The following is a 55,892-nucleotide window of genomic DNA, read 5'->3' on the forward strand; positions in this document are numbered from 1 at the left end:
CGGCCGCCGGGCCGAGACCCGGCCTCGAAAAACAACCACCCGGCAGGGGCAAAAGATTGCACCTAAGCCAAAAGCAACAAGGTGGGCGGGAGTTAAGAACATGTGCAAGGCATGCGGACGCCCTCACGGGTAGCCCCATCCCGCCCCAAACCCAAAGACAGCCGGGTCCCCAAAAACCCCAGCCATCAAACCCCGGTCACGGATAGTAGCTCCCGCATCACTTCAGCAAATCACTTCAGAAAAACAGCACCCTCACCCAAGGCGCCACCACCACATTCAACGCCCCCGCAATCATCATCACCAACGAAGCAACCACCGCCTGCACATCCCCAAACTGCCGCGCCTTCGCCACCCCGCTGCCATGCGCGGCACCGCCCAGAATGGCGCCCGCAGCCAGCTTGCTGCGCACGTGCGGCAGCAGCCGCAGGATGGTCTCGCCCATGAGCATGCCGCTGACGCCCGTGAGCAGCACGAACAGCGCGGCCAGGTCGGTGGGCCCGCCCAGCACGCGCTCGGCCTCGATGGCGAAGGGGGTGGTCACCGAGCGCACGGCCAGGCCCTTTTGCAGGTCCACGGGCAGTCCGAAGGCCTGTGCGAACCAGATGGTGGTGGCAATGGACACGCCACTGGCCACGAGCACGCCGGTGGCGATCGACATCCAGTGCTTGCGCAGCAAGTGGCGGTTTTCGTGCAGGGGCAGCGCAAAGGCCACCGTGGTGGGGCCCAGCAGCCAGACCAGCCAGTGCGTCTGGGCGATGTACTGCGGGTAGCGCACATGGGTCAGCAGCGCCAGCGCGATCAGCACCATGGGCGTGGCGACGATGGGCATGAGCAGCGGATGCGGATGGCGGCGGTACACGCGCTTGTTGGCCGCATAGCAGGCCAGCGTGGCCAGCAGCGACAGCAGGCCTATGGCCTGGTCGGACATGGCGTTCACTCCTGCTCCCTGTGCAGCCCGGCGCGCGTGGAGCGGCGCCGGGCCAGCCACAGCTCCAGCCGGTAGACGCGGTCCACGGCCAGCGCCGTGGCGGCCATCACGCAGGCCGTGCTGGCCACGATGACGCCCAGGATGCGCAGGCCCTGGTGCTGGATCAGCTCGGTGTATTCGGTGACGACCAGCATGGCGGGCACGAAGAACAGCAGCATCTCGGCCAGCAGCCAGTTGGTGCCGCCCTGCAGCCAGCGGGCCTTGACCAGCCCGCTGAACAGGCCCGTGGCCAGCAGCGCGAAGCCGATCAGCCCAGCCGGCATGCCCCAGCCGAAATGGGCGCGCACGGCCTCCATGGCCACCCACAGCGCACTGAGCAGCCCCACCTGCAGCACGCCGCGCAGCAGCGGCCAGCAGCGGTGCAGCAGGCCCTGAAACACCTGCGGCCGCAGGACGGGCGTGGCGGAAATCTTTGACATGGGGCAATCCTAGGGTTTGCACTCAGATTCGTAAAATGAATAATCTCCATTTTTCCCATGCATAAAAGGAATCCTCATGGACCTGCGCGCGCTGCGCTACTTTGTCGAGGTGGTGCGCTGCAACAGCTTCACGCGTGCGGCCGAGGCGCTGCATGTGACCCAGCCCACCATCAGCAAGATGGTGCGGGCGCTGGAGGAGGAGCTGGGCGGCCCGCTGCTGCTGCGCGAGGGGCGCGGTGTGCAACTGACCGACGCAGGCCAGGTAGTCCACGCGCGCGGCCTGCAGGTGCTGGAGCAGTCACGCCAGCTGCTGCAGGAGGTGGCCGAGGTGGACGGCATTGCGCGCGGCAGCCTGAGCGTGGGCATCATGCCCACGGCCGGGCACTACATGGCGCCCGTGATCGCGCGCTTTCAGCAACTGCATCCGGGCGTGGAACTGCATGTGCAGGAGCAGGGCGCACGCGCCCAGCGCCAGCTGCTGCTGGACGGCAAGCTGGACATGGCGCTGGGCCTGCACGGCGCGGGCGAGGCGGGTGGCGACCTGGCCGGAGAGGGCCTGGAGTACTGCACCATCGCCCACCAGAAGACACGCGTGGCCTTTGCCGCGCACGAGGTGCCCGACCCGAACGCACCCGTGCACTGGAGCGAGCTGGCCCGGCGGCCCTTTGTGTTCTACACCTCGGACTTCGCCCTGCACCAGGCCGTGCTGGAGCATTGCGCGGCGGCAGGCTTCAGCCCACAGGTGCGGCTGCAGACGCGCTACTGGGACTTCATCGGCGACCTGGTGGCAGAAGGCGTGGGCGTGGCCGTGATGTTCGAACATGTGATCGCGCGGTTCGACCCCCGGCGCGTGTCCAGCCGCCCGCTGGTGGGGCCTGAACTGCACTGGGACGTGGTGCAGCTGTGGCGCAGCGGCTATCTGTCACGCGCGGCGAGGGCCTGGCTGGAGTGCGTGCGTGCGGTCTATCCCGACGACAATCGCTGAGTCCATGCAACCCAGAAAACGCCCACCCTTGCGCCCTTTTGCAGGCCCGGCCCTGCGCGCCCGACCCGCCTTCGCCGACCGGCCCGACACCGGCCCCTCACGCCTGCTGTGCTTCAACAAGCCCTACGGCGTACTCAGCCAGTTCACCCCCGAGGGCCGCTGGCGTGGCCTCAAGGAATACATCGACGTGCCGGGCGTGCATGCGGCAGGCCGGCTCGACGCCGACAGCGAAGGACTGCTGCTGCTGACCAATGACGGCCCGCTGCAGGCGCGCATTGCCGATCCGCGCTTCAAGATGGAGAAGACCTACTGGGTACAGGTCGAGGGACTGCCCGACGAGGCCGCGCTGCAGGCCCTGCGCCAGGGCGTGCAGCTCAACGACGGCATGACGCTGCCCGCGCAGGCGCGCCGGCTGGAGCCGCCGCCCGTGCTGTGGCAGCGCGACCCGCCCATCCGCGTGCGCCAGAACATTCCCGACTGCTGGATCGAACTGGTCATCCGCGAAGGCCGCAACCGCCAGGTGCGCCGCATGACGGCGGCCATTGGCCACCCCACGCTGCGGCTGGTGCGCGCGGCCATCGGGCCCTACACGCTGGACGGCCTGGAGCCCGGCCAGTGGAAGGACGTGGAACCCGCCTAGGGCTCCGGATTGTCGGTAGGTGCCACAGCCTGCCAGCGCTGCAGGCCGAGCCAAGGATAAAAGCGCCGCGCCTCGCCCACTTCCACACGCTCCACACTGCCGGCCAGCAGCGGCCACAGGCGCTGCAATTGCGCCGAGCGCTGCTGCGTGCAGCGCCGCGCGCGGGCCAGCAGCTCGCTGCCCTGGCCCAGCAGGCGCGACAGCTCGCGCAGGCGTGGCGGCGGCAGGCATTGGGCGCTGGCCAGCATCAGCCAGGACGGTGCCTGGCCCGCCTGGGCGGGGCCGCTGGCGGCGAACTGCTCCAGCAAAGCGACATGGGCGCTGAGCAGGGGCGCAGGCGGTTTCTCGGCCAGCATGATCTCCAGCCGCCTGCCCTCGATGCGCCAGCGGGCGGGCACCACGGCATGCTCTACCGAGTTGCCGAAGCGCGTGGACTGGCGATGGCGGACGGCACGGCTGCCCTGCTCCAGCAAGGGCTGCAGCAGTTCGGCCAGGGCCTGCTCGCGCTGCGCCGTGGGCGCTTCGGCCAGCGTGATGCGCAGCGGCACGGCCTCGTAGCCGCGCAGCTGGTCGCGCCAGGCCATCCAGCCCGCCGTGTCGGGGCTGCCCAGCAGCAGGGCGAGGAAGGCGCCCAGGCCGGCCAGGGCCGATCCGGTCCACCAGGACACCTGCACAGGCTGCCGCCCGGCGATCAGCCAGCCCGTCAACCAGACCAGCGCCCCGGCGCAGGTGGCCGCCAGCAGGCCCATGCCGAAGGCGAGGAAGGGCGCGCCATCGAGCCGGTCGGGCAGCAGCACCAGCATGGCCACGCAGGCCGCGCCGGCGCACAGCGCAACGGCCCACCAGCCCGCCACGGGCAGGGTGCGCGCGGTGCGTCCCGTGAGACCCGTACGGCCGGCCAGTGCCAGCAGCAGCAGGGCCACCACAGCGCCAGCGGTCAGCGCAATGAACAGGGGCGCAAACACCCACAGCGCCAGCAGCCCGAGGACCGCCGATACCGCAAGCGACAGCGCCAGCATGCTCAGGCCTTCTTGAGGAACTCCGACTTGAGCAGCATGGAGCCCAGTTCGGTCTTGCAGTCCACGTTGTGGCCGTCGGCGCCATCGACCAGGCGGATGCCCTTGATCTTGCTGCCCTTCTTGAGCACGGTGGACGAGCCCTTGACCTTGAGGTCCTTGACCAGGATCACGGCGTCGCCGTCGGCCAGCGCATTGCCGTTGGCGTCGCGCACGATGCCGTCGCCAGCGGCGGCTTCGCCGGACTCTTCTTCGGCCTGCATGGGCCATTCGAAGGCGCAGTCGGGGCAGATGTAGCTGGTGGCGTCGGGATAGGTGTTTTCAAGGCCGCACTGGGGGCAGGCGGGAGTGGTCTGGGGCATGGGATGGACAGATTCGGTGAAGACAAAGAGGCGCGGCGGGCGCGCCGTACCTGGCGATTGTCGCCCCTGCCCCCGCAGGCATGCCCCGGCAAACCCGAGCGGCCTGCTACGCTGCGCGCCACTCTTTGCTTTTTCCCCATGGATACGCTGACCCCCTTGCGCGCCTTCCGGCGCATCGTAGAACTGGGCTCCATCGCCAAGGCGGCCGACGCGCTGGACCTGTCCTCGGCCGCGCTGAGCAAGCAGCTGCGCGCGCTCGAAGCCCATCTGGGCGCCGTGCTGCTGCAGCGCACCACGCGCCGCATGAGCCTGACCGACACGGGCCAGGCCTACTACGCAGAGTGCTGCAGGCTGCTCGATGAATTCGATGCGCTGGAGCAGTCGGTGCGCGCGCAGTCGCAGCAGGTGGCCGGCCGGCTGCGCGTGAATGCGCCGCTGTCGTTTGCGCTGAGCACGCTGTCGCCGCTGCTGGCGCGCTTCATGCAGCGCCATCCGCAGCTGCAGATCGACCTGTCCATGGAAGACCGGCTGGTGGATGCGGTGGGCCAGGGCTTCGATGTGTCCATCCGCCTGAGCGCGGAGCTGGCGGACTCCTCGCTGATCGCGCGGCGCCTGGCCTCGCTGTCGCAGATGCTGTGCGCGGCCCCGTCCTATCTGCAGGCGCATGGCCGCCCGGCCAGTGCCGCCGGGCTGCGCGGCCATGCGCTGCTGAACTACAGCCTGGCGCATGCGCCCCGCGAAGCGGGCGAGAGTTCCCAGGCGCCGTCCGAGGCGCGCGCCAACGTCAACAACAGCCTGATGCTGCGCGACCTGCTGGTGGCGGGCCTGGGCATTGGCGCCCTGCCCTCGTTCCTGGCGCGGCCGGCGATTGCGGCAGGCCTGCTGGTCGCACTGGACCTTGCGGACCAGGCCGCGCAGGCCCGCCATGTCTACGCGGTCTATCCCACGCAGCGCCACCTGCTGCCCAAGGTGCGCGCCTTCGTGGACTTCCTGGCCGAGGAGCTGCCTGCCGCCATGGGCGAGGATTGTTGACGCCGCGTTAAGAGTTCCTCAAGCGCGCGCCCCTTTTTCGCGCCGGGCCTGCAGCCTACGCTTGCCGTCCATCACAGCCATGAAGGACACAAGCATGACGCAATGCAATGATTTTTCCTGCGCCCTGCCCGCGCAGGATGCGGCGGCCCCCTCGCCGCAGCAGGCCCTGCAGGCGGCGCCTGCTGCGGCGCCCGCCGTCGCCCCCGCCATCGACTTCTTCCATGACGTGGTCTGCGGCTGGTGCTACGTGATGTCGCCACGCCTGCGCCAGGTGGCGCGCGAGCTGGGCCTGCGCGTGCGCCACCGCAGCTTCGTGCTGCAGGCCTCGCGCGCCGAGATGGTGGCGGCCTTCGGCTCCATGGAGCGCGCCAAGCAGGTCATCCTGGAGCACTGGCAGGCCTGCGCGGAGCATGACGACGAGGACCGCATCGACATCGAGGGCATGCGCAGCGAGGCCTTCGAGTACCCCAGCGGCATGGCCGGCGCACTGGCCTGCCAGGCGGCCCAGATCCTGGGCGGCGATGACGCGCACTGGGATCTGTTCGACGCCATCCAGCACGCCCACATGAGCGAGCACCGCAACATCGGCGACGCCGAAGTGCTGCTGGACATCGCCACGCGCACGGGCTTCGAGCGCAATGCCTTCGCGGGCTGCATGGAAGGCGCCCAGGCGCTGGAGCAGGTGCGCCAGGACCGCGCGCTGGCGCAGCGCATGGGCCTGCGCTCCATTCCCACGCTGATCGCGCCGCGCCTGCCGCCGCTGCAGACCCAGTCGCTGGCTGCGCTGCGCGAACGCCTGCACTTCCTGGCGGCCTGAGCGCCCCCGTCTTTGCTTTTTTCATCGGCGGTTTTCCGCCTTCCCTCGCGCGCGGCATGCGCGCCCTTTTTCAGCAGACCAAGGACTCTTGCATGACTCTCCAACGCTTCGCTCGCCGCATGGCGCTGCCCTCTCTCGTGATCGCCCTGGCCGCCGCCTTCGCGGGCACCGCCGCCCAGGCCCATGGCGGCCACGAGCCCCCGGCCGGCGCACGCCAGGACGTGGGCACCAGCCCCTGGGGGCCTGGCGACGAGATCGGCCGCCTGAACCTGATCACGCCGGCCTCGCGCGCGGCCATCCTGCAGCGCATCACGGGCGGGCAGGTCTATGACCTGGCCACCGAGTACTACGTGGGCATGCCCAGCTGGCAGGACGCGGGCGATCCGCACTACCAGTTCTGGATGACGCACACGCCGCGCGGCACCGTGGTGGACGATCCCATGAACGTGGGCAAGGACATGAACGCCACGCGCAGCTACACGGGCACGGCGTTTTCCATGTACAGCCATACGGGCACGCACATCGATGCGCTCAACCACTTCGGCATCCGCGGCAGGATCTGGAACGGCTTCAGCGCCGACCAGCATCTGGGCGACCGGGGCTGGCAGCGCACGGGCATCGAGAAATTCCCGCCGCTGGTGGCGCGCGGCGTGCTGATCGACGTGGCGGCCGCCAAGGGCCTGGAGATGCTGCCCGACCAGTACCGCATCACGCGCCAGGACCTCAAGGATGCGCTGGCACGCCAGAAGGTGACGCTGCAGGAGGGCGACATCGTGCTGGTGCGCACGGGCCGCATGAAGCTGTACGGCCAGCCCCAGGCCTACATGGCCAAGCCGCCGGGCCTGGGCCTGGATGCCGCACGCTTTCTGGTGGAGGAAGGCGGCGCCATGATCGTGGGCGCCGACAACCTGAGCCTGGAGACGTTCCCGTCCGAGGTGGACGACGACTACGTACCGCTGCACAGCTACCTGCTGGCGCAAAAGGGCGTGCCCATCATGGAGCTGGTGGCGCTGGACGATCTGTCGCGCGACAAGGTCTACGAGTTCGCCTTCATCGGCGGCCCGCTCAAGATCCGCGGCGGCGACGCCGCGCCGCTGCGGCCCATCGCCATTCCTGTGCGCTGAGCGGGGCAAGACGAGATTTCTTGAGCTTGACCTCGAAACTCCCGCGCCCCCAAGGCGAGGGACACCGAGCAAGGGCCGCCCCGCAGCAAGGGTGTCGTCCCCCTCCGAAGAGAGGGGGAAGGCGCGAAGCGACTCAGGGGGTGATCACAGACTCGTGCCCATTTTGCTGAGGAAGCGCTCGCAGGCGTCGAGCTGGGCCCGCTCCACGAACTCGTCGGGCTTGTGCGCCTGCTCGATGGAGCCGGGGCCGCAGACCACGGTGGGAATGCCGGCGTTGTGGAACAGGCCGGCCTCGGTGCCGTAGGCCACCTTGCGCTTTTCCTGGTCGGCGGTCAGCGCGCGCACCAACTGGGTGATGGCGGCTTCTTCCGAGGCTTCCAGCGCGGGCGCGCTGGCGCCGGTCTCGATCTCGATGCGCGCGTCGGCGAATTCGGCGCGCATGCGCGGCAGCAGTTCGTCGCGCACATAGGACTCGACCTGGGCCTGGATGCCATCCACCGACATGCCGGGCAGGTTGCGGAATTCATAGGCGAATTCGCACAGCTCGGGGATGGTGTTGACCGCGATGCCACCCTGGATCTGGTTGGTGGTCATGGTGGTGAAGGGCACGTCGAAGAATTCGTCGTAGGGGCCGTGCGCCTTGAAGTGGTCGGCGATGTCCCGGATGCGACAGATCAGCCGCGCCGCGTACTCGATGGCATTGCTGCCGCGCGGCGTGAGCGACGAATGCGCGGCCTTGCCGTGCACGCGGCAGCGGTAGAGGTTGATGCCCTTGTGCGCCACCACGACCTGCATGCTGGTGGGCTCGCCGACCACGCAGCCGTCGAAGCGCGCGCCCTCGGCCTTGAGCTGGTTGATCATCACGGGCGCGCCAGCGCAGCCGATTTCCTCGTCGTACGAGAAGGCCAGGTGCACGGGCCTGGCGCGCTGCGTGGCCAGGAATTCGGGCACCAGCGCCAGCGAGGCGGCGATGAAGCCTTTCATGTCGCAGCTGCCGCGACCATACAGGCGCCCGCCCTTTTCGGTGAGCGCAAAGGGGTTGGTGCTCCACTGCTGGCCATCGACGGGGACCACGTCGGTATGGCCGGACAGCACGATGCCACCCTGCGTTTCGCCGTTGTGGGCCGGCAAAGTGGCGAAGAGATTGGCCTTGGCGCCGTCCGGAGAGTGGAACAATCGGGCACTCACGCCCAGCGTGGCCAACTCATCGCGTACACACTCGATCAGCGCCAGGTTGGAGTTGCGGCTGGTGGTGTCGAATGCGACCAGTGTTTCCAGCCAGTCGCGGGTGTTTTTCCAGGTAGTCATGTGGTTCCATCTGCGCCATGGCCTGCGCCGCCCTTCGTGGACGACGCAGGCCATGGCATAGGCATTGCATATGGCGAAGCAGTGTACGCCCGGGTTGCGGCCCGGGCAGGCACGCCGACCCATGCCCCGGGCGTGACTGCCGTCTTTTCAATCCCTTTTCGGAAATGGACCCTGCTTTGACCAAGCAAACCGTCTCGACCCGCAACATCGTGGCTGCCGTCATCGGCAACGCGCTGGAGTGGTATGACTTCCTGGTGTTCGCCTTCATGACACCCATCGTCGCCAAGCTGTTCTTCCCCAGCAATCCCGACAATCCGGACGACAACATCAACCGCATCCTGATGACCACGGCCGTGTTCGGCGTGGGCTTCTTCATGCGGCCCGTGGGCGGCATCCTGCTGGGCCTGTACGGGGACCGCAAGGGCCGCAAGGCGGCCATGGTGATGGTGACGGGCCTGATGGCGGTGGCGATCGCGCTGATCACGCTGGCGCCCACCTATGCGGCCGTGGGCATCCTGGCGCCGCTGTTCATCGTGCTGGCGCGGCTGTTGCAGGGCTTTGCGGCCGGCGGCGAGTTCGGCACGTCCACGGCACTGCTGATCGAGCTGGCACCGCCCGGCAAGCGCGGCTTCTATGGCTCCTGGCAGATGGCCGGCCAGATGCTGGCCCTGCTGATCGGCGCGGCCACGGGCACGCTGATCACCGAGATCTTCACCGAGGAGGAACTGATGGCCTGGGCCTGGCGCGTGCCCTTCGCCGTGGGCCTGCTGATCGTTCCCGTGGCGCTGTACATCCGCCGCCATGTGGAGGAGCCCGAGGTCTTCAAGGAAATGCAGGCCGCTCAGGCCAGCGGCAAGGCGCGCCAGATCGGCATCATGGAGATGCTGCGCACGCATGCGCGCGAGACGCTGGTGGGCATGGGCCTGGTGGTCACGGCCACGGTGTCCATCTACATCACCTTCACCTATCTGGTGACCTATGCCACGGTGACGCTGAAGCTGCCCATGCGCGATGCCTTCATGGTGCAGATGGCCGGCGCCGCGCTGATGGTGGTGATCATGCCGTTCTTCGGCGCCCTGTCGGACCGCGTGGGCCGCCGCATGCTGACCATCGGCTCGCTGATCGGCTACCTGGTCGTGCTCTACCCGCTGTATGCCTGGCTGACCGACGGCCCCACGGTGCAGAAGCTGCTGATCACCCAACTGGTGGTCTGCGTGTTCGTGGCCGTGTTCTTCGGCGTGTTCAGCACGGTGATGGCCGAGCTGTTCCCGCCCCAGGTGCGTTCGGCCGGCATGTCCATGGCCTACAACGTGGCGGTGATGATCTTCGGCGGCTTCGCGCAGTTCATCGTGACCTGGCTGATCCGCTCCACGGGCTCGCCCATGGCGCCGGCCTTCTATGTGATGTTCGGCGTGACGCTGGGCCTGTTCGCGGCCTTCTTCATCAAGGACCGCGCTCTGGAGCGCAACCTGCGCTGATCCCGGTGCGGTGCGCAAGGCACCGCGCCCGCGCATGCCGCGCATGCCCCGCCACGGGGCCTGCGCCCCGCACGCGCACCCGCCTGCGCACCATGCGCGGGCATGACGGCCACCCGCCCTGCACCACGGCGGGGAGGCCCGCCCGCATCGGCGGATTTCATGCAGAAAAAGTCAGGGCTGATGCTCTCTGGAGTGCCGCAAATCTGCAGGGAATACCCTCTGCTGGCACGCGTTTCGCTTGTCTACATTCTTGCATGCAAGTTGTAAATCCACTTGCATACAAGATTCCACAACTTGCGAAAGACGACTATGCGCCGCTTTGCCAGATCACTGTTCGGACAGGTGGTGATCGCACTCATCCTGGGTGTGCTCGCCGGAATATTGGCCCCTGAATGGGCCGTGAAGCTCAAGCCCCTGGGCGATGGCTTCATCAAGCTCATCAAGATGATCATTCCCGTGCTGGTGTTCTGCGTGGTGGTGCACGGCATCGCGGGCGCAGGCGACCTCAAGCGCGTGGGCCGGGTCGGCGTCAAGTCGCTGATCTACTTCGAGGTGCTGACCACCATCGCCCTGGTGCTGGGCCTGGTGCTGGCCTTCGTGTTCCAGCCCGGCGCGGGCATGAACGTGGACCCGAGCAAGCTCGACGCATCGGCCATGAGCGCCTATGCCAGCAACGCCGACAAGCTGACCAGTGGCGGCACGGTGGACTTCCTGATGAAGCTCATCCCCACCACCGTGGTGCAGGCCTTTGCCACGGGCGACGTGCTGCAGGTGCTGCTGTTCGCCGTGCTGTTCGGCTGCGCGCTGACCATGCTGGGCGAGCGCGGCGCGCCCGTGCATGCGCTGATCGACACGCTGTCGAACGTGCTGTTCAAGATCATGGGCATCCTCATCAAGCTGGCGCCGCTGGGCGTGCTGGGTGCGATCTCGTTCACCGTGGGGCAGTACGGCATCGGCTCGCTCAAGCAGCTGGGCATGCTGGTGCTGCTGTTCTACGTGGCGGTGATCTTCTTCGTCTTCGTGGTGCTGGGGCTGGTGATGCGCTTTTCGGGCTTCAGCCTGATCAAGCTGCTGCGCTACCTGCGCGAGGAGCTGATGGTGGTCTTCGCCACCACCTCCTCGGACAGCGTGCTGCCCCAGATCATGGCCAAGCTGCGCAACATGGGCGTGCGCGACTCCACCGTGGGCCTGGTGATTCCCACGGGCTACTCGTTCAACCTGGACGCCTTCTCCATCTACATCACGCTGGCGGCCGTGTTCATCGCCCAGGCCACGAACACGCCCATCGGCATGGCCGACCTGCTGACCATCCTGGCGATTGCGCTGGTGACCTCCAAGGGTGCCCACGGCGTGCCGGGCTCGGCCATCGTGGTGCTGGCGGCCACGCTGCATGCGATTCCGGCCATCCCCGCCATCGGCCTGGTGCTGGTGCTGTCGGTGGACTGGTTCATGGGCATTGCCCGCGCGCTGGGCAACCTGATCGGCAACTGCGTGGCCACCGTGGCCATCGCGGCCTGGGAAGGTGATATCGACCGCGAGCGCGCCCATGCCGTGCTCAACGGCCTGGCCGACAATCAGGGGCCCGACGCCGAGCCCTCCGGCGCCGCCGCCGTCCCCGCAACCGTGACCCCTGCCCACCCTGCAACGCAATGACACCTGTAAGCCCCCAGCACATCGCCGAGCGCGTCGTCGAAGCCATCCTGGCCCAGAAACTGGCGCCCGGCGAACGGCTGGGGGAGCAGGAGCTGGCCGACAACTTCGCGGTCAGCCGCACCATGGTGCGCGAGGCGCTGATGCAGCTGCAGGCGCGCGGCTTCGTGCAGGTGCAGCCCCGGCGCGGCTGGTACGTGGTCCAGCCCTCGGCCGAGGAGGCGCAGGACGCCTTCGCGGCGCGCCGCATCATCGAGACCGGCATCCTGGGCGAGGCCGGCCGCCCCCTGCAAAGCGTGATCGGCCAGCTGCGCCGCCACATCGCCCAGGAGCAGGAAGCCATTGCCGGCGCCGACGCGGCCACGCGCGCCTTCCTGCTGGCCGACTTCCACGTCTGCCTGGCCGAGCAGATGGGCCACCGCCTGCTGGCGCTCACGCTGCGCGACCTCACGGCCCGCACCACGCTGGCGGCCACATTGTTCCAGTCCACGCACAGCGCCAGCCAGTCCTGTGCCGAGCACGAACGCATCGTCGAGGCGCTGGAGCGCGGCGACACCGAGGGCGCCAAGGCCCTGCTGCTGGAGCACATCGGCACGGTGGAACGCTCGCTGGAGATCCGCCCGAGCGAGGCGCCCGACGCCAGCGACCGCCTGCGCGCCACGCTGGCGCCCCTGTTCGGGGGATAACCCTGTGTCGGAGGGGCGGCAAATTTCCGTCGACCGTCGCTAAAACGCCAATCTGGGTCCTACGGGACGCACTGTCATGGTGCCGACACGGCTGACTGCATACGCTGCTGAGTTGGCGCATTGCGCGCCGTTCATCAACCCACCACTGCTTCGGATATGACCCAACGTCCTATGTCCTTTTCCCGCACTCCCCTGCTCGCGTCCCTGTGCGCGGCTGCAGTCCTCACGGCCTGCGGCGGTGACGGCGGCTCGTTCTACCTCACGCTCGACGGAAAGCAGCCCCAGGTGATCGCCCACCGCGGCTTCTCGGGCAAGTTCCCGGAGCAGACGCGCATGGCCTACGAGGCCGCCGCCGATGCAGGCGCGGACATGCTCGAACTCGACATGCACATGACGAAGGACTGCCAGCTGGTCGCCCGCCACAACGCCTGGCTCAGCGACAGCACCAACGTGGCCGACGTGGCCAAGACCAATGCCGAAGTGGCACGCCGCCAGCGCACCACGGCCGGCGTGCTGGTCAACGTGAAGTACCCCGCCGTGCCTGCCAACGGCCCCTCGCAATACCTGAGCGACCAGTTGGACGCCAACGATCCCAAGTCCGTGCTCAAGGCCCTGGTGGTCGATGGCGAGGACCACCGCAACGACTGGTCCATCAGCGACTTCACGCTGCAGGAGCTGCGCACCTGGCTGGGCGGCACCATCCTGGACAACCGCAGCGAGCGCCCCACCGAGTGGAACGGCAAGCTGCCCCTGATCAGCGCCCAGGACGTGCTGGACATCGCCGCCGCCAAGGGCAAGGCCCTGGGCCGCACCATCCCCGTCTACGCCGAGACCAAGAACCCCTACTGGAACAACCAGCAGGCGATCGCCAACGGCTGCGGCGCGCCCGGCTCGCGCCCCTTCGAAGACGCGGTGATCAAGCTGCTGGACCAGAACAAGCTCAACGCCAAGGACTCGGCCATCTACATCCAGAGCTTCGACCCGGCCAGCCTCAAGTACCTGCGCCAGGCCGGCATGAAGGCCAAGGGCGTGCAGCTGATCGACGGCAACGACTTCAGCCTGCGCGACGGCTCCATGGTCTACATCACCAACGATGAGTGGACCTTCATCAGCGGCCGCCCCTACAGCTGGACCCTGGCCGGCGACGCCCGCACCTTCGCCGCCATGCTCACGCCCGCAGGCCTGGCCGACATCAAGACCTATGCCGACGGCATCGGCCCCTGGAAGCCCCAGGTCCTGGCCCACTCCGTCGTGCCCTACAAGGACGGCGCCGGCCTCAAGGACGTGAACACCGTCAAGGACACGGGCCTGATCCGCGAAGCCCACAAGGCCGGCCTGATCGTGCACAGCTTCACCTTCCGCAACGAGCCGGGCCGCCTGGCCGGCCTGTACAAGGGCGACCCCGTGCAGGAATACCTGACCTACTACCGCCTGGGCATCGACGGCGTGTTCACCGACTTCACGGACACGGCCGTGGCGGCGCGCAAGGCGTACAACAAGGAAATCGGGCTCTGAAACTCCCATCCCGCTGACCCATGACAAGGCGCCTCGTGCGCCTTGTTTTTTTGGACTCTGGCAGTAGGTATATTCAGGCGACCTCATCCATGGCAATCAGGTATACCTGAATGCAATTGCAGCGAATTGGTATACAAGATCGTTACAGCATGTCGCAAAAACACGTTCCCTCCAACTTGCCTCCGAGGCAATAAGCGCATTAAGCTGCCCCGAGCTCTGATCCAGATGAAGCTTATAAAGCTGGATGGCATCAAACCGTGGTTACCGAGAAATTCGACTGATGCGACTTTAGAAAATTGGAGGGACCGTTTGTGATACCAGATATGGAGTTTGATGGGCAGAAGCTGACATGGAATGGCTCGGGTAGCTTCAAGGCAACGACAGGACTTCCAGGTTTTCAGATGCCAGAAAATCAGTGCATCAAAGACAGCGGACCAATTCCGGAGGGGGTGTACAAGGTGCTCGTCACCGACCGTGGGGCGGCGAAGGACGACGGTGCGGGAAGATGCAACCTGTCTCCCGGATGGGGAGTCCAGACGATTCCACGCGGAGCTGCCGCTGGAAGCTGCGAAGCCTATTGGGCAAACTGGGGGCAGAACCGGGCACGGATGGAGCCTGCCGACGCTCAAACGCGCATCGCTTGCAACCCCGTTCGCAGCGGCTTTTATCTGCATGATTCAACCAAAGGCTTCAGCCACGGGTGTATTGAGGTTGAGCATAGATTCTTCCCGATTCTTCGGTCGAAGGCGAAGTCCAGTTCACGTAGCTATTTCATCCTGAAAGTCAATTACGTCCCGGCAAGAGTGACAAACGGAGGCACACGTGCATAGCATGGCTCGATTTTTAATATGGTCTGCCTTGTTCGGTGGATCTGCCTTTGCTGCCCATGCCGACCAGATAACGTTTCAGAACGATCTTTCAGCCTGCGTGTCGATCACGGCGACGAAGACTTCCACAGAGTCCAACGTGGTGTGGGCGAACACCCGTGTTCAACTGCGCAAATCGATTGGCGAGTGCGGATGCCTCTCGGCTCTGGCGACCTACACGAGCAGCGTGAACCGAGGGGGCGTCCGGCAGGTACTGCAGGAAGGCCTGATCGACCTGGGCAGCGGGGGGGAGAGAAAACTCGTCCTTGCGACCGACCCGGCCCTGGTCGCCAACAAGGAGGTGCGGGTTCGGCTGGCGTGCACCGGGCCCTTGTAGGGCATCCTGGCCCCGGCAGCATCGGCGCGCGCTTGAACGCTCAGCCGGATCACATCTTCTGATCGACTGCCTGCGCCGCTGGCGCGCCCTGTCCGCTATTCCAGTCAAAGATGAATGCCTTTGTCCAAAATAGCGAGAAATCGCACGCCTGACCGGCGTAGCCAAGCCAGCGGTCAACCCAATATCAGGCGAGATTCGGCGCCAGCAGCCTGCGCAGTTCCTCGATGTCCATGCCCCGGCGCGCGGCCATGTCGGCGAGCTGGTCCTCGCCGATCTCGCCGACGTTGAAGTAGACGGAGTCGGGGTGGCCGATGTAGAAGCCGCTGACGCTGGAGGCCGGGTTCATGGCCAGGCTTTCGGTCAGCGTCATGCCGATCTCGTCTGCCTTGAGCACGGCGAACAGGTCGGTCTTGGCGCTGTGGTCGGGGCAGGCCGGGTAGCCGGGCGCGGGGCGCACGCCCTTGTACTGTTCCTTGATCAGCGCTTCGTTGCTGAGGTCCTCATCGGGCGCATAGCCCCACAGGTCCTTGCGCACGCGCTGGTGCAGGCATTCGGCGAAGGCCTCGGCCAGGCGGTCGGCCAGGGCCTTGAACATGATGCCGGAGTAGTCGTCCAGCGCGTCTTCGAACTCCTTGTCCTTCTTCTCGGCGCCGATGCCGGCCGTGACGGCGAACAGGCCAGCGTAGTCCTGGATGCCCGATTCCTTGGTGGCCACGAAGTCGGACAGGCAGCGGCTGGGGCGCATCACGGGCTGGCCATCCGGGCCTTCCACCATCTGCTTTTCGGTCTGCTGGCGCATGCCGTACCAGGTCATCAGCACCTGGCTGCGGGACTCGTCGGCGTAGAACTCGATGTCATCGCCCACGCGGTTGGCAGGGAACAGGCCGATGGCGCCGTTGGCCTGCAGCCAGCGGCCTTCGATGATCTTCTTGAGCATGGCCTGGCCGTCCGCCAGCACCTTGCGCGCCTCGACGCCCACGATCTCGTCGTCGAGGATGGCCGGATAGGGGCCGGCCAGGTCCCAGGTCTGGAAGAACGGGCCCCAGTCGATGTACTCGGCGATCTCGGCCAGGTCGAAGTTGCGGAACACGCGCCGGCCCAGGGCGCGCGGCGCCACGGGGGCCTGGGAAAAGTCCACGGGCGTGGCGTTGGCGCGGGCCTTTGCCAGAGGCCACAGCGGTGTCTTCTTCTTGTTGGCGTGCTGGGTGCGGACCTTGTCGTAGTCGGCCTGGATCTCGGCCAGGTAGTTGCCCTTGTTCTCGCCCAGCAGGCTCTGGGCCACGCTGACGCTGCGCGAGGCATCGGGCACGTAGACCACGGGGCCTTCGTACTTGGGCGCGATCTTGACGGCGGTGTGCACGCGCGAGCAGGTGGCGCCGCCGATCAGCAGCGGAATCTTCTTGATGCGGAAGTAGTCGTCCTTGTGCATCTCGCCGGCGACGTATTGCATCTCTTCGAGGCTGGGCGTGATCAGGCCCGACAGGCCGATGATGTCCGCGCCCTCGGCCTTGGCCCGGGCCAGGATCTCATGGCAGGGCACCATCACGCCCATGTTGATGACCTCGAAGTTGTTGCACTGCAGGACCACGGTGACGATGTTCTTGCCGATGTCGTGCACATCGCCCTTGACGGTGGCGATGACGATCTTGCCCTTGCTGGACACGTCCAGGCCCGCCGCTTCCTGCTGGCGCTTTTCCTCTTCGATGTAGGGCACGAGGTGGGCCACGGCCTGCTTCATCACGCGCGCCGACTTGACCACCTGGGGCAGGAACATCTTGCCGGCGCCGAACAGGTCGCCCACGATGTTCATGCCGTCCATGAGCGGGCCTTCGATCACGTGCAGCGGGCGGCCGCCGCCCTGCACCACGATCTGCTGGTAGGCCTCTTCGGTGTCGACGACGATGAAGTCGGTGATGCCGTGCACCAGGGCGTGCGACAGGCGCTCGCCCACGGTCTTCGGGTTCTCGGGCGTGCCGCGCCATTCGAGCTTCTTGCTGTCGTCCTTGGCGGCGCCCTTGGCGGCGTCGGCGATCTCCAGCAGGCGCTCGGCGGCGTCAGGGCGGCGGTTGAGCACCACGTCTTCCACGCGCTCGCGCAGCTGGGGCTCCAGGTCGTCATAGACGCCGACCATGCCGGCGTTGACGATGCCCATGTCCATGCCTGCCGAGATGGCGTGGTACAGGAAGACGGTGTGGATGGCCTCGCGCACGGGGTCGTTGCCGCGGAAGCTGAAGCTCACGTTGGAGACACCGCCCGAGACCTTGGCGCCGGGCAGGTTGCGCTTGATCCAGCGCACGGCCTCGATGAAGTCCACGGCGTAGTTGTCGTGCTCCTCGATGCCGGTGGCCACGGCGAAGATGTTGGGGTCGAAGACGATGTCCTCGGGCGGGAAGCCCACCTCGTCCACCAGGATGCGGTAGGCGCGCTCGCAGATCTCGATCTTGCGCTGGTAGGTGTCGGCCTGGCCCTTCTCGTCGAAGGCCATGACCACGGCGGCCGCGCCGTAGCGCCTGATCAGCCGGGCCTGGCGCTTGAATTCATCCAGGCCTTCCTTCATGGAGATGGAGTTGACGATGCCCTTGCCCTGCAGGCAGCGCAGGCCGGCCTCGATGACTTCCCACTTGGAGCTGTCCACCATGACCGGCACCTTGGCGATGTCGGGCTCGGAGGCGATGAGGTTCAGGAAGCGCACCATGGCGGCCTTGCTGTCGAGCATGGCCTCGTCCATGTTCACGTCGATCACCTGGGCGCCGTTTTCCACCTGCTGGCGTGCCACGGACAGCGCTTCCTCGTACTGCTCGTTGAGGATCATGCGCGCAAAGGCCTTGGAGCCCGTGACGTTGGTGCGCTCGCCCACGTTGACGAACAGCGTGCCCTCGCCGATGGAGACGGGCTCCAGGCCCGACAGACGCATGGGAGGGGGAGTGAAAGAGGACGACATCAAGCTCACCTGCAAAAACGGCATGGCAACAGGTGAGCGTCGTTGGCACCGTGGGCGCGGTCCGGCCGGGAACCTGCACCTGGCCCAAGCCTGACGCGGCACGCGATCCGGTGTACGGATGGGCGGGTGCCGCGCTGCAACGCTCCTCGGGCCAAAGCCCGGGATTCTACGGCGGCTGGCGGCGGCCTGCAGTGCGGGTTTTACGCCCGCATTCGGGGCAGGCCTGCACAAAGCCATGCGGCACTGCACCAAAGCGCGGCAGCGCGGGCCGCCGGCAGCGCCTTCGGGGCGGATTGTCGATGCCCCATCGCCCCGGATTCTTTGCAGTGCCTGAGGACAACGCTCCTTTTTTTGCATCTGGCACGCAATTCGCTATCTGCTGGGTACGTGGTCTGACCAGTCAGGCCAAAACCCTCCACCCGCGCCAGCCCATGCAAAGCATTCCGATCTCGATGGCCCAGACGCTGCAGCAGCACATCCTGAGCGGCCACTATCCCGGCGGCAGCCAGCTGCCGCCGCAGCGCGAGCTGGCCCGGCAGCTGGGCATCAGCCGCGCTTCGCTGCGCGAGGCGCTGTCCATGCTGGAGGCCCTGGGCCTGGTCGAGATCCAGCCGGGCAAGGGCGTGCGCATCAACGGCCCGCACAGCGGCCGTGCACGCATGCACCGCGCCTATGCCACCCCGGCGCTGGGCACGCTGTCGCCGCGCCAGCTGATCGAGCTGCGCCTGGTGCTGGAGCCCGGCTGGGCCGCGCTGGCGGCCGTGCGCGCCGACGACAGCGGCCTGCGCCAGCTGCAATGGACCCAGTCCCAGCTGGCCCATGCCCTCGCCCGCAGCGACCTGCTGGCCGCCGCCGACGCCGATCTGCAGTTCCACCTGCTGCTGGCCCAGCTGTCGGGCAACCCGGGCCTGGTGGCCATGGCGCGCCAGCTGGAGCTGGCCATCAGCCACAGCCTGCGCCTGCCGTTTGCCTGGAGCGGCGCCGACGACCAGCCCGTGCGCGAGCACGACGCCATCGTGCAGGCCGTCTGCGCGGGCGATGCGCCGGGTGCCGCGGGCGCCATGCGCGCCCACCTGCTGTCGGCCGCCAGGCGCAGCGGCATCGATCTCGACACACCGGACGACGCGACGGCGCCCGACGCAACGGCGCCCGACGCGACGGCGCCCGATACATCTGCGCCCGACCCTGACCCGCTTTCCTTTCGCCTCACCCCACCTCCCGAAGGAGCTTTCGCATGACTTCCCCCCTGACACCCCGCCGCGCATTCATCCGCACCGCCCTGGCGGCCGCCACCCTGGCCGCTGCCGGCCTGGGCGGCGCAGCCCATGCCGACATGCTGGCCAACATCCAGAAGGCCGGCGTGCTGCGCGTGGCGATTCCGCAGGACTTCCCGCCCTTCGGCTCGCTGGGCACCGACCTGAAGCTGCAGGGCTATGACATCGACATGGCGGCCCTGGTGGCCCAGGAGCTGGGCGTGAAGGTGGAGCTGGTGCCCGTGACCAGCACCAACCGCATTCCCTTCCTGACCACGGGCAAGGCCGACATCGTCATCTCCAGCCTGGGCAAGAACGCCGAGCGCGCCAAGGTGATCGACTTCACCCAGGCCTATGCGCCCTTCCCCAAGAGCGTCTACGGCCCCAAGGACGTGAGCATCAAGGCCCCTGCCGACCTGGCCGGCAAGACCGTGGGCGTGACGCGCGGCTCCACCGAGGACCTGGCCCTCACGCAGGTGGCGCCGGCCTCGGCCACCATCAAGCGCTACGAGGACAACAACGCCACCGCGCAAAGCTATCTGACGGGCCAGGTGCAGCTGGTGACGCTGGGCAACATCGTGGCCAACGCCGTCAACGAGCGCACCAGGCTGCGCCAGCTGGACGTGAAGTTCGCGGTCGAGGACACGCCCTGCTACATCGGCGTGGCCAAGGGAGAGCCGGCGCTGCTGCAGAAGGTGGACGCCATCATCACCAAGCTCAAGGCCGACGGCCGCCTGACCGGCCTGTCCCAGCGCTGGATGAAGATGCCGCTGCCCGCCACCCTGTAACCGCTGCGCCCCTGTTCCCGGAAATCCTTCCATGGCCTATCAATTCGACTTCGGCGCCGTGTTCGACTACAGCGGCCTGCTGGCACAGGGCGCAGGCTTCACGCTGGCGCTGACGGCGGCGGGCGCCGTGCTGGGCGGCGCCATCGGCGTGGCCGGCGGCGTCAGCCGCGCCTGGCGCATTGCGCCGCTGCACTGGCTGTTCAAGGTGTACGTGGAGGGCATACGCAACACGCCCTTCCTGGTGCAGCTGATGTTCGTGTTCTTCGGCCTGCCTTCGCTGGGCGTGCAGATCAACGAATGGCAGGCCTGCCTGCTGACCACGGTGATCAACCTGGGCGCCTACATCACCGAGATCGTGCGCGCCGGCATCCAGGAGACGCCGCGCGGCCAGCTGGAAGCCGCTGGCGCGCTGGGCATGGGCCGCTGGGCGGTCTTCCGCCATGTGGTGCTGCGCCCTGCGCTGCAGCGGGTCTGGCCCTCGCTGAGCAGCCAGATCGTGATCGTGATGCTGGGCACCTCGGTGGTCTCGCAGATCGCCGCCCAGGACCTGACGTTTGCGGCCAACTTCATCCAGTCGCGCAACTTCCGCGCGTTCGAGACCTACCTGGTGGTGACGGCGGCGTACTTCGTGCTGGCCCTGGCACTGCGCCAGTTGCTGGCCTGGATAGGCCAGCGCTTCGTGGTGGGCCGCCGCACGCCGCGTGCAGCCCGGCCCGCTGCACCTGCTGCACCTGCAACCACTGCCGGAGACGCCGCATGATTGCCGACATTCCCCTGCTGCCCATCCTGGCCAAGCTGGCCGAGGGCCTGCTGGCCACGCTGGCGCTGACGCTGCTGGCCTTCGTGCTGGGCGGCGCCACCGGATTGCTGGTGCTGTTCGCCCGCGTGGGCCGCAGCCAGAACCTGCGCCGCCTGGCCAAGGCGTATATCCAGGCCTTCCAGAACACGCCGCTGCTGATGCAGATGTTCATCGTGTTCTTCGGCTCGTCCATGGCCGGCCTGGACATCTCGCCCTGGACGGCGGCCGCCATCGGCCTGACGCTGTACACCAGCGCCTACCTGGCCGAGGTCTGGCGCGGCTGCGTGGAGGCTATCCCCCGCGGCCAGTGGGAAGCCTCGTCCAGCCTGGCCATGGGCTACCTGCAGCAGATGCGCCATGTGGTGCTGCCGCAGGCGCTGCGCCTGTCGATAGCGCCCACGGTCGGCTTCTCGGTGCAGATCATCAAGGGCACGGCCGTGGCCTCGATCATCGGCTTCAGCGAGCTGACCAAGCTCGGCTCCATGCTGGCCAACGCCACCTTCCAGCCCTTCCTCATCTACGGCCTGGTCGCCGCAGGCTACTTCCTGCTGTGCTGGCCCCTGTCCCTCTACGCATCCCATCTGGAGAAGAAACTCTATGCCGCTCGTTGATGTGCGCGCCGTTCACAAGCATTACGGCAACAACCATGTGCTCAAGGGCGTGGACCTGAGCGTGGACAGCGGCCAGGTGGTCGCCATCATCGGCCGCAGCGGCTCGGGCAAGAGCACGCTGCTGCGCTCCATCAACGGGCTGGAGGCCATCCAGTCCGGCCAGATCGTGGTGGACGACGCCGTGCTCAAGGGCTCGGAGGGCAGCGCGCCCTCGCCCGCCCAGCTGCGCGCGCTGCGCCTGAACGTGGGCATGGTGTTCCAGCAGTTCAACCTGTTCCCGCACCTGACGGCGGGCGAGAACGTGGCCCTGTCGCCCACCGTGGTCAAGGGCGTGAAAAAGCCCGAGGCGGCGGCGCTGGCGCGCCAGATGCTGGCCAAGGTCGGCCTGGGCGACAAGTACGACAGCTACCCCGACCAGCTCAGCGGCGGCCAGCAGCAGCGCGTGGCCATTGCACGCGCGCTGGCCATGCAGCCCAAGGTGCTGCTGTGCGACGAGATCACCTCGGCCCTGGACCCGGAGCTGGTCAACGAGGTGCTGGCCGTGGTCAAGCAGCTCGCCGCCGAGGGCATGACGCTGATCATGGTCACGCACGAGATGCGCTTTGCCCGCGACGTGGGCGACCAGCTGGTGTTCATGCACCAGGGCCTGATCCATGAAAGCGGCCCGGCCAAGCAGCTGTTCGCCAGCCCGCAGACGCCGGAGCTGGCGGGCTTCATCGGCGCCGTGCACTGAGCGGTACGCCCAGGCAGGCCAAAGGCCCGCGTCGCGGGCCTTTGTCATTGGTGCGGCGCAGGGGCCGAGGTCAGTGGCTGATCATCCAGGGCCGCTTGGTCGGGAAGGTCTTGGCGCCGTTGGGCGCCGTGACCGTGGAGCCGCGCTTGCTGGAGCCGCTGCAGCAGCCGCAGCCCGAAGGGTGGCGCATGCGCGCGTAGCTGCCCTCGGCCACATCGCGTGAGCGCCTGGGCTCGTGCCGGGCGCGCTCGTTGGTGTCGTGGGCGCGGCGCTGTTCGGGGCTGGTGCAGGCCAGGCGCGGCGCGCTGACGAAGACGCGGGGCGAGGCCGCCTCGCAGCTGGGGCAGGGCGCGGGCTCGTTGCGCTGCGAGAGGCTGCGCAGCGCGTCGAAGCCGCCGCATGCGGTGCAGTGGTAGTCATAGGTGGGCATGGGCGGCCTCTGGCGGATGGTGGATGGCGGGTGTCGTATGCCGGGCTTACTTGTCCTGGGCGATGGGCAGGTCCACCCCGCCCGTGATGATCTTCTGTGGTCCCTCGGCCGTGGGATTGATGTCGAAGTCGAAGATCTCCGTGGGCAGCCACAGCGTGGCGCAGGCATTGGGCACGTCCACCACGCCGCTGATGTGGCCCTGCACGGGCGCCGTGCCCAGCAGCGAGTAGGCCTGGGCGCCGCTGTAGCCGAATTTCTTCAGGTATTCGATGGCGTTCAGGCAGGCCTGGCGGTAGGCCACGGTCACGTCCAGGTAGTGCTGCTTGCCCTTTTCGTCCACCGAGATGCCTTCGAAGATCAGGTAGTCCTTGTAGTTGGGCGTCATGGGGCTGGGCTTGAAGATGGGGTTCTTGATGCCGTACTTGGCCATGCCGCCCTTGATCAGCGAGACCTTCATGTGCACCCAGCCGGCCATCTCGATGGCGCCGCAGAAGGTGATCTCGCCATCGCCCTGGCTGAAGTGCAGGTCGCCCACGCTCAGGCCCGCGCCGTCCACGTAGACGGGGAAGAACACGCGCGAGCCGCGCGAGAGGTCCTTGATGTCGCAGTTGCCGCCGTGCTCGCGCGGCGGCACGGTGCGTGCGCCTTCGGCGGCGGCCTTGTCGCGCGCCTCGCCCTGCATCTGGCCCATGTGGGCGGTGGTGGCGTTGGGCGGGTTGGCCAGGCCGGGAATGCGGTCGGGGTCGGTGGCGATGAGGCCGGTCTCGCGCTCGTTCCAGCTGGCCAGCATCTTGGGGTCGGGCAGGCAGCCGATCAGGCCCGGGTGGATGAGGCCTGCGAAGTTGACGCCGGGGATGTGGCGGCTCTTGGTGAACATGCCGTGGAAGTCCCAGATGGACTTCTGGGCCAGCGGGAAATGCTCGTCCAGGAAGCCGCCGCCGTTCTGCTTGGAGAAAAAGCCGTTGAAGCCCCAGAGGCTGTCGTCGCGCGCGCCGATGTCCAGCAGGTCCACCACCAGCAGGTCGCCGGGCTGGGCGCCCTTCACGCCCACGGGGCCGGACAGGAAGTGGACGGTGGACAGGTCCACGTCGCGCACGTCTTCGGCGCTGTCGTCGTTCTTGATGGCGCCGCCGGTCCAGTCATAGGTCTCCAGCTTGAACTCCGCGCCCGGCTCCACCCAGACCGCCATGGGAATGTCGGGATGCCAGCGGTTGTGCACCTGCGGGTTGTCGTAGGGGGACTGGTTGAGATCGACCTTGATCAGGGTTTCGGCCATGGTGTGCTCCTTGCGATGGCAGTGGGAAAAAACGGATCAGACGGAGAGGTAGGACTTGATGCGCTGCTCGTCGGTATCGGCACGCGCGGTTTCATGTACCAATCTCCCGCCCTCGATGACGAACAGCCGGTCGGCCACATCCATGGCGAAGGAAAGCACCTGCTCGCTGACCACGATGGTGATGCGGCGCAGCTTGCGGATCTCGTTGAGCGCCTTGGCGATGTCCTTGATGATGGAAGGCTGTATGCCCTCGGTGGGCTCGTCCAGCAGCAGCACCTTGGGGTCGGTGACCAGGGCACGCGCAATGGCCAGCTGCTGCTGCTGCCCGCCCGAGAGGTTGCCGCCCTTGCGCCGGCGCATGTCCCAGAGCACGGGGAACAGTGCGTAGATGTCGTCGGGCACCTGGCGCGTCTTCGCGTTCTCCAGGCCCGTCTGTATGTTCTCTTCCACGGTCAGCGTGGGGAAGATCATGCGACCCTGGGGCACGTAGGCAATGCCCTTGGCCACGCGCCGGAAGCTCTCGTCCTTCGTGACGTCCTGGCCGGCCACGGTGATCTGGCCGCTCTTGGCGGGCATGACGCCCATCAGGCTTTTGAACAGCGTGGTCTTGCCCATGCCGTTGCGGCCCATGATGGCCACGGTTTCGTTCTCGCGGCCCTCGAAGCTGATGCCGTGCAGCGCCTCGCTCTGGCCATAGGCCACGTACAGATCCTTGACTTGCAGCATGTGAATTCCTTGTGCGTGCCTCAGTGGCCGAGGTAGACGTCGATGACCTTGGGGTCGGCCTGCACCTTGTCCATGGGACCCTCGGCGAGGATCTTTCCCTGGTGCATGACGGTGACCTTGTGCGCGATGCGCGCGACGAACTCCATGTCGTGCTCGATGACGATGACGGAGCGGTTCTTGCAGATGCGCTGCAGCAGCTCGGCCGTCAGTTCGCGCTCGCGGGCGCTCATGCCGGCGATGGGCTCGTCCAGCATCAGCAGCTCGGGCTCCTGCATGAGCAGCATGCCGATCTCCAGCCACTGCTTCTGGCCATGGCTGAGCAGGCCGGCCTCGGTGTCCAGGCGCTCGTCCAGGCCGATGTCGGCGGCCACGGCCTGCACGCGGTCGCGCACCGCCTCCGTGCACTTGAAGGCCAGCGCGCCGAAGACCGAGCGGCCTTGCGGGTAGGAGACCTCCAGGTTCTGGAAGACCGAGAGGTTTTCGTAGATGGACGGCGTCTGGAACTTGCGCCCGATCCCTAGGCGCACGCGCTTGTGCTCGGCCATGCGCGTGAGTTCCTCGTTCTTGAACTTGATGCTGCCGGCCGTGGCGCGGGTCTTGCCGCAGATCAGGTCCAGCAGCGTGGTCTTGCCCGCGCCGTTGGGGCCGATGATGACGCGCAGCTCGTTCTTGTCGATGTACAGGTTCAGCGCGTCGATGGCCTTGAAGCCGTCGAAGGAGACCGTCAGGTCTTCCACGGCCAGCGTGAAGTCGGTATTGCTCATGGTGTGCTCCCGCTGTGGTTCAGGCGCCCTGGCGGCCCATGCCTTCGGACAGGGCGGACGTGGGCTTGGTGGCGGCCGGGGCCGGGGCAGGTGCTGCCTGGGCTCCCTGCGCTGCGGCAGGCGCTGCGGCAGATGCCGTGCCCTTGCGGCGGCTGTTCCACCAGGGAACGATGCGGCTTTCCCACAGGCCGGCCAGACCCATCGGGAAGGCCATGGTCACGCCGATGAACAGGCCCGCCATGAGGAACAGCCACAGGTCCGGGAAGCTCTCCGAGAAATAGGTCTTGCCCGCGTTGACCAGCAGCGTGCCGTACACGGCGCCCACCAGGCTCATGCGCCCGCCCACGGCGGCGTAGATGACCATCTCGATGGAGGGCACGATGCCCACGAAGCTGGGCGACATGAAGCCCACCTGCAGCGTGAACATGGCGCCGCCTATGCCCGACAGCGCAGCGGCCAGGCAGAACACGAAGACCTTGAAGTTGGCCACGTCGTAGCCGGAAAAGCGCACGCGGTCTTCCTTGTCGCGCATGGCCAGCAGCAGGGTGCCCACCTTGCCCGTCTGAATCCAGCGGCACAGCACGATGGCGCCGATCAGCAGAGCCACGCAGACGTAGTAGAGGATGTACTTGGCGCTGTCGGTGCGCGTGTCCCAGCCCCACAGGGTCTTGAGGTCGGTCATTCCGTTGACGCCGCCCGTGTAGCCCTGCTGGCCGATGATGAGCACGGTGACGATCAGCGCCACGGCCTGCGTGATGATGGCGAAGTACACCCCGCCCACGCGGCGCTTGAACATGGCGAAGCTGATGAGCCAGGCCAGCAGCGTGGGCACGGCGATGACGGCGGCCAGCGAGAACGGCAGGCTCTTGAAGGGCAGCCAGAACGAGGGCAGCTCGGTCAGCTGGTTCCAGTCCATGAAGTCGGGGATGCCGGGCGTGGACTGGATCTTGGTGCTGATGGGGTCGGACGCCTCCAGCTTCAGGAACATGGCCATGGCGTAGCCGCCCAGGCCGAAGAACACGCCCTGGCCCAGGCTGAGCACGCCGCCATAGCCCCAGACCATGACCAGGCCGATGGCGACGAAGGCATAGGTCAGGTACTTGCCGACCAGGTTGAGGCGGAAGATGTCCAGCGCCAGGGGCAGCACCACCGCCAGCAGGACGGTGAGCAGCACCAGGCTGGCGAGCTGGTAGCGCTGTATCCAGGCTTTGAGGGCTTGCATGGAATGACTCCGGTGAACTCAGGGGAAATCGGGGGAACGCGGGGGAATTCGTGGACAGGGCCGGCGCCGGGATCAGCGCCGCACCTTGGAAGCGAACAGGCCCTGGGGACGCAGCATCAGGATGAAGACGATCAGCGACAGCGTGATCACCTTGGCCATGGAGCCCGCGAGGAAGAACTCGGTGATGGACTGCGTCTGCGCAATGCCGAAGGCCGAGACCACGGTGCCCAGCAGGCTGGCCGCGCCGCCGAAGGTGACCACCAGGAAGGCGTCCACGATGTACAGCGAGCCCGAGGTGGGGCCGGTGGAGCCGATGGTGGTGAAGGCCGCGCCCGCCACGCCTGCGATGCCGCAGCCGATGGCAAAGGTCAGGCGGTCGGTCTTCTTGGTGTCGATGCCGATGGCGTTGGCCATCACGCGGTTGCTGACCGTGGCACGCACGCGCAGGCCCCAGCGGCTCTTGTGCAGCGCGATCAGCACGCCGACCGTGACCACCGCGGTCAGCGCCAGCACGAACAGGCCGTTGATGGGAATGTCCAGCCCCTCGGCCGGCGCCCACGAGCCCATCAGCCAGTCAGGCAGGGTGGGGCTGACTTCCTTGGGGCCGATGAAGGTGCGAAAGCACTGCTGCAGCGCCAGGCTCACGCCCCAGGTGGCCAGCAGCGTGTCCAGCGGGCGCTTGTAGAGGTGGCGGATCAGCCCCCACTCCACCAGCCAGCCGGCCGCGAAGGCGAACAGGAAGGCGGCCACGATGGCCAGCGGGAAGTAGTAGGGCATGAACTCGGGCGCGTGCTGCGCCGTGAGCGTGGAGCCCAGGTAGATGGTGTAGGCGCCAATGGTCATGAACTCGCCATGCGCCATGTTGATCACGCCCATCTGGCCAAAGATGATGGCCAGGCCCAGGCCCATCAGCAGCAGCACGGCGAACAGGCTCAGCCCCGCGAAGCCCTGCATCAGGCCGATGTTCATCATGTCGGAAAAACTCATGGTGCTGCTCCTGCGCGCAAGCCAATCGGGAGAGGGGGAAACGGTTCACGCGGCGGCCCGCCCACCAGGCCGCAGGCCGCCACGCATCACCTGCCTGAACGGATCAGGACTTACTGGTAACCCTTGGGGAAGGGATCGGGTTTGATGAGTTCAGGCGACTCCGAGACCACCTTGAACGTGCCGTCCGGCTGCCCCACGGCAATGCGCGACTTGCTCCACAGGTGGTGGTTGGCGTCCACCTTCACGTAGCCTTCGGGCGCGGTCTTGAGCTCCAGCCCCGGCGATGCGGCCACCACCTTGTCCACGTCGAAGCTCTTGGCCTTTTCCACGGCGGCCTTCCACAGCCAGGGGCCCAGGTAGCCGGCCTGGGTGACGTCGCCGATGACGGCATTGGGGCCGTACTTGGCCTTGAAGGCGGCCACGAACTTCTTGTTGTTCTCGTTGTCCAGCGTCTGGAAGTACTTCATCGAGGAGTAAAAACCCGTGAAGTTTTCGCCGCCCACGCCGGTCATCTCGTCCTCGGTCACCGACAGCGTGACCAGCAGTTGCTTGTCACCCGTGATGCCTGCGGCCTTGAGCGCCTTGTAGAAGGCCACGTTGGAGCCGCCCACCACGGCCACGAAGATGCAGTCCGGCTTTTGCAGCTTGATCTTGTTGACCAGCGAGCCGAAGTTGGTGCTGCCCAGCGGGTAGTACTCCTCGCCGACGACCTTGCCCTTCTGGAAGTTCTCGATGTGCTTGCGCGCGATCTTCATGGAGGTGCGCGGCCAGATGTAGTCCGAGCCGATCAGGAAGAAGGTCTTGGCCTTCTTCTCGGCCTTGGCCCAGTCCAGGCTGTACAGGATCTGCTGCGTGGCTTCCTGGCCCGTGTAGATCACGTTCTTGGACTGCTCCAGGCCTTCGTAGAAGGTGGGGTAGTACAGCAGGCCGTTTTCCTTCTCGAACACGGGCAGCACGGCCTTGCGCGAGGCGCTGGTCCAGCAGCCGAAGACGGCGGCGCAGCGGTCGTTGATGAGCAGTTTCTTGGACTTCTCGGCGAAGGTGGGCCAGTCGGAGGCGCCGTCTTCCTTGATCACGCGGATCTTGCGGCCCAGGATGCCGCCCATGGCGTTGATCTGGTCGATGGCCAGTTGCTCGGCCTGGATGGAGCCGGTCTCGGAGATCGCCATGGTGCCCGTGGCCGAGTGCAGCTGGCCCACGACGACCTCGGTATCGGTCACGGCCAGCTTGGTGGTGTTGACCTGGGCCGTGGGCTGGGCGAAGGACCAGGCCGGCAGCCCGGCCACCGAGGCGGCGCCAAGCGCCTGCAGGACGCGGCGGCGGCCCATTTCCGTGCCGGGGGAACCAGGTGTGCGGGGGTCGGAGGGGTGGCTCATGGTGACTCTCCTGTAAGGATCGGTTGGGTGATCTGCAAGTGGCTGAAAACTGGCGTTGCGGTTACGGCTTGTTTCCGCGCTGGGTCCAAGATTAGGAAGAACCCTTGAAACCGCCCATACGTCAATTGACGTAGCCATCTGCGTACGCACCCCGCGCACTCCTCTTGAAAGCCGCGCCAGCATTGGCCCCGCACGTTTCTTGCTAGACCTGGGAATGCACTCCGCACCCCCGCCCGACAGCCCCGCCAGCACCTCGCCCGCGCCGCAGACCATCTTTCGGTTCCGGCGCGAATACAACGCCTGGGTGGCCGACGAGACCATGGAGGACTACGCGCTGCGCTACACGCCGCGCAGCTTCCGGCGCTGGAGCGAGTTCCGCGTGGCCAACACGGCCTTCGGCTCGCTGTCCTTCCTGGCACTGGAGGCGATCGGCGGCGCCATTGCGCTGAACTACGGCTTTGCCAACGCCATGTGGGCCATCGTCACCGTAGGGCTGGTGATCTTCCTGACGGGGCTGCCCATCGCCGTCTGCGCCGCGCGCTACGGGCTGGACATGGACCTGCTGACGCGGGGCGCGGGATTCGGCTACCTGGGCTCGACCATCACCTCGCTGATCTACGCCGTCTTCACCTTCATCTTCTTCGCGCTGGAGGCGGCCATCATGGCGCTGGCCCTGCAGCTGGTGGTGGACTGGCCGCTGCAGTGGTGCTATGCGCTGTCGGCCCTGGTGGTGCTGCCGCTGGCCATGCGCGGCATCACGCTGATCTCGCGCCTGCAAGCCTGGACGCAGCCGCTGTGGCTGTTCCTGCTGGTGCTGCCCTTCGTGTGGATGGCGCTGTCCCAGCCCCAGCTGTACCGCGACTTCGCCAGCCTCACCGGCCTGCGCTCGGGCAGCAGCCAGTTCGATCCGCTGATGTTCGGCGCGGCGGCGGCCGTGATCTTCGCGCTGGTGGTGCAGATCGGCGAGCAGGTGGACTTCCTGCGCTTTCTGCCGCCGCGCACCCGGGCCAACCGCCTGCGCTGGTGGGGCGCGGTGCTGGTGGCCGGGCCGGGCTGGGCCGTGATGGGCATGCTCAAGATGGCGGGCGGCGCGTTTCTCGCCTTCGCGGCCATGCAGCTGGAAGGGGTGGATGCCTCGCGCGCGGCCGAGCCCACGCAGATGTTCCTGGTAGGCTTCCAGCAGGTGCTGCAGGCCCTGGGCCTGCCGGGGCTGGCCGTGGCGGTGACCGTGGTGTTCGTGGTCATCTCGCAGGTCAAGATCAACGTGACCAATGCCTACGCGGGGTCGCTTGCCTGGTCCAACTTCTTCGCGCGCATCACGCGCAGCCATCCGGGGCGCGTGGTCTGGATGGTGTTCAACGTGGTCATCGCCACCTTGCTGATGACGCTGGGCGTGTTCGGCGCGCTGGAGAAGGTGCTGACCATCTACAGCAACGTGGCCATCGCCTGGGTGGGCGCGCTGGTGGCCGACCTGGTCATCAACAAGCCGCTGGGGCTGAGCCCGCCGGGCATCGAGTTCCGCCGCGCCCATCTGTACGACTTCAATCCCGTGGGCCCGGGCGCCATGCTGCTGGCCGCCGCCGTGGCCTGCTGCGCCTATGCGGGCCTGCTGGGCGAGACGGCGGCCGCGTTCTCGCCCTTCATCGCGCTGGCGCTGTCCATGCTGCTGTCGCCGCTGCTGGCCTGGCTGACGGGCGGGCGCTACTACCTGGCGCGGCCCGCAGGCAACCTGTGGAAGCCCGGCGAGACCGTGCGCTGCGCCGTCTGCCAGAAGCATTTCGAATCCGAGGACATGGCGCACTGCCCCGCCTACGGCGCGCCCATCTGCTCGCTGTGCTGCTCGCTGGAGTCGCGCTGCCATGACCGCTGCAAGACCGGATCGCGCGCGGGCGAGCAGTTGCATGCGCTGGCCTCGGCCCTGCTGCCGCCGCGCTGGGCGACCAAGGTGAACTTCCGCGCGGGCCAGTACCTGGTGGTGATGCTGTCGCTGTGCGCGGTGACGGCCTTCATGGTGGGCGTGGTCTACATGCAGGAAAGCCTGCAGGCAGGCAGCGTCGATGGCGGCGCGCTGCGCATCCCCTTCCTCAAGGTCTTCGCGCTGCTGGCCCTGCTGTGCGCCGTGGCCGCCTGGTGGGTGGTGCTGAGCACGGACAGCCGGCGCATGGCGCAGGACGAGTCTGAGCGCCAGAACCAGCTGCTGCTGCAGGAGATTGCCGCCCACAAGCGCACCGATGCCGAGCTGCAGGCCGCCAAGGACCATGCCGAGCAGGCCAGCCAGGCCAAGACCCGCTATGTGGCCGGCATGACGCACGAGCTGCGCTCGCCGCTCAACAGCCTGCTGGGCTATACGCAGATCCTGCTCAAGAGCCCGCAGGTCGATGGCTGGGTGCGCGAGACCCTGTCCACCATGCAGCACAGCGGCCAGCACCTGCGCGCGCTCATCGACGAATCGCTGGAGCTGGCCAGCATCGAGGCCGGCCGCCTGCGCCTGGACCTCGCCCCCCTGCCCCTGCCCGCGCTGATCGACGGCATCGAGGCCATGATGCGGCCCCAGGCACAGGCCAGGGGGCTGCAGTTCTCGGTCGAGACGCTGGGCACCATGCCGCGCTGGGTGCGGGCCGACGCCAAGCGGCTGCGCCAGATCCTGATCAACCTGCTGTCCAACGCCGTGCGCTTCACCCAACGCGGCGAGGTGCGGCTGCGCATGGACTTCAGGCCCCATGTCTCGCGCATCGAGGTCATCGATACCGGCATCGGGATCGAACCGCAGGACATGGAGCGCATCTTCGTGCCCTTCGAGCGCGGCAGCGCGGGGCGGCGCGTCAGCGAGGCGGGCACGGGCCTGGGGCTGACCATCACCCATCTGCTGACCGAGCTGATGGGCGGGCAGCTCACCCTGAGCAGCACGCCCGGCGAGGGCAGCTGCTTCACCGTGCGCCTGTACCTGCCCGAGATGGCGCCCGACGCGTCCTGGGTCCCTCCGGGCGCCGCCGCCACGCTGCACACCGTCATCGGCTATCTGCCGCCCCGGCGCACCCTGCTGGTGGTGGACGACCAGCCGCTGCAGCGCCAGCTGCTGGCCGGCCTGCTGCTGCCGCTGGGCTTCGAGATCCGCGAGGCCGCCAGCGGCCGCGAGTGCCTGGAGATCGTGGAGCAAAGCCCGCCCGACCTGGTGCTGCTGGACATCAGCATGGACGACCTGGACGGCTGGCAGACCGCCGCCCTGCTGCGCGCGCGCTGGGATGCGCAGCAGCTGCCCGTGGTCTTCGTCTCGGCCAACCTGTTCGACAACGACCCGCCGCGCCTGGCCGATGCGCGCTGCCAGGGCTTTGTCGCCAAGCCCGTGACCGAGTCCGAGCTGCTGCAGGTGCTCGAGCGCGTGCTGCGGCTGGAATGGGTGCATGACAACCGCCCGCTGCTGCTGCCGGCGCCGCGTGCAGAGCAGGCAGAGGCCAAGGCAGAGGAGGCGCCGGCAGCCGCCCCCTTCCCGCCCGATCTGCGTGAAGACCTGGCCCGGCTGGCGCGCTCGGGCCAGGCCACCGCCCTGCGCGAGCGCCTGCGCCAGGCGCGCCAGCAGGCGCCCGCGCATGCCGCGCTGCTCGATGCGCTGCAGGCCTGCGCGAACCGCTTCGACTTCGATGCGCTGGCGCGCATGCTGCCGCGGCCCGAGCAAGAGGATGAAGAAGACGAAGAAAGAGAGGAGACCGATGAATGAGAACCCGCAAAGGCCACAGATGACGACCGCCGACAGCAGCAGCCACCCCAGCCACCCCCCTCACAACGCCCACGTCATCCTCGTGGTGGACGACGCGCTGGACAGCCTGCGCATGCTGTGCGACGCGCTGGCCGCCGAAGGCTACGTGGTGCTCGCCGCCCGCGACGCCGACGAGGCCCTGCAGCGCTTCGCCCTCACCGTGCCCGACGGCGTACTGCTGGACGCCGTCATGCCCGGCATGGACGGCTTCACGCTGTGCCGCACGCTCAAGGCCACGCCGGCCTGGGCCCATGTGCCCGTGGTGTTCATGACCGGCCTGTCGGACACGGACCAGATCATCCGCGGCTTTGCCAGCGGTGGCGTGGACTACGTGGTCAAGCCGCTGCGCATCCCCGAGGTGCTGGTGCGCCTGGCCACCCATGTGCGCAACGCCCGCGCCACGCGCCAGGCGCAGGAGGCCGTCGACGTGGCGGGGCTGGGCGTGGTGGTGCTCGACGGCCAGGGCCGCGTGGCCTGGCGTTCGCCCCAGGCATCGCGCTGGCTGGAGGAGGCCTTTGCGGACCAGCCCTTCCCGCTGGAGGCGGCCGGGGACTGGCTGGCCGGCGCCCGCCAGCCGGATGAGCACGACAAAGCGGATCAGCCCGGCCAGGCGGATCAGGAGGGCCAGCCCGCCCCCCAGGATCTGGCGCTGGCACTGGCCGATGGCCGCCAGCTGCTGGCGCGCCACATGGGCGCCAGTGGCCTGGGGGAGTCGATGGTGCTGCTCAGCCACGAGGCGCCGCAGACGCCCGCCGCGCGCCGGCTGCAGCAGGTGGCGCTCACCCCGCGCGAGACCGAGGTGCTGTCATGGCTGAGCAAGGGCAAGACCAACCGCGATATCGCCGACATCCTGGGCATGAGCCCGCGCACGGTGAACAAGCACCTGGAGCACATCTTCGAGAAACTCGGCGTGGAGACCCGCACGGCCGCCGCCGCCGTGGCCGGTCAATTGCTGCAGGCCGGCTCGCCCTGAGCACGGGGGGCCACCGCAGCGGACGCCGAGGCCGAGGCCGGCAGGCCGAACACATGGTCGAAGCACCAGTTGAAGACATAGGTGTAGACCAGGAAGAAGACCAGCAGGCCGGCCTCCATCACCGTGGCCTCCCACAGCGTGACGCCGAACCACCAGGCCATCAGCGGGATCAGCACCATGGCCAGACCGCCCTCGAAGCCCAGGGCGTGCACCACGCGGCGCATCACCGAGCGGCCCTTGACGCTCTGGCGCGCCTCCCATTGCTCGAACAGGTGGTTGAAGGTCAGGTTCCAGACGATGGCCAGCGTGGAGGCGGCAATCGCCATGCCGCCCGAATGCCCGGCGCTCTGGCCGATGGCCATGAACAGCAGGCTGGAGGCCGCGATGGCGATCAGTTCATACAGGGTCACGAAGACCACTTTGCGCTTGGGCCCCTGGAGGCCCTTTTTGTGTGTCTGCAAGGTCATAGGGGGCGCAGTTTATTTGTCCGGAATTGAACGTTAAAGTCAGATTCTTTCAATAAAACTGACAGGTTCCCGCCATGTCCTTCCCCGCCGACCAGGTGCCGCTGTTCCTTGCCGTGCTGGACCACGGTTCGTTTTCCGCCGCCGCACGCCGGCTGGGGCGGGTGCCCTCGGCCGTGAGCATGGCCATCGCCCAGTTGGAGGCAGAGCTGGACCTGCAGCTGTTCGACCGCAGCGGCCGCGAGCCCCGGCCCACGGCGGCGGCGCGCGCACTGGAGCCCCAGGCCCGGCTGCTGGCCGCCCAGCTGCAGCAGCTCAACCACCAGGCACTGGCCCTGCACCAGGGACTGGAGGAGCGGCTGACCCTGGTGATCGCGCCCGAGCTGCTGTCCACGGCCTGGGCAGCGCCACTGCAGCCGCTGGTCGAGGAATTCCCGGGGCTGGAGGTGGAGGTGCTGGTGGCCGCCCAGGTCGATGCGCTCAAGGAACTGCATTCGGGCCGCGCGCATCTGGCCCTGGTCTTCGAGCGCCCGGCCATCGACGGCCGCGAGGATTTCCAGGAGATGGGCCAGGAAACCATGGTCGCCGTGATGGCGGCCAGGCACCCGCTGGCCCGGCAACTGGGCGTGGATGGGCAGCAGCGCCTGGACTTGGGCCAGCTGGCCGGCGCGCGCCAGATCCTGCTGGCCAGCCGCGACCTGGCCCACACCGATCCGCGCTTCGTGATCTCGCACCAGCTGTGGCGCACGGACAGCCATCTGGCGGCCCTATCGCTGGTCTCGGCCGGCCTGGGCTGGGGGTGGCTGCCCTTCAGCGTCGCCGAGCCCCTGCTGCAAACGGGCGCGCTGCTGCGCATTCCGCTGTGCAACATCAGCAACGGCACCCAGCTGTTCGTCGACTGGGTGTGGTCCAAGGAGCGCCCGCTGGGGCTGGCGGCGCGGCGGTTCGTGGAGCAGCTGCAGGTGCCGGTGCGGCTGGAGCCCAGGTGAGGCCTGCGGCTTGCGACCTGCAGGCAAGCCCTGCGCCTACACGCGGGAAACCGGCCGGTGCTTGCCGCCTGCAGGCAGGCCTGGGATAGTTGCGCAAGCGTCCGGCCGCCTCCTTCTTCTGGCTGGACATGGACCATCGAGAGGAACCCATGTTTCAAGATCACTTTGGGGGCAAGGCCCTTGTTGCACTGGCACTGGGTGCGGGACTGGCAGGCTGCGGCGGCGGGGGCGGCGGCTCCACGCCGGGCGACTCCATCACGACACAGCTGAGCCCCGCCTGCACGGGCGCCTCGTGCGGCGCGACCGACGCCACCACCTATTCCGGCCAAGGCGTCGGCGTCTGGAGCTACACCAACGCCACCGCCGCAGAGCAGCCCGTTGCCGTGGGCCTGCGCAATCTGGGCACCCGGCCCGTGACGCTGATCTATACCAACACCGGCGATGCCGCCGTGGCCCTGCCGCCCATCACGCTCACGCCGCCAGCCGCAGCGGCGCAGGGCATTGCGGCGCAACAGTCGCTGAGCGCTGCGCAGCTGGTCAACCAGATCCCCCAGCGCGTACGTGACTTCAAGCCGAGCCTGCCCGCCCCGGTTGCAGGGCAGAGCGTGCAGCCCTCGCGCGCTGTGTCGGCGGCCGTGCTGCCCGTGGGCAGCCAGCGCAGCTGGTTCGTCAACACGGAAAGCCCCACGGTCGAGACGCGCAGCGCCACGCTGCGGCGCCAGACCACGGCGCCCACGCCCACGGGCACCCGCACCATCAACCTGTGGCTGGAAGACAGCGAGTACGGCGGCGCCAAGGTCAGCGACGCCCTGCTGGACACCGTGATACAGCGCTTTTCCAGCGGGCCGGATTCCGTGCACGCCCTGGTCACGGGGCTGGCAGGCCAGCCCTGGGGGCCCCAGGCCCACAGCGAGCTGATCGCGGCCGACCAGCCGATCGACATCGTGTTCGTGAACTTCACGCCCGACAGCCAGCCATACGGCCTGCTGGGCTACTTCTGGGCCGTGAACAACTTCAAGCGCACGGCCGGCAACTCGCAGTTCCAGTACAGCAACGAATCGCTGTCGTTCTACATGGACACGGAAACGCTGTACCTGGGCGGCGCCAACGGGCTGACAACGCAGATCAGCACGCTGTCGCACGAGTTCATCCACATGATCAACTTCTACCAGCGCGGCGCGCTCAAGGGTTCGGACTACATGTTCGACACCTTCCTGGAAGAGATGTCGGCCCTGATGTCCGAGGACATCCTGGCCGAAAGACTCACACCCGGCACCAATCCCATGCGTGACGGCCGCATTACCGGCTGGATGTCCAAGCCCGGCTTCAACTGCGACCTGGCCAGCTGGGCCTCGGATGTCAACGCCACCTGCTTCGGCTACAACGTCACGGGCAGCCTGGGCGCCTATCTGCTGCGCCAGCACGGCGTGGGCTTCTACCAGCAGATGCTGAGGAACACCTCCTCGCCCGACTCGCTGCAGGTGCTAGGCAACGCCATTGCACAGGCCGGTGGCCCCTCGTTGCCCGTCACGCTGCAGCGATGGGGTGCCAACATCGCCCTGCTGCCTTCCAGCGGCCCGGCCGGCTACGGCTGGCCCGCACGCACGGACCAGGGCTTCACCCTGGTGGGCATCGACGGCCAGCGCTATGCGGCGGCACGCCGCCTGCCCGCCACCGTGCCGGCCCAGCTCGCGGCGCGCGGCCACTTCCCCTTCGTACGCCAGCCGGACGCCCAGGGCCTGTACCAGGAGCAGTTGCGCGTTCCCGCCGGCACCACCCTCACCGCCATCGTGCAATGACCGCCATGACCCAGACATCCCATACCGCAGTCGCCCGGGCCCTGCCCCTGCTGCTGGCCGGCAGCCTGTCGCTGCTGGCCACGGCCTGCGCCGCGCCACCTCCACCTCCTGCAACCGCACCGGCGCCCGCTTCGGCATCGGCCGCGCCCGCCGCGCCGGATGCCGGCCAGCCCCTGACCCTGCAAGGCCGTCTGGTGCTGCGTGGCAATGCGCCCCATGAGCAGCCCGTGCTGCAGACTGCCTCCGGCGAGACTTGGCAGCTCAAGGGCCTGAGCGCCGAGCAGGTCACGCAGTGGCAGCGGCAGAACGTGGAGGTCCGGGGCCAGCCCGGCCCCAGGCCCGCCGCTGGCGCCGCGCCTTCGATGGCGCCGCCGCAACTGCAGGTGCAATCCATTCGCGCCCAGCCCTGACCCTCCCCGCTCACCCACCGCTCAAGCCATGGACGCCTTCAACCCTTTCTCCAGCCGCGATGCGGCCGTGCAAAAGCTCTGGGAGCAGTGGCAACCGCGCTCCGCCAAGTCCGACAAGGACAAGCCGATTGCCCTGGCCGACTTCGACCCCGGCGCCAAGCCCTTTTCCAACGGCAACGGCAAGACCGAGGACAAGGCCGCCGTCGAGGCCCTGGCCGAAGAGATCGACGCGCTGCAGAACCTGCTGTACGCCGACCGCCGCTACAAGCTGCTGGTCGTGCTGCAGGGCACGGACACGGCGGGCAAGGACGGCACCATCCGTGGCGTCTTCGGCCGCACCAGCGCCCTGGGCATGAACGCCGTGGGCTGGAAGGCGCCAACCGATGCAGAGCGCGCGCACGACTACCTGTGGCGCATCCACCAGCGCGTGCCGGGCGCAGGCGAGATCACGGTCTTCAACCGCAGCCACTATGAGGATGTGCTGGTGCCCGTGGTCAACGGCTGGATCACGCCCGAGCAGCAGCGCCAGCGCTTTGCCCACATCAACGACTTCGAGCGCATGCTCAGCGAGACGGGCACCGTGGTCGTCAAGTTCCTGCTGCACATCAGCGCCGACGAGCAGCGCGCGCGCCTGCAGGAGCGCCTGGACGACCCGGCCAAGCACTGGAAGTTCGACGAGAACGACATGAAGGTGCGCACGCAGTGGAAGGACTACCAGCAGGCCTACGGCCAGTTGCTGGGCGCCACGCACACGCCCTGGGCGCCCTGGACCATCGTGCCCGCGGATTCCAAGACGCATCGCAACCTCATGATCGCCACCTTGCTGCGCGAGGTGATGCGCAACCTGGACCTGCGCTTTCCGCCCGGCGATCCGGCCCTCAAGGACTACAAGATCACCTGATCACTCGATGGCCTGCCTGAAGCCTCACAGCTGCAGTCGGGCCTCGGCGATGCCGTCCAGCTCGGCCACCACCAGGTCACCGGCCTGCGCAAAGGCCAGTCCATTCCACGTGCCCGTAGTCACCACCGTGCCTGCGGGCACGCTGCCATAGCGGCGCACCAGTTCCTGCAGCCAGCCGGCCAGCAGCCACAGCGGGTCGCCCAGCGGATGCGTTCCGGTGAACGCCTGCAGCGGCGCCGCGCCCACACGCAGCCGGCAGACCTGGGCAGACCAGTCCCGCGGCGACTCGCGCGGCAGCAGCCGCGAAGCGTCCTGCCAAGGTCCCAGCACCAGGGCGCCATGGCACAGGCCGTCGGCGGCCAGCAGCAGCGGCGGCGCCTTCAGGTGCTGGCGCCAGCGCGTATCCACCACCTCGATGGCGGCGGTGATGCCGTCGATCAGCTCCAGGCCCTCGCCGGGCTGCAGGGCGGCGGCCATCGCGGCCGTGACATCGCGGCCCAGGCGCAGGGCGATCTCGGCTTCGATGCCGCGCAGGTGCAGCGGCGCGCCGCCAGCGACCGAGGGGCTGGCCCAGACGCCTTCTTCGGGCAGCGGCGCATGGGTCAGCGGGGCATCGCGGCGCGGCGCGCCAGACTTCCAATAGCCCGGCACGCGGCCCGGTCCCTGCTGGCTGCCGGCCACGCGCCAGCCCAGCGCGGGCGCCATGGCGGCCTGCACGGCCTGTGCATCTACGGGGGTGCGCACCACGTCGGCCCAATCGTCGGCGTCCAGCAATTCGCCGCTGTGGCGTGCCTGGAGCAGCGCGTGGGCCAAGGCTGTGGGAGTGCGGGGCATGTTCGTCATGGGGCGGCTTTCCTGGAGTGCATCGGTGGGTCTCAAGCGGCCCCGATTGTCCGCTGGACAAGGCGCTCCCAGGGTTATGCATTAAATGCATAAGGCTCTCGCTCATAAGGCGTTGGACAGCGCATAGCCCCGGGAATAAGCTCAAAACCCTCAGACAACTCTTGTGTGGAACCACCATGCAGCAACCCGCTTCGGCCGGCGTTACCAACCACGCCATCCCTTCCTACCTGCAGGCCGATCACCTCGGCCCCTGGGGCAACTACCTGCAGCAGGTCGATCGCGTCACGCCCTATCTGGGCCATCTCGCCCGCTGGGTCGAAACCCTCAAGCGCCCCAAGCGCATCCTGATCGTCGATGTGCCGATCGAGCTGGACAACGGCACCATCGCCCACTACGAAGGCTACCGCGTACAGCACAACCTGAGCCGCGGTCCCGGCAAGGGCGGCGTGCGTTTCCACCAGGATGTGACCCTGTCCGAAGTCATGGCCCTGTCGGCCTGGATGTCGGTCAAGAACGCGGCCGTCAACGTGCCCTACGGCGGCGCCAAGGGCGGCATCCGTGTCGATCCCAAGACGCTGTCGCGCGGTGAGCTGGAGCGCCTGACGCGCCGCTACACCAGCGAGATCGGCCTGCTGATCGGCCCCTCCAAGGACATCCCCGCGCCTGACGTCAACACCAATGGCCAGATCATGGCCTGGATGATGGACACGTACTCCATGAACACCGGCGCCACCGCCACCGGCGTGGTCACGGGCAAGCCCGTGGACCTGGGCGGCTCGCTGGGCCGCGTCGAGGCCACCGGCCGCGGCGTGTTCACCGTGGGCGTGGAAGCGGCCAAGCTGACCGGCCTGTCGGTCCAGGGCGCGCGCATCGCCGTGCAGGGCTTCGGCAACGTGGGCGGCACGGCGGGCAAACTGTTCGCCGACGTGGGCGCCAAGGTCGTGGCCGTGCAGGACCACACCGGCACCATCCACAACGCCAATGGCCTGGACGTGCCGGCCCTGCTGGCCCACGTGGCCGCCAAGGGCGGCGTGGGCGGCTTTGACGGCGCCGAGGCCATGGACGCTGCCGACTTCTGGAGCGTGGACTGCGACATCCTGATCCCCGCCGCACTGGAAGGCCAGATCACCAAGGACAACGCCGGCAAGATCAAGGCCAAGATGGTGATCGAGGGCGCCAACGGCCCCACCACCACCGAGGCCGACGACATCCTGACCGAAAAGGGCGTGCTGGTGCTGCCCGACGTGCTGGCCAATGCCGGCGGCGTGACGGTGAGCTACTTCGAATGGGTGCAGGACTTCTCCAGCTTCTTCTGGAGCGAGGACGAGATCAACGCCCGCCTGGTGCGCATCATGCAGGACGCCTTCGCGGCCATCTGGCAGGTGGCCCAGCAGCACGGCGTGACGCTGCGCACCGCCACCTTCATCGTGGCCTGCCAGCGCATCCTGCATGCGCGCGAGATGCGGGGACTGTATCCCTGATCACCCCCTGAGGCGCTGACGCGCCTTCCCCCTCTCTGCTTGCTTCGCAAGGGAGGGGGACGACACCCTCGCGGCGGGGCGGCCCTTGCTCGGTGTCCCTGACTTGGGCCGCGCCAGTTCCATGCGCTGTGCATTCTGCGAAAAAGAAAAGGCGCTTCGGCGCCTTTTTTCTTGTGGCCGCCTTTTCGGCAACGGGTTAGCACGCGTTCCAGTGGGCCTAAGCGCGGGTTTCCGAATGGCGAAGCGGATCTCCAGTCAAACCCTGGTGCCCTGGGGCCCAGGGTTTTCTATCGTTGCGGGCAGTGAACTGGAGACTGCCCATGACCGTCCGCCGCAGCCTGCTGGCCTTGCTGGCCGCTTTGCCTTTTTTCTCCCTGGCTCCTGCCGCCGCGCTGGCGGCGGCCTGGCCTGAACGCCCCATCACCATCGTGGTGCCGGCCGCCGCAGGCGGCACCACGGACATTGCCGCGCGCGTGCTGGCCGAGAAGATGGGCAAGGACCTGGGCACCTCGGTGGTGGTGGAGAACAAGGGCGGGGGCGGCGGCAGCATCGGCACGGCCCAGGTGGCGCGCGCCAGGCCCGATGGCTACACGCTGCTCATGGGCAACATCGGCCCGGTGGCCATCAATTTCAGCCTGTACAAGCAGCTCAGCTACAAGGAAAGCGATCTGCGCGGCATCACCAATGTGATCTCCGTGCCCAACATCCTCGTGGTCCATGCCGATTCGCCCGTGCGCAGCGTGCGCGAGCTGGTGGAGCTGGCCAGGACCCGGCGCCTGAACGTGTCCACGTCGGGCGTGGGCCAGTCGCCGCACATGTCCTCGGAGATGTTCCGCCAGAAGGCCGGCATCGAGGTCACGCTCGTGCCCTTTCCCGGGGCCGCGCCTGCGGTCACGGCGCTGCTGGGCCAGCAGGTGGACTACATGATCGACAACCTGCCCAGCTCCATGCCGCACATCAGGAGCGGCAAGTTCCGCGCGCTGGCCATCACCAGCGCCACGCGCTCGGCCCAGTTGCCCGAGGTGCCCACCATGACCGAGGCCGGCGTGCCCATGCAGGTCACGGCCTGGTTCGGCCTGCTGGCCCCTGCCGGCACGCCCGATGCCGTGGTCGAGCGCATCCAGCAGTCGGCCCGGCGCGCCATGCAGACGGCCGAGGTGCGCCAGCGCTTTGCCGACCTGGGCGGCGTGCCCGGTGGCGAGACACCGGCCGAGTACGACGCCTTCATCGCCCAGGAACGCAAGAGCTGGGCCCAGATCGTCAAGGCCGCAGGCCTGTCGCTGGAATAGTGGTCCCTCCCGTCCCTCCCATGCAAGAAGACATCGCCTCCCTGCTGCGCCAGCCCTTTGGCTCGCTGCCCGAACTCGTCGCGCTGCAGGCCAGCCAGCGCCCCCGCCACACCGCCCTGGCCATGGATGGCCGCAGCCTCGACTACGCCGCGCTGCGCCTGGGCATGGACCGCGTGGCCCTGCGCCTGCAACGCCAGGGCCTGGGCCCCGGCGACGTGGTGGCCATCTGCGCGGGCAGCTCGCCCGAGTACGTGCTGGCCTTCCTGGGCGCGCTGCGCGCGGGCGTGGCCGTGGCGCCGCTGGCCCCGTCGGCCACGGCCGGCCACCTGAGCGCCATGCTGGACAACTGCGGCGCCCGGCTGGTGCTGCGCGATGCGGACACCGCAGCGCAATGGCCGCTGCAGGCCGGACAGGATCTGCAATGCGTGGCTCTGGACGGCGCTGTCGAAGCCGGCATGCCGTGGTCGCAATGGCTGGCTGCGGACGAAGCGGACCATGGCACGGCACCCACGCCCATCCCCCCCCAGCCCGACTGGCCCTTCAACGTCATCTACTCCTCGGGCACCACGGGCGTGCCCAAGGGCATCGTCCAGTCCTGGGCCATGCGCTGGGCCCATGTGCAACGTGCCATCCACAACGGCTACGGGCCCGATGCCGTCTCGCTGTGCGCCACGCCGCTGTACTCCAACACCACCCTGGTCGCGGCCCTGCCCACGCTGGGCCTGGGCGGCACCCTGGTGCTGATGCGCAAGTTCGACGCGGCGCACTACCTGGAACTGGCCGGGCGCCACCATGCCACCCACACCATGCTCGTGCCCGTGCAGTACCAGCGGCTGATGCAGTGCCCGGGGTTCGACGGCGCCGACCTGAGCCGCCTGCGGCACAAGTTCTGCACCAGCGCACCCTTCCATCCCGCGCTCAAGGCCGAGGTGCTGCGCCGCTGGCCCGGACGGCTCATCGAGTACTACGGCATGACCGAAGGCGGCGTGCGCTGCGAGCTGCACTGCCATGACTTCCCCGACAAGCTGCACACCGTGGGCAGGCCAGGGCCGGGCGCCGACATCCGCTTCATCGATGAGCAGGGCCGCGAACTGCCGCCCGGCGAGCAGGGCGAGATCGTGGGCCGCTCGGCCGGGATGATGAGCGGCTACCACCGCCTGCCCGACAAGACGCAGGAGGCCGAATGGTTCGATGCCCAGGGCCTGCGCTTCATCCGCAGCGGCGACGTGGGCCGCCTGGACGAGGACGGCTTCATCGTGCTGGGTGACCGCAAGAAGGACATGATCATCACGGGCGGCTTCAACGTCTACCCGAGCGACATCGAGTCCGTGCTGCTGCAGCACCCGCAGGTGGCCGAATGCGCGGTGATCGGCGTGCCCTCCGATGCTTGGGGCGAGACCCCCGTAGCCTACGCCGTGGCGCGCCCGGATGCCACGCCCTCGGCCGCCGAGCTGCGCGAATGGCTGAACGCCCGCGTGGGCAAGACCCAGCGCGTGGCAGAGCTGCGGCTGGCCGCCAGCCTGCCGCGCAGCGAGATCGGCAAAGTGCTCAAGCGCGCGCTGCGCGAGCAGTACCAGGCCGGCGCCCTGTCCTCTTCATGAAACGGAGTCCCCCCATGCCCATGTCCATGCCCATGCACCCACTCCCGCGCCGCCGCCTGCTGTCCTGCCTGGCCCTGGCGACCTGCGCCCTGCTGGCCCCCTCCGCCCATCTCGCCCATGCCGCCGAGGCCTGGCCTGCCAAGCCCATACAGCTGGTCATTCCCTACCCGCCCGGCGGCAGTGCCGACCTGCTGGGCCGCCCTCTGGCCGTGCAACTGCAGCAGCAGCTGGGCCAGCCCGTGGTGCTGGAGTACAAGCCCGGCGCAGGCGGCACGCTGGCCTCGCAATACGTGGCGCGCGCCAGGCCCGATGGCTACACCGTGCTCATGGTGCTGGCCGCCCATGCCATCAACGACAGCCTCTATCCCAAGCTACCCTACGACACCCGCCGCGACTTCGCGCCCGTGTCTTTGGTGGCCAACCTGCCCATGGTGGTTGCGGCCAGCAGCAAGCTGCCGGCAAAGAACATCCAGGAACTCATCCAGGCCGCCAAGGCCAACCCCGGCAAGCTCACCTTCGGCTCGGCAGGCAACGGCAACACGGGGCATCTTGCGGCCGAGTACTTCGGCTCCATGGCAGGCGTGCGCATGACCCATGTGCCCTACAAGGGCAGCGCGGGCGTGGTCAACGCCATGCTGGCCGGCGACATCGACCTTACCTTCGACAGCATCTCCACCTCCATGCCCCACATCCGCAGCGGGCGCATGCACGCGCTGGCCGTCACCAGCCCGCAGCGCTCGGCGCTGGCGCCCGAGGTGGCCACCATCCAGGAGCAGGGCATCGCAGGCTTCGACGTGACCGGCTGGTACGCCGTCATCGCGCCGGCCGGCACGCCCGCCGAAGCCACCCAGCGCCTGAGCCGCGAGATCGCCTCCGCCCTGCGCCAGCCCGCGCTGCAGGCCCAGCTGGCCGCCGGCGGCTACGAGCCCGTGGGCTCCACGCCCGAGGCGCTGCAGGCGCATATCGACAAGGAAATCACGCGCTGGGCCACTGTCGTCAAATCGACAGGTGCACGGGTGGATTGAAAGTCACCCCCTGAGCGGCTGCGCCGCTTCCCCCGTGTGCACGGCGCCCTCTCTCGCTTCGCGGGAGGGGGACGGCACCCTCGGTGCGGGGCGGCGCGGCCGGCGTAGGCCCTTCCTCGGTGCCCCGGAGTCGGTACACGCCAGTCTCGAGCGCCGCGCCCAATGCGATGATCATGTCCATGAATACACCCATCAAAGACCACCCGGCCAACCCCTTCGAAGGCGAGGCGCCCGGCATCCTCTTCGGCCTGCCCATGCCCATGGCCCGCGCCATGAAGCTCAGCGGTGAACGCATCGGCGAGGACCGCGCCCAGATCCGCATGGGCTTTCAACCGGATCAGGCCAACAGCCGCGGCGACGTGCACGGCGGCGCCATCGCCTCGCTGATGGACTGCGCCCTGGCCTCGGCCTGCCGCTCGCATGACCCCACGGCCTTCGGCGTGGCCACCATCGACCTCACGCTGCACTACGTCTCGGCCGGCAGCGGCGATCTCATCGCCACCGCCCACTGCGAGCGGCGCGGCCGCTCCATCAGCTTCGCGCGCGGCGAAGTGCGCTCCGAGGATGGCACCCTGGTGGCCCTGGCCACCGGCACCTTCAAGCTGATGGCGCGTGGCGGGGCTCAGGCCTGAGGCGCAAGGTGTCAGTCCCTGACCAGAGCGTTTTGGCCATGACCTGCATCCGTGCCATGGTCTTGCGGCCAATTTCCGTGCTTTGTTTGGCATGGGGTCTCGGCACATCGGTCTGTGCGCACGCCGACACCCGGTTGACACGCCCGACGGCAGACTCTCAGCGGTTGATCATCGAGAACAACAACCTGACGGCGCAGGCATTCTTTTCGGCTTACATGAGCAAGGAAGTGCCGGAAAGAAGGTATGCAGAGATGTACCTGCTCGGCGTTCTCGACGCAACGGAAGGCCGGGCCTGGTGTGACTACCGGCACCTCAAGACCATCACTGTGGCAGAGGTGCTGCACAGCAGTTTGCGAAGCATGGATGCCAGACAGCGCGCAACTCGGGCTGCCCACGTCATCACCGACATTCTCGCCAAACAGTTTCCCTGCCAAGCTGGGCCTCAATGAAACCCTCCCGCATGAGGCCGAAAATCCGGCGCTTGGTGCTGACCATCGGCCTGACAGGCGCAGCACTGGCGCAGGCAGCCCCTGACGCAGGGCTTGTGGGCCTGCTGGATGCACGCCGACCCGATACCGCCAACCTGTCATCGGAAGAACCACGGCCATCAACGGCCCCACGGCCTTACATCCGTCTCTTGCCCGAGCCCAGCCAGACACCCGAATGCTGCGTCACCACAGGTCAACCGGCGGAAAGCGGCATCCTGCGCTACCAGGGCAAAACGGGCACGGAGGCTGTTGCAGCGGATGCACGTGCGGCGTTGTTCATGCCGCTCGTCGCCGAGGGATTCATTGGCCTGCAACTGGCCGAGGGTGCGAGAGTCCGGGTGCTGGGTCCGCAGCGCCTGCTTGTCTGGTGGCCGGATCGGCCGGGGCTGACGCGGGTGGATCACTGCCTGTCCCGCGAAGGCCTGCATGTGCAGTGGCGTGAGCAGGTGGCGAGTGGAAGATGGGCAAGCGCGCAGCACTACTACCTGCCGCTGGGCATAGACGTGGAGCCCGACTGCTCCCCATCTGCCCAATAGCGCGCGCCGGGTCTTGCCCCCAGATCGCGGCGCGCACAAGGAAAGCGCATGCCGCGCTTTCCTTTTCACCCAAGCGGTCAGAGCCGCTTTTCCTTGGCCTCGATCAGCTTTTGCATCAGTTCGCAGACCTGCCTGGCCTGCTCCTGCGTGATGTCGATGTTCTCGATCACCGAGCGCTTGAACTGGATGCCGTTGACTGCGCCGCTGTTCTCGATGAAGCCCAGCGTCAGGGTGCGGTTCAGGAAGTAGATGACGGCGGCGATGCCCCAGCCGATCAGCATGACCACCAGGCCTGCAAAGAAGCTCTGGGCCATCATGGACCCGCCCATGAACAGCGACAGGGCACCGATGCCCAGCGCCGTCTTCCAGGGCTTGTGATAGCCGTAGTAGGTGGAGCAGATGCCCTGCAGCGGGATCAGGCGCGACTGGGTGCCCGACAGCGAGGCGCTGCTGAACTCCAGGCGCTCGCTGCCCACGCGGATGGTGGTGGTGGGATCGATGTTGACCTTGGACAGGATCCAGGCGACCAGGCCGCCTTCGCGGCCTGTGATGGCAATGTGGTTGCCCTTGTCGTCTATGGGTTGCTCGCTGGCCTTCCAGGCCTTGATGACCAATGCACTCACGGTAATACCCTCTCTTGAATGTTTGAGAAACCACGGGCTGTCCCGTCATGGCATTGCACCACCGGGGCCGCCTGAGGAGGGGCGATTACAGCACAGGGCATGAGTGCAGCCTTGGGCAACCAGGGCCGCTGTGCGCCATCAACCGGGTTGCACCCCCGCCGACTGCAGCAGCCGCCCCCAGACCGGAGCCTCCTGCGCCCAGGCCTTGCCGAAGCGCTGGGGCGTGTCGTCATCCACGGGCACGAAACCGGCGGCGATGATGCGGGCCGTGCCTTCGCGGCTGGCCACGGCGCGGTTGGAGATCTCGCCCCATTGCCGCGTGAGGTCGGCCGGCAGGCCCCTGGGGCCGGCGATGGCCAGCCAGCCGGACAGTTCCATGGCCTCATGGCGGTAGCCGGCCTCGGCAAAGGTGGGCACCTCGGGCACCAGCGGCACGCGGCGCGTGCCGGTGACGGCCAAGGCGCGCAGCTTGCCTGCATCGATGTGGGGCTTGAGCGTGAGCAGGCTGCCCATGCCGATGGGGATGCGTCCGCCCAGCATGTCCTGCACCATCAGCGCCTCGCCCCGGTAGGCCGCATGCGCCATGCCGGCACCGGCCATGTCGCTGAGCACGGCGCAGGCCAGGTGGCCGTGCGAGCCTATGCCGTAGGAGCCATACGAGAGCTTGCCCGCGTTGGCCTGGGCCCAGGCCATGAATTCGCGCAGGTTGGTGGCGGGCACGTCGGCCGTGACCACCAGGGCGATGGGCGCCATGCACACGCGCGACAGGGGCGTGAGGTCGGTCAGCGGGTCGTAGGCGGTCTTCTTGTAGAGGTATTTGTTGGTGAGCATGGTGGAGGTGGTGCCCAGCAGCAGGGTGAGCCCGTCGGGCGCGGAGCGGACCACCATTTCGCCGCCGATCAGTCCGGCCGCACCGGGCTTGTTGTCCACCACCACGGTCTGGCCCAGCTGCTGGGCCATGCGCTCGCCCAGGATGCGCGCAATCACGTCGGTGGCACCGCCCGCCGCAAAGGGCACGACGATGCGCACGGGCCGCGTGGCAAAGCCGGCCTGCGCCAGCACGCTGGCGGGCCCTGCCGCCACGGCGCCGGCCGCCAGGGCCAGCGCCTGGCGCCGATTCAATCGGTTGTTCAGTCGGTCATTCAGACGATCATTCAATTGGCCGTTGAATCCGCTGTTCGATGCCGTCCCCGAGATCACTGCCATCACACGCTCCTTTGCCTGGGTGCCACCATGGGTGGAGATACCGGATCAAGAAACCGCCGTCTCGAAATCAATCGAGTTGGCCAAGCGTATTCGAGGCAGATGGATTCACCATCAGGGAAATCATTGGACTTCTTGCACCAGAATCAGAAAACTCTGAGTGCAAAACGGCCTTTCAGTCTCATTTTGATCAAGATCGCGCTGCAGATCTCTGTTGCGCCCAGGCATGGCGCAGCAGCACCTGTTCGGCCTGCTTGAGCACGGGCGCATCGACCATGCGGCCGTCCAGCACGCAGACGCCGCCTCCGGCCTCGGCCAGGGCCTGGCGCAGGCGCTGCGCGTGGGCCACGGCCGCGGCATCGGGGTCGAAGACGGCGTGCAGGAGCTGGACCTGGGCCGGGTGGATGCACAGCTTGCCGCCAAAGCCCATGCGCCGCGCGCGTGCCGCGTCCTGGGCCAGCCGCTCGGGGTTGCGCGTGTCCACCGTCACGCCGTCCACGGCCGCGCCGATGCCGGCGCGGCGCGAGGCCAGGACCAGGGCCATGCGCATGGGCAGCAGCTCTTCCTCGCCCTGCTCGCAGGCCATGCCCGCATCGACCTGGAAGTCCAGGTGGCCGAAGGCCAGGCGCACCACCTGGGGCGCGGCAGCCAGGGCGTCGGCCGCGTCCAGGCCGGCCACGCTTTCGATGAGGGGCAGCACGGCTGCCCGTGCGCCCGCAGCCTGGGCCACCGCATGCAGGGTCTGGGCGCGCTCGGCCTTGGAGACCATGGCGCCGGCCACGCCCTGATCCACCAGCTGCGCCAGCGCGCGCAGGTCATCCGCATGCCAGGGCGTGCCTTCGGCGTTGATGCGCACCAGCAGGCGGGCACGGGCCGGGCCTTCCAGCGCACCCACGGCCTGGGCCAGCGCCTGGCGGGCGCCGTCCTTGTCGGCCGGGGCCACGGCGTCCTCCCAGTCGGCGATGACCATGTCGGCGCCGCTGTCCAGGGCCTTGCCCAGGCGCTCGGGCCGCGTGGCGGGGACGAAGAGAAAGGAAGTGGCCTGTCGCGCCAGATCGTGCATGCGGATGTCCTTGGGAGAGCGGTTTATTCGGCCGAGACGCCTGCGGCCTTGATGACCTTGTCCCAGCGCGCCACCTCGGCCTGCAGGTGGGTGCGCAGGCCTTCGGGTGTGGCCTTGTCGGGCGTGACCAGGTCGGAGCTGAGTTCGGCGATGCGCTTTTTGACGTTCTCGTCCTTGATGGCCACGTTCAGCGCCTTGTTGATGGCCATGACCACCTCCTTGGGCGTGCCCTTGGGCGCGTACATGCCGTGCCAGACCTTGACGTCAAAGCCCTTGAGGCCCTGCTCGTCCAGCGTGGGAATGTCGGGCAGCGAGGACAGGCGCTTGGGCGTGGTCACGCCGAAGACCTTGGCGCGCTGGCCGTCCTTGATCACGGGCACGGTCTGCGTGGTCTGGTCGCACAGCAGGTCCACCTGGCCGCCCATGAGGTCGTTCATGGCCGGGCCTGCGCCCTTGTAGGGCACGGTGGTGAGCTTGACACCCGCCTGGTGCATGAACAGCATGCCGCACAGCTGGGAGACGGCGCCGATGCCGGCATTGGCCAGCGAGACCTTCTCCTGGTTCTTCTTCACGTAGTCCAGCAGCTCGGCAAAGTTGTTGGCCGGGAAGTCCTTGCGCGACAGCAGGGTCATGGGCACGTCCAGCACCTGGCCGATGTACTCGAAGTCCTTGAGCGGGTCATAGGGCAGCTTCTTGTACAGCGCAGGCGCCGTGGCCATGCCCATGTGGTGGATGAGGATGGTGTAGCCGTCGGCCTTGGCCTTGGCCACGCGGTTGGGCGCAATGGTGCCGCCCGCTCCCACGGTGTTTTCGACCAGCACGCTCTGGCCCAGCACCTGGCCCATGGGCACGGCCAGCAGGCGCGCCACCACATCGGTGGGGCCGCCAGCGCTGTAGGGCACGACGAGGACGACGGGCTTCTCGGGCCAGGCCGCGGCCAGGGCGCCGGTGGTCGTCCCGCCGGCGGCAAGGGCGCAGGCGGCGGCCGCTGCGTAAACGAGGCGGCGGCGGAAAGAAGTGGTGCGTTGCATGGTTTGTCTCCTGTGCACTTTGGTGGAAGCGGGAGGCGCTCTGTGGTGGCGCCTTTCCCATGGATTCGCCGGCCGGGGCCGGCGCGAAAACTCAGTCAAGAACTCAGTCAAGCAGGCGCTGCACGCGCGGCCAGTGCGCGATCTGCCACAGCCGCGCTACAGCGGCCTGGGCGGGGTCGTCCTGCAGGGCACCGCCATAGGCGATCAGTCGCAGCGCCTTGGCCGTGATCTCCTCGCGCGACAGCGTGTTGCCCGGATCGCCCTTGGGCTCTTCCACGCGGCCGTGCAGCGTGCGGCCATCGGTGGTGAGCACGGTGACCTTGCCGATCCAGCGCTGCGGGTAGGCGGCATCGACCTCGGGGTCCAGCACCATGCCCACCTTCTCGCGCAGGGCCACCGTGGTGGCGGCCAGGTATTCGTTGTCGAACTCGTCCAGGCCCGCATGGCCGTGGCGCGCGGCCAGCGCCAGCACCGTGCCCATGGAGAACTTGCTCTGGTGCACCGTGCCGGGATCGACCACTGGGCCCAGCACGTCGATGGCGCCCTGGTGCACGTGGCAGGTGACCTGCGCCAGGTCGGCGGGGGCCAGGCCGTGGTCCTGCATGACCTGCAGCAGCGCGTCGGCAGCCGGGTGCGTGTGGCGGCAGGAGGCATGCCATTTGAACGAGGTCTCGGCCGTGGCCCAGCGCGTGCCGATGCCGTCCGTGAGGCGCGTGGGATCGGCGTCCGTGGACATGCCTGCCGCCAGGCCCTGCGGCCCGGTGAAGATGTCCTGCGCACCGGTGAATCCGTCCCGGGCCAGGTAGGCCGACATCAGGCCCGCAGCGGCCGCATGCGCCGTGTGCAGCTGCTTGCTGTCGGCTCCCGTGCGCAGGAACTCCCACAGCCCTGCCGACTGCGTGCCGGCCGAGCCGAAGGCATGCTGCATCTGCGCGGGCGTGAGGCCCAGCAGCCGGCCCACGGCGGCCGCGGCGGCCAGGGTGCCGGCCGTGGCCGTGGTGTGGAAGATGCGGTAGTGGCTGCGGCCCAGGAACTCGCCCACGCGGATGCCGACCTCATAGCCGGCCACGCAGGCGGCCATGAGCTCGGCGCCGCTGGCGCCGATGCTCTGTGCCACGGCCAGCGCGGGCGGGAAGACCACGGCGGCGGGGTGGAAGACCGAGCCGTTGTGCACATCGTCCTGCTCGGCCACATGCGAGGCTGCGGCATTGGCCAGGGCCGCCATCATGGGCGAGGTGGTGTCGGCACTGCCCAGGATCTCGCTAGGCCCCTGCGCCGGTCCCTGGGACAGCGCAAAGCGCGTGATGCTCTGCACGGGGCGCGCGCCCTGGCCTGCGAGCACGGAGCCGAACCAGTCCACCCAGAGGTCTTCGGCGCGCTGCTGAACGGCGGCGGGAACGTCGTCCCAGCGCAGCGAGGCAGCGAATTGGGCCAGCGGATGGATGCTCACTTGGGTGTCGTTTTTCATGGGTTGGGTCTCCGGCGCATTCTTGGGCATGCGCCCTGGTTTCAGGGGGCGGTTTTTCCCGGGGGCGGGCACAGGGCACTGATGCGCTCGGCGCTCCAGCCCAGCTCGGCCAGGATGGCGGCGCTGTGCTCGCCCACGGCGGGCACAGCCTCCATGCGGTAGTCAAAGGAGCTGTTGGCACCGGGGGGCAGCAGGGCCTGCACGGGTCCGGCCGGCGTGTCCACGCTGCACCAGCGCTGGCGTGCGGCCAGCTGGGGATGGGCCCACAGGCCGGCCATGTCGTTGACGCGCGCATTGGCAATGCCGGCCGCATCCAGCCGCTGCACCACCTGTGCGGCATCCAGCGCGTTGAACACGCCCAGGATCAGCGCACGCAGCTCCTCGCGGTTGGCGTTGCGGCGCGCATTGCTGTCAAAGCGCGCATCCGTGGCCAGCGCGGGCTGCAGCAGCACCTGTTCGCAAAAGAGCTTCCACTCGCGTTCGTTTTGCAGGCCCAGCATTACCGTCCCACCGTCACCGGCCTCGAAAGGCCCGTAGGGATAGATGCTGGCGTGCGAGGCGCCGGTGCGCGGCGGTGGCGGCGCGCCGTCGAAGGCGTAGTACATGGGGTAACCCATCCACTCGCCCAGCGCCTCCAGCATGGACACGTCGATGTGGCTGCCCTCACCCGTGCGCCCGCGCAGCAGCAGGGCCGACAGGATGTTGGTGTACGCATACATGCCGGCCGCGATGTCGGCCACCGAGATGCCGGCCTTGGACGGCACCTCGGGCGTGCCCGTGACCGAGAGAAAGCCCGCCTCGCTCTGGATCAGCAGGTCGTAGGCCTTCTTGTCGCGGTAGGGGCCGTCTGCGCCGTAGCCGCTGATGTCGCAGACGATGAGGCGCGGAAAGCGCTCGCGCAGCGCCGCATAGGACAGGCCCATGCGCGCGGCCGCGCCGGGCGCCAGGTTCTGCACCAGCACGTCGGCACCCTCCAGCAGCTGCAGCAGCGCCTGCATGGCCTCGTCCTGCTTGAGGTCCAGCGCCAGGCTCTGCTTGCTGCGGTTGATCCAGGTGAAGTGCGAGGACTGGCCCTGCACGCGCTGGTCATAGCCGCGCGCAAAGTCGCCGCTGCCGGGCCGCTCGACCTTGATCACGCGCGCGCCCAGGTCGGCCAGTTGGCGCGTGCAAAACGGTGCGGCCACCGCATGTTCCAGCGAGACGACGGTGGTGCCGTCCAGGGGCCTCAGGCGTTGCTGTGTCATGCGCGAGCCTTCAGAAAGAACGCGGCAGACCAAGGATGTGCTCGGCCACGTAGGAATAGATCAGGTTCGTGGAGATCGGCGCCACCTGGTACAGGCGCGTCTCGCGGAACTTGCGCTCCACGTCGTATTCGCAGGCAAAGCCGAAGCCGCCGTGGAACTGGATGCAGGCATTGGCCGCCTCCCAGCTGGCCTTGGCCGCCAGGTACTTGGCCATGTTGGCCTGGGCGCCCATGGCCTGGTTGGCGTCGAACATCTCGCAGGCCTTCCAGCGCATGAGGTTGGCGGCCTCGACCTCGATGAAGGCATCGGCAATGGGGAACTGCACGCCCTGGTTCTGGCCGATGGGGCGGCCGAACACGTTGCGGTCGCGCACATAGTTGGTCACGCGGTCCAGGAACCAGTAGCCGTCGCCAATGCATTCGGCCGCAATCAGCGTGCGCTCGGCATTGAGGCCGTCGAGGATGTACTTGAAGCCCTTGCCTTCCTCGCCGATCAGGTTCTCCTCGGGGATTTCCAGGTTCTCGAAGAACAGCTCGTTGGTCTCGTGGTTGACCATGTTGGGGATGGGGCGCACGGTCAGGCCGCTCTTTTGCGCCTCGGCCAGGTCCACCATGAAGATGGACATGCCCTCGCTCTTTTTCTTCACCTCGGCCAGCGGCGTGGTACGCGCCAGCAGGATCATCCAGTCGCTGTGTTGCACGCGGCTGATCCAGACCTTCTGGCCGTTGACCACGTAGCGGCCATCCTTCTTGACGGCGCTGGTCTTGATCTTGGTGGTGTCCGTGCCCGTGGTGGGCTCGGTCACGCCCATGGACTGCAGGCGCCATTCGCCCGAGGCGATGCGCGGCAGATATTTCTCCTTTTGCGCCTGCGAGCCATGGCGCAGCAGCGTGCCCATGTTGTACATCTGCCCGTGGCAGGCGCCGGAGTTGCCGCCGCAGCGGTTGATCTCTTCCATGATCACGCTGGCCTCGGTCAGGCCCAGGCCCGAGCCACCGTACTCCTGCGGGATCAGCGCGGCCAGCCAGCCGGCCTTGGTCAGCGCGTCCACGAAGGTCTCGGGATAGGCGCGCTGCTCGTCGATCTTGCGGAAATACTCGTCAGGGAACTCGGCGCACAGCGCACGGATGGCGTCGCGGATTTCGGGGAAATTGTTGGAAAGCGTGTGTTCGATCATGGTGGTCTCAAGGCTCGGTGTTCAGGGGTGTCAGGCCAGGGTGGCTTTTCCGGTCATGGTCAGCCAGCCCTCGTGGTCTTGCGCCCAGAGTTCGACGGTCTTGCCGTCCGCAGAAGGCTTGCCGTGCACGCTGAAGGCATGCAGGTCGAAGGTGGGGCGCACGGCCTTGAACTCGAAGGACAGCACGCGCGCCTGGGGCAGCTCGCGGCGCAGCAGGTCCAGCAGCAGCGTGGCGATCAGCGGACCGTGCACGATCAGGCCCGGATAGCCCTCCACTCCCGTGACGTAGCGGCGGTCGTAGTGGATGCGGTGGCCGTTGAAGGTCAGGGCCGAGTAGCGGAACAGCAGCACGTCGTCGGGAACGATGGTGCGCGACCAGGTTTGCTGGCCGTCCAGCGGCGGCTTCTGCGGCGTGGGCGCGGGATCGCCGGGCTGGGCAGCGGCGCGGTAGACGATGTCGTGCTCCTCGGTCAGCGCCAGGCCCTGGTCGTTGCTGTAGGCATGCTCGACCAGCACGAACAGCAGCTCGCCCGAGCGGCCGCTCTTGTGGCTGACCGAGCCGATGGTGGAGCGGCGCTGCACCTTCTGGCCCACCTGCAGCGCGTTGCCTGCCTCCCAGCGCAGGCGCCCGCCGGCCCACATGCGGCGCGGCAGCGGCACGGGCGGCAGAAAGCCGCCACGGCGCGGGTGGCCGTCGGGGCCGAGCTCGCTTTGGCGTGCATGGGGCAGGAAGTACATCCAGTGCCACAGCGGCGGCAGCGCCGTGCCGTCGGCGGGCTCAGGGTCTTCCCGGTCCAGCGTGGCCGACAGCGCGGCCACGGGCGCGGCCGTGATGCTGTCTGCCAGGGTTTCGCTGCGGCCCTGCCAGGACTGAAGATGCGCCAGCGCGGCGGCGTCGAGGGTGTCGGTAGCTTGCTTGTCTGTCATGGCCGCCATGGTCGGTGCAAGCGCGGCGGCCCGCAATCCGCGTTTTCTTAAGCAAGCCTTTGGCCGCGCTGAAGGCTGGGCCGGCGCGGCCTGTCCGCCGCTGCTTTCATTCCCGCGAAGTCCGCCCTTGTGATTGGCGAATGGCGCGGTGCGGCGTTTGCCGGCATCCTTGGTTCCGACTTCTTTCCAACGAACACTGAACGGGGACGACAGGCCATGGCGCAGAAAATGATGCAGGACAAGGTAGTGGTGGTGACGGGTGCCGGCGGCGGCATCGGGCGCGACATGGCGCTGGCCATGGCGGCCGAGGGCGCCAAGGTGGTGGTCAACGACATCGGCACCTCCACCACGGGCGAGGGCACGGACGCCGGCCCGGCGCAGAAGGTGGTCGATGAGATCAAGGCCGCAGGCGGCCAGGCCGTGGCCAACACCGACAGCGTGGCCGAGGCCGCCAGCGCGGGCCGCATCGTGCAGTGCGCCGTGGACAGCTTCGGCCGCATCGACGGCGTGGTCAACAACGCCGGCATCCTGCGCGACCGGTTCTTCCACAAGATGAGCCTGGACGAGTGGGACGCCGTCATCAAGGTCCACCTGTACGGCAGCTACTACATGAGCCGCGCGGCCGCCAACCATTTCAAGGAGCAGGAAAGCGGCGCCTTCGTGCACATGACCTCGACCTCGGGCCTGATCGGCAACCTGGGCCAGGCCAACTACAGCGCGGCCAAGCTGGGGCTGACGGCCCTGTCCAAGTCCATTGCGCTGGACATGCAGAAGTTCAACGTGCGCTCCAACTGCATCGCGCCGTTCGCCTGGAGCCGCATGATCGGCTCCATCCCCACCGA

52 protein-coding genes and 1 riboswitch (1 of these 53 running past the window's edge) are annotated in these 55,892 nt (G+C 67.9%); of the genes, 29 read left to right on the plus strand and 23 right to left on the minus strand.

What is annotated here, in order from left to right; all coding sequences use genetic code 11:
* Positions 1 to 235 precede the first annotated feature (235 nt).
* Positions 236 to 928, minus strand: a complete 693-nt coding sequence (locus tag IAE24_RS01950; protein ID WP_013800125.1) for an LrgB family protein — start codon at positions 926 to 928, stop codon at positions 236 to 238.
* Positions 929 to 933: 5 nt separating this feature from the next.
* The gene (locus tag IAE24_RS01955) at positions 934 to 1,407 is read right to left on the minus strand and encodes a CidA/LrgA family protein (protein ID WP_046240705.1); all 474 of its coding nucleotides are present in this window, start codon (positions 1,405 to 1,407) and stop codon (positions 934 to 936) included.
* A 76-nt stretch (positions 1,408 to 1,483) separates the two neighbouring features.
* Between IAE24_RS01955 and IAE24_RS01960 the strand changes: the two genes are divergently transcribed.
* Together IAE24_RS01960 and IAE24_RS01965 are read left to right on the plus strand one after the other, a co-directional pair.
* Positions 1,484 to 2,392 (plus strand): LysR family transcriptional regulator, encoded by a 909-nt coding sequence (locus IAE24_RS01960; protein ID WP_013800123.1) that lies wholly within the window; start codon positions 1,484 to 1,486, stop codon positions 2,390 to 2,392.
* Between the two features lie 4 nt (positions 2,393 to 2,396).
* On the plus strand, positions 2,397 to 3,032 hold the full coding sequence (locus tag IAE24_RS01965) for a pseudouridine synthase (RefSeq protein WP_013800122.1): 636 nt from the start codon (positions 2,397 to 2,399) through the stop codon (positions 3,030 to 3,032).
* On the opposite strand, the gene IAE24_RS01970 is transcribed toward IAE24_RS01965, so the two are convergent.
* On the minus strand, positions 3,029 to 4,051 hold the full coding sequence (locus IAE24_RS01970; protein WP_199958894.1) for a hypothetical protein: 1,023 nt from the start codon (positions 4,049 to 4,051) through the stop codon (positions 3,029 to 3,031). The two genes, IAE24_RS01965 and IAE24_RS01970, sit on opposite strands and share 4 nt — an antisense overlap.
* Before the next feature lie 2 nt (positions 4,052 to 4,053).
* The gene (locus IAE24_RS01975) at positions 4,054 to 4,410 is read right to left on the minus strand and encodes a zinc ribbon domain-containing protein YjdM (RefSeq protein WP_013800120.1); all 357 of its coding nucleotides are present in this window, start codon (positions 4,408 to 4,410) and stop codon (positions 4,054 to 4,056) included.
* Between the two features lie 138 nt (positions 4,411 to 4,548).
* Here IAE24_RS01975 and IAE24_RS01980 point away from each other — a divergent pair, with 138 nt between their 5' ends.
* The 3 genes from IAE24_RS01980 to IAE24_RS01990 all read left to right on the plus strand — a co-directional run bounded on the left by IAE24_RS01980 (position 4,549) and on the right by IAE24_RS01990 (position 7,383).
* Positions 4,549 to 5,442, plus strand: a complete 894-nt coding sequence (locus IAE24_RS01980; RefSeq protein WP_199958885.1) for a LysR family transcriptional regulator — start codon at positions 4,549 to 4,551, stop codon at positions 5,440 to 5,442.
* 94 nt (positions 5,443 to 5,536) lie between these two features.
* Entirely contained in the window at positions 5,537 to 6,259 is a 723-nt protein-coding gene (locus IAE24_RS01985) for a DsbA family oxidoreductase (RefSeq protein WP_199958883.1), read from the plus strand.
* A 92-nt stretch (positions 6,260 to 6,351) separates the two neighbouring features.
* Positions 6,352 to 7,383, plus strand: a complete 1,032-nt coding sequence (locus IAE24_RS01990) for a cyclase family protein (protein WP_199958882.1) — start codon at positions 6,352 to 6,354, stop codon at positions 7,381 to 7,383.
* A gap of 144 nt (positions 7,384 to 7,527) precedes the next feature.
* Here the strand turns inward: IAE24_RS01990 and argE are convergent, their stop codons facing one another.
* Positions 7,528 to 8,691: an acetylornithine deacetylase gene (gene argE / locus IAE24_RS01995; protein WP_199958880.1), complete on the minus strand. Its 1,164-nt coding sequence runs from the start codon at positions 8,689 to 8,691 to the stop codon at positions 7,528 to 7,530.
* Positions 8,692 to 8,855: 164 nt separating this feature from the next.
* Here argE and IAE24_RS02000 point away from each other — a divergent pair, with 164 nt between their 5' ends.
* The 5 genes from IAE24_RS02000 to IAE24_RS02025 all read left to right on the plus strand — a co-directional run bounded on the left by IAE24_RS02000 (position 8,856) and on the right by IAE24_RS02025 (position 15,223).
* A complete protein-coding gene (locus IAE24_RS02000; protein WP_071953865.1) occupies positions 8,856 to 10,169 on the plus strand; it encodes an MFS transporter in 1,314 nt (437 codons plus the stop codon).
* 309 nt (positions 10,170 to 10,478) lie between these two features.
* Positions 10,479 to 11,822 (plus strand): C4-dicarboxylate transporter DctA, encoded by a 1,344-nt coding sequence (locus IAE24_RS02005; protein WP_043823239.1) that lies wholly within the window; start codon positions 10,479 to 10,481, stop codon positions 11,820 to 11,822.
* A complete protein-coding gene (locus tag IAE24_RS02010) occupies positions 11,819 to 12,505 on the plus strand; it encodes a GntR family transcriptional regulator (protein ID WP_099732514.1) in 687 nt (228 codons plus the stop codon). The genes IAE24_RS02005 and IAE24_RS02010 overlap by 4 nt, the downstream gene beginning before the upstream one ends.
* Before the next feature lie 171 nt (positions 12,506 to 12,676).
* Positions 12,677 to 14,020 (plus strand): glycerophosphodiester phosphodiesterase family protein, encoded by a 1,344-nt coding sequence (locus tag IAE24_RS02015; protein WP_199958903.1) that lies wholly within the window; start codon positions 12,677 to 12,679, stop codon positions 14,018 to 14,020.
* Positions 14,021 to 14,851: 831 nt separating this feature from the next.
* Positions 14,852 to 15,223 (plus strand): DUF2195 family protein, encoded by a 372-nt coding sequence (locus IAE24_RS02025; RefSeq protein WP_026062624.1) that lies wholly within the window; start codon positions 14,852 to 14,854, stop codon positions 15,221 to 15,223.
* Positions 15,224 to 15,407: 184 nt separating this feature from the next.
* Here the strand turns inward: IAE24_RS02025 and metH are convergent, their stop codons facing one another.
* Entirely contained in the window at positions 15,408 to 18,137 is a 2,730-nt protein-coding gene (gene metH, locus IAE24_RS02030; protein WP_199958876.1) for a methionine synthase, read from the minus strand.
* A gap of 54 nt (positions 18,138 to 18,191) precedes the next feature.
* Positions 18,192 to 18,318: riboswitch (S-adenosyl-L-homocysteine riboswitch) on the minus strand.
* A gap of 277 nt (positions 18,319 to 18,595) precedes the next feature.
* Here metH and IAE24_RS02035 point away from each other — a divergent pair.
* From IAE24_RS02035 to IAE24_RS02055, 5 genes are read left to right on the plus strand one after another with little or no spacing between them, the layout of a single operon-like run.
* A complete protein-coding gene (locus IAE24_RS02035; protein ID WP_199958869.1) occupies positions 18,596 to 19,402 on the plus strand; it encodes a FadR/GntR family transcriptional regulator in 807 nt (268 codons plus the stop codon).
* On the plus strand, positions 19,399 to 20,205 hold the full coding sequence (locus tag IAE24_RS02040) for a transporter substrate-binding domain-containing protein (RefSeq protein WP_013800110.1): 807 nt from the start codon (positions 19,399 to 19,401) through the stop codon (positions 20,203 to 20,205). Before IAE24_RS02035 ends, IAE24_RS02040 begins: the two co-directional genes overlap by 4 nt.
* Positions 20,206 to 20,236: 31 nt before the next feature.
* A complete protein-coding gene (locus IAE24_RS02045; protein WP_016448704.1) occupies positions 20,237 to 20,965 on the plus strand; it encodes an amino acid ABC transporter permease in 729 nt (242 codons plus the stop codon).
* Positions 20,962 to 21,615 carry an amino acid ABC transporter permease gene (locus IAE24_RS02050; RefSeq protein WP_199958867.1) on the plus strand — a complete coding sequence of 218 codons (654 nt, stop codon included), beginning with the start codon at positions 20,962 to 20,964 and terminating at the stop codon, positions 21,613 to 21,615. The genes IAE24_RS02045 and IAE24_RS02050 overlap by 4 nt, the downstream gene beginning before the upstream one ends.
* Entirely contained in the window at positions 21,602 to 22,348 is a 747-nt protein-coding gene (locus IAE24_RS02055) for an amino acid ABC transporter ATP-binding protein (protein ID WP_016448706.1), read from the plus strand. The genes IAE24_RS02050 and IAE24_RS02055 overlap by 14 nt, the downstream gene beginning before the upstream one ends.
* Before the next feature lie 70 nt (positions 22,349 to 22,418).
* Here the strand turns inward: IAE24_RS02055 and IAE24_RS02060 are convergent, their stop codons facing one another.
* The 7 genes from IAE24_RS02060 to urtA all read right to left on the minus strand — a co-directional run bounded on the left by IAE24_RS02060 (position 22,419) and on the right by urtA (position 29,129).
* Positions 22,419 to 22,778 (minus strand): FmdB family zinc ribbon protein, encoded by a 360-nt coding sequence (locus IAE24_RS02060; RefSeq protein WP_199958864.1) that lies wholly within the window; start codon positions 22,776 to 22,778, stop codon positions 22,419 to 22,421.
* A 46-nt stretch (positions 22,779 to 22,824) separates the two neighbouring features.
* A complete protein-coding gene (fmdA, locus tag IAE24_RS02065; protein ID WP_013800108.1) occupies positions 22,825 to 24,054 on the minus strand; it encodes a formamidase in 1,230 nt (409 codons plus the stop codon).
* A gap of 36 nt (positions 24,055 to 24,090) precedes the next feature.
* Entirely contained in the window at positions 24,091 to 24,780 is a 690-nt protein-coding gene (gene urtE, locus IAE24_RS02070; protein WP_012202163.1) for an urea ABC transporter ATP-binding subunit UrtE, read from the minus strand.
* A gap of 20 nt (positions 24,781 to 24,800) precedes the next feature.
* Positions 24,801 to 25,544, minus strand: coding sequence for an urea ABC transporter ATP-binding protein UrtD (gene urtD, locus IAE24_RS02075; RefSeq protein WP_012202162.1), 744 nt, complete (start codon positions 25,542 to 25,544; stop codon positions 24,801 to 24,803).
* Positions 25,545 to 25,563: 19 nt separating this feature from the next.
* Positions 25,564 to 26,766, minus strand: coding sequence for an urea ABC transporter permease subunit UrtC (urtC, locus tag IAE24_RS02080; RefSeq protein ID WP_099752731.1), 1,203 nt, complete (start codon positions 26,764 to 26,766; stop codon positions 25,564 to 25,566).
* A gap of 72 nt (positions 26,767 to 26,838) precedes the next feature.
* Positions 26,839 to 27,753, minus strand: coding sequence for an urea ABC transporter permease subunit UrtB (gene urtB, locus IAE24_RS02085; RefSeq protein ID WP_199958856.1), 915 nt, complete (start codon positions 27,751 to 27,753; stop codon positions 26,839 to 26,841).
* A 110-nt stretch (positions 27,754 to 27,863) separates the two neighbouring features.
* Positions 27,864 to 29,129 carry an urea ABC transporter substrate-binding protein gene (urtA, locus tag IAE24_RS02090; protein ID WP_012202159.1) on the minus strand — a complete coding sequence of 422 codons (1,266 nt, stop codon included), beginning with the start codon at positions 29,127 to 29,129 and terminating at the stop codon, positions 27,864 to 27,866.
* A gap of 214 nt (positions 29,130 to 29,343) precedes the next feature.
* Between urtA and IAE24_RS02095 the strand changes: the two genes are divergently transcribed.
* Entirely contained in the window at positions 29,344 to 32,844 is a 3,501-nt protein-coding gene (locus tag IAE24_RS02095; RefSeq protein ID WP_013800105.1) for a hybrid sensor histidine kinase/response regulator, read from the plus strand.
* Positions 32,845 to 32,863: 19 nt separating this feature from the next.
* On the plus strand, positions 32,864 to 33,856 hold the full coding sequence (locus IAE24_RS02100; protein ID WP_199958854.1) for a response regulator transcription factor: 993 nt from the start codon (positions 32,864 to 32,866) through the stop codon (positions 33,854 to 33,856).
* Here the strand turns inward: IAE24_RS02100 and IAE24_RS02105 are convergent.
* Entirely contained in the window at positions 33,829 to 34,323 is a 495-nt protein-coding gene (locus IAE24_RS02105; protein WP_012202156.1) for a PACE efflux transporter, read from the minus strand. The two genes, IAE24_RS02100 and IAE24_RS02105, sit on opposite strands and share 28 nt — an antisense overlap.
* A gap of 74 nt (positions 34,324 to 34,397) precedes the next feature.
* Between IAE24_RS02105 and IAE24_RS02110 the strand changes: the two genes are divergently transcribed.
* The 4 genes from IAE24_RS02110 (at position 34,398) to IAE24_RS02125 (ending at position 38,419) form a co-directional block, all read left to right on the plus strand.
* Entirely contained in the window at positions 34,398 to 35,309 is a 912-nt protein-coding gene (locus IAE24_RS02110) for a LysR family transcriptional regulator (protein ID WP_199958852.1), read from the plus strand.
* 149 nt (positions 35,310 to 35,458) lie between these two features.
* Positions 35,459 to 37,108, plus strand: a complete 1,650-nt coding sequence (locus tag IAE24_RS02115; RefSeq protein ID WP_063328062.1) for a M30 family zinc metallopeptidase — start codon at positions 35,459 to 35,461, stop codon at positions 37,106 to 37,108.
* Between the two features lie 5 nt (positions 37,109 to 37,113).
* Positions 37,114 to 37,518 (plus strand): hypothetical protein, encoded by a 405-nt coding sequence (locus tag IAE24_RS02120; RefSeq protein ID WP_034399061.1) that lies wholly within the window; start codon positions 37,114 to 37,116, stop codon positions 37,516 to 37,518.
* A gap of 28 nt (positions 37,519 to 37,546) precedes the next feature.
* Entirely contained in the window at positions 37,547 to 38,419 is an 873-nt protein-coding gene (locus IAE24_RS02125) for a PPK2 family polyphosphate kinase (RefSeq protein WP_043823254.1), read from the plus strand.
* Positions 38,420 to 38,443: 24 nt separating this feature from the next.
* Here IAE24_RS02125 and IAE24_RS02130 read toward each other — a convergent pair whose 3' ends face one another.
* The gene (locus tag IAE24_RS02130) at positions 38,444 to 39,262 is read right to left on the minus strand and encodes a fumarylacetoacetate hydrolase family protein (RefSeq protein ID WP_199958850.1); all 819 of its coding nucleotides are present in this window, start codon (positions 39,260 to 39,262) and stop codon (positions 38,444 to 38,446) included.
* Between the two features lie 176 nt (positions 39,263 to 39,438).
* On the opposite strand from IAE24_RS02130, the gene IAE24_RS02135 reads away from it, so the two are divergent.
* From IAE24_RS02135 to IAE24_RS02165, 7 genes are all read left to right on the plus strand, one after another.
* Positions 39,439 to 40,743 (plus strand): Glu/Leu/Phe/Val family dehydrogenase, encoded by a 1,305-nt coding sequence (locus IAE24_RS02135; RefSeq protein ID WP_013800098.1) that lies wholly within the window; start codon positions 39,439 to 39,441, stop codon positions 40,741 to 40,743.
* Positions 40,744 to 41,063: 320 nt separating this feature from the next.
* Positions 41,064 to 42,032 (plus strand): Bug family tripartite tricarboxylate transporter substrate binding protein, encoded by a 969-nt coding sequence (locus IAE24_RS02140; RefSeq protein WP_012202149.1) that lies wholly within the window; start codon positions 41,064 to 41,066, stop codon positions 42,030 to 42,032.
* A 20-nt stretch (positions 42,033 to 42,052) separates the two neighbouring features.
* Entirely contained in the window at positions 42,053 to 43,633 is a 1,581-nt protein-coding gene (locus IAE24_RS02145; protein WP_199958848.1) for a class I adenylate-forming enzyme family protein, read from the plus strand.
* A 26-nt stretch (positions 43,634 to 43,659) separates the two neighbouring features.
* Positions 43,660 to 44,658 (plus strand): tripartite tricarboxylate transporter substrate binding protein, encoded by a 999-nt coding sequence (locus IAE24_RS02150; RefSeq protein WP_233626088.1) that lies wholly within the window; start codon positions 43,660 to 43,662, stop codon positions 44,656 to 44,658.
* Positions 44,659 to 44,837: 179 nt separating this feature from the next.
* Entirely contained in the window at positions 44,838 to 45,290 is a 453-nt protein-coding gene (locus tag IAE24_RS02155) for a PaaI family thioesterase (protein WP_199958846.1), read from the plus strand.
* A gap of 38 nt (positions 45,291 to 45,328) precedes the next feature.
* Positions 45,329 to 45,739, plus strand: a complete 411-nt coding sequence (locus IAE24_RS02160) for a Rap1a/Tai family immunity protein (protein WP_199958843.1) — start codon at positions 45,329 to 45,331, stop codon at positions 45,737 to 45,739.
* Positions 45,736 to 46,314 (plus strand): hypothetical protein, encoded by a 579-nt coding sequence (locus IAE24_RS02165; RefSeq protein WP_199958842.1) that lies wholly within the window; start codon positions 45,736 to 45,738, stop codon positions 46,312 to 46,314. Before IAE24_RS02160 ends, IAE24_RS02165 begins: the two co-directional genes overlap by 4 nt.
* Positions 46,315 to 46,391: 77 nt before the next feature.
* Here IAE24_RS02165 and IAE24_RS02170 read toward each other — a convergent pair whose 3' ends face one another.
* From IAE24_RS02170 to IAE24_RS02205, 8 genes are all read right to left on the minus strand, one after another.
* Complete coding sequence (locus tag IAE24_RS02170) at positions 46,392 to 46,937, minus strand: hypothetical protein (protein WP_012202143.1); 546 nt, start codon at positions 46,935 to 46,937, stop codon at positions 46,392 to 46,394.
* A gap of 138 nt (positions 46,938 to 47,075) precedes the next feature.
* Positions 47,076 to 48,143: a Bug family tripartite tricarboxylate transporter substrate binding protein gene (locus IAE24_RS02175; protein ID WP_199958839.1), complete on the minus strand. Its 1,068-nt coding sequence runs from the start codon at positions 48,141 to 48,143 to the stop codon at positions 47,076 to 47,078.
* Between the two features lie 187 nt (positions 48,144 to 48,330).
* Complete coding sequence (locus IAE24_RS02180) at positions 48,331 to 49,203, minus strand: HpcH/HpaI aldolase/citrate lyase family protein (RefSeq protein ID WP_199958837.1); 873 nt, start codon at positions 49,201 to 49,203, stop codon at positions 48,331 to 48,333.
* A 23-nt stretch (positions 49,204 to 49,226) separates the two neighbouring features.
* Complete coding sequence (locus tag IAE24_RS02185; protein WP_013800091.1) at positions 49,227 to 50,234, minus strand: tripartite tricarboxylate transporter substrate binding protein BugD; 1,008 nt, start codon at positions 50,232 to 50,234, stop codon at positions 49,227 to 49,229.
* Between the two features lie 103 nt (positions 50,235 to 50,337).
* A complete protein-coding gene (locus IAE24_RS02190; protein ID WP_012202139.1) occupies positions 50,338 to 51,702 on the minus strand; it encodes an MmgE/PrpD family protein in 1,365 nt (454 codons plus the stop codon).
* A 41-nt stretch (positions 51,703 to 51,743) separates the two neighbouring features.
* Positions 51,744 to 52,946, minus strand: coding sequence for a CaiB/BaiF CoA transferase family protein (locus IAE24_RS02195; protein WP_199958835.1), 1,203 nt, complete (start codon positions 52,944 to 52,946; stop codon positions 51,744 to 51,746).
* Between the two features lie 10 nt (positions 52,947 to 52,956).
* The gene (locus IAE24_RS02200) at positions 52,957 to 54,123 is read right to left on the minus strand and encodes an acyl-CoA dehydrogenase family protein (protein ID WP_012202137.1); all 1,167 of its coding nucleotides are present in this window, start codon (positions 54,121 to 54,123) and stop codon (positions 52,957 to 52,959) included.
* 30 nt (positions 54,124 to 54,153) lie between these two features.
* Positions 54,154 to 55,059 carry an FAS1-like dehydratase domain-containing protein gene (locus IAE24_RS02205; RefSeq protein ID WP_133072641.1) on the minus strand — a complete coding sequence of 302 codons (906 nt, stop codon included), beginning with the start codon at positions 55,057 to 55,059 and terminating at the stop codon, positions 54,154 to 54,156.
* 207 nt (positions 55,060 to 55,266) lie between these two features.
* Between IAE24_RS02205 and IAE24_RS02210 the strand changes: the two genes are divergently transcribed.
* Positions 55,267 to 55,892, plus strand: partial view of an SDR family NAD(P)-dependent oxidoreductase gene (locus tag IAE24_RS02210; protein ID WP_013800088.1) — the 5' portion only. It continues 292 nt past the right edge of the window; 626 of the gene's 918 nt are visible here — the first part of the coding sequence; it begins with the start codon at positions 55,267 to 55,269; its stop codon lies off the right edge, out of view.

The sequence above is a fragment of the Delftia sp. S65 genome (assembly GCF_016516495.1).
Taxonomy (GTDB): Bacteria; Pseudomonadota; Gammaproteobacteria; order Burkholderiales; family Burkholderiaceae_C; genus Comamonas; species Comamonas acidovorans.

Coding starts and splice junctions, on each gene's coding strand:
- IAE24_RS01970 (WP_199958894.1), bottom strand. CDS start 4,051: ATGCTGGCGCTGTCGCTTGCGGTATCGGCGGTCCTCGGGCTGCTGGCG.
- IAE24_RS02195 (WP_199958835.1), bottom strand. CDS start 52,946: ATGACACAGCAACGCCTGAGGCCCCTGGACGGCACCACCGTCGTCTCG.
- IAE24_RS01950 (WP_013800125.1), bottom strand. CDS start 928: ATGTCCGACCAGGCCATAGGCCTGCTGTCGCTGCTGGCCACGCTGGCC.
- IAE24_RS02050 (WP_199958867.1), top strand. CDS start 20,962: ATGATTGCCGACATTCCCCTGCTGCCCATCCTGGCCAAGCTGGCCGAG.
- IAE24_RS02120 (WP_034399061.1), top strand. CDS start 37,114: ATGACCCAGACATCCCATACCGCAGTCGCCCGGGCCCTGCCCCTGCTG.
- IAE24_RS02130 (WP_199958850.1), bottom strand. CDS start 39,262: ATGACGAACATGCCCCGCACTCCCACAGCCTTGGCCCACGCGCTGCTC.
- IAE24_RS02005 (WP_043823239.1), top strand. CDS start 10,479: ATGCGCCGCTTTGCCAGATCACTGTTCGGACAGGTGGTGATCGCACTC.
- IAE24_RS02010 (WP_099732514.1), top strand. CDS start 11,819: ATGACACCTGTAAGCCCCCAGCACATCGCCGAGCGCGTCGTCGAAGCC.
- IAE24_RS02135 (WP_013800098.1), top strand. CDS start 39,439: ATGCAGCAACCCGCTTCGGCCGGCGTTACCAACCACGCCATCCCTTCC.
- IAE24_RS02175 (WP_199958839.1), bottom strand. CDS start 48,143: ATGGCAGTGATCTCGGGGACGGCATCGAACAGCGGATTCAACGGCCAA.
- IAE24_RS02045 (WP_016448704.1), top strand. CDS start 20,237: ATGGCCTATCAATTCGACTTCGGCGCCGTGTTCGACTACAGCGGCCTG.
- urtB (WP_199958856.1), bottom strand. CDS start 27,753: ATGAGTTTTTCCGACATGATGAACATCGGCCTGATGCAGGGCTTCGCG.
- fmdA (WP_013800108.1), bottom strand. CDS start 24,054: ATGGCCGAAACCCTGATCAAGGTCGATCTCAACCAGTCCCCCTACGAC.
- IAE24_RS02060 (WP_199958864.1), bottom strand. CDS start 22,778: ATGCCCACCTATGACTACCACTGCACCGCATGCGGCGGCTTCGACGCG.
- IAE24_RS02125 (WP_043823254.1), top strand. CDS start 37,547: ATGGACGCCTTCAACCCTTTCTCCAGCCGCGATGCGGCCGTGCAAAAG.
- IAE24_RS02000 (WP_071953865.1), top strand. CDS start 8,856: ATGGACCCTGCTTTGACCAAGCAAACCGTCTCGACCCGCAACATCGTG.
- IAE24_RS02025 (WP_026062624.1), top strand. CDS start 14,852: ATGGCTCGATTTTTAATATGGTCTGCCTTGTTCGGTGGATCTGCCTTT.
- IAE24_RS02190 (WP_012202139.1), bottom strand. CDS start 51,702: ATGAAAAACGACACCCAAGTGAGCATCCATCCGCTGGCCCAATTCGCT.
- IAE24_RS02160 (WP_199958843.1), top strand. CDS start 45,329: ATGACCTGCATCCGTGCCATGGTCTTGCGGCCAATTTCCGTGCTTTGT.
- IAE24_RS01965 (WP_013800122.1), top strand. CDS start 2,397: ATGCAACCCAGAAAACGCCCACCCTTGCGCCCTTTTGCAGGCCCGGCC.
- IAE24_RS02140 (WP_012202149.1), top strand. CDS start 41,064: ATGACCGTCCGCCGCAGCCTGCTGGCCTTGCTGGCCGCTTTGCCTTTT.
- IAE24_RS01990 (WP_199958882.1), top strand. CDS start 6,352: ATGACTCTCCAACGCTTCGCTCGCCGCATGGCGCTGCCCTCTCTCGTG.
- IAE24_RS02015 (WP_199958903.1), top strand. CDS start 12,677: ATGTCCTTTTCCCGCACTCCCCTGCTCGCGTCCCTGTGCGCGGCTGCA.
- IAE24_RS02105 (WP_012202156.1), bottom strand. CDS start 34,323: ATGACCTTGCAGACACACAAAAAGGGCCTCCAGGGGCCCAAGCGCAAA.
- IAE24_RS02200 (WP_012202137.1), bottom strand. CDS start 54,123: ATGATCGAACACACGCTTTCCAACAATTTCCCCGAAATCCGCGACGCC.
- IAE24_RS01955 (WP_046240705.1), bottom strand. CDS start 1,407: ATGTCAAAGATTTCCGCCACGCCCGTCCTGCGGCCGCAGGTGTTTCAG.
- IAE24_RS02095 (WP_013800105.1), top strand. CDS start 29,344: ATGCACTCCGCACCCCCGCCCGACAGCCCCGCCAGCACCTCGCCCGCG.
- urtE (WP_012202163.1), bottom strand. CDS start 24,780: ATGCTGCAAGTCAAGGATCTGTACGTGGCCTATGGCCAGAGCGAGGCG.
- IAE24_RS01980 (WP_199958885.1), top strand. CDS start 4,549: ATGGATACGCTGACCCCCTTGCGCGCCTTCCGGCGCATCGTAGAACTG.
- IAE24_RS02040 (WP_013800110.1), top strand. CDS start 19,399: ATGACTTCCCCCCTGACACCCCGCCGCGCATTCATCCGCACCGCCCTG.
- IAE24_RS02145 (WP_199958848.1), top strand. CDS start 42,053: ATGCAAGAAGACATCGCCTCCCTGCTGCGCCAGCCCTTTGGCTCGCTG.
- IAE24_RS02100 (WP_199958854.1), top strand. CDS start 32,864: ATGACGACCGCCGACAGCAGCAGCCACCCCAGCCACCCCCCTCACAAC.
- IAE24_RS02115 (WP_063328062.1), top strand. CDS start 35,459: ATGTTTCAAGATCACTTTGGGGGCAAGGCCCTTGTTGCACTGGCACTG.
- IAE24_RS02150 (WP_233626088.1), top strand. CDS start 43,660: ATGCCCATGCACCCACTCCCGCGCCGCCGCCTGCTGTCCTGCCTGGCC.
- IAE24_RS01975 (WP_013800120.1), bottom strand. CDS start 4,410: ATGCCCCAGACCACTCCCGCCTGCCCCCAGTGCGGCCTTGAAAACACC.
- IAE24_RS01960 (WP_013800123.1), top strand. CDS start 1,484: ATGGACCTGCGCGCGCTGCGCTACTTTGTCGAGGTGGTGCGCTGCAAC.
- IAE24_RS02165 (WP_199958842.1), top strand. CDS start 45,736: ATGAAACCCTCCCGCATGAGGCCGAAAATCCGGCGCTTGGTGCTGACC.
- urtA (WP_012202159.1), bottom strand. CDS start 29,129: ATGAGCCACCCCTCCGACCCCCGCACACCTGGTTCCCCCGGCACGGAA.
- metH (WP_199958876.1), bottom strand. CDS start 18,137: ATGCGTCTGTCGGGCCTGGAGCCCGTCTCCATCGGCGAGGGCACGCTG.
- IAE24_RS02185 (WP_013800091.1), bottom strand. CDS start 50,234: ATGCAACGCACCACTTCTTTCCGCCGCCGCCTCGTTTACGCAGCGGCC.
- IAE24_RS02110 (WP_199958852.1), top strand. CDS start 34,398: ATGTCCTTCCCCGCCGACCAGGTGCCGCTGTTCCTTGCCGTGCTGGAC.
- IAE24_RS02055 (WP_016448706.1), top strand. CDS start 21,602: ATGCCGCTCGTTGATGTGCGCGCCGTTCACAAGCATTACGGCAACAAC.
- urtD (WP_012202162.1), bottom strand. CDS start 25,544: ATGAGCAATACCGACTTCACGCTGGCCGTGGAAGACCTGACGGTCTCC.
- IAE24_RS01985 (WP_199958883.1), top strand. CDS start 5,537: ATGACGCAATGCAATGATTTTTCCTGCGCCCTGCCCGCGCAGGATGCG.
- argE (WP_199958880.1), bottom strand. CDS start 8,691: ATGACTACCTGGAAAAACACCCGCGACTGGCTGGAAACACTGGTCGCA.
- IAE24_RS02035 (WP_199958869.1), top strand. CDS start 18,596: ATGCAAAGCATTCCGATCTCGATGGCCCAGACGCTGCAGCAGCACATC.
- urtC (WP_099752731.1), bottom strand. CDS start 26,766: ATGCAAGCCCTCAAAGCCTGGATACAGCGCTACCAGCTCGCCAGCCTG.
- IAE24_RS02180 (WP_199958837.1), bottom strand. CDS start 49,203: ATGCACGATCTGGCGCGACAGGCCACTTCCTTTCTCTTCGTCCCCGCC.
- IAE24_RS02155 (WP_199958846.1), top strand. CDS start 44,838: ATGAATACACCCATCAAAGACCACCCGGCCAACCCCTTCGAAGGCGAG.
- IAE24_RS02205 (WP_133072641.1), bottom strand. CDS start 55,059: ATGGCGGCCATGACAGACAAGCAAGCTACCGACACCCTCGACGCCGCC.